42 protein-coding genes, 1 tRNA gene, 1 rRNA gene and 1 pseudogene are annotated in these 45325 nt (G+C 39.1%); 33 read left to right on the top strand and 12 right to left on the bottom strand.

Annotated features, from left to right (window positions below):
* Positions 1-329 precede the first annotated feature (329 nt).
* The 6 genes from BUA11_RS09135 to BUA11_RS09110 are packed head-to-tail and all read left to right on the top strand — an operon-like array spanning position 330 to position 4210.
* The gene (locus BUA11_RS09135; RefSeq protein ID WP_072760783.1) at positions 330-665 is read left to right on the top strand and encodes an STAS domain-containing protein; all 336 of its coding nucleotides are present in this window, start codon (positions 330-332) and stop codon (positions 663-665) included.
* 32 nt (positions 666-697) lie between these two features.
* Positions 698-1135, top strand: a complete 438-nt coding sequence (gene rpiB / locus BUA11_RS09130; RefSeq protein WP_072760781.1) for a ribose 5-phosphate isomerase B — start codon at positions 698-700, stop codon at positions 1133-1135.
* On the top strand, positions 1136-2107 hold the full coding sequence (locus BUA11_RS09125; protein WP_072760779.1) for a histone deacetylase family protein: 972 nt from the start codon (positions 1136-1138) through the stop codon (positions 2105-2107).
* 22 nt (positions 2108-2129) lie between these two features.
* On the top strand, positions 2130-2573 hold the full coding sequence (locus BUA11_RS09120) for a GatB/YqeY domain-containing protein (RefSeq protein WP_072760777.1): 444 nt from the start codon (positions 2130-2132) through the stop codon (positions 2571-2573).
* A complete protein-coding gene (locus BUA11_RS09115) occupies positions 2573-3550 on the top strand; it encodes an elongator complex protein 3 (protein ID WP_072760800.1) in 978 nt (325 codons plus the stop codon). Before BUA11_RS09120 ends, BUA11_RS09115 begins: the two co-directional genes overlap by 1 nt.
* A gap of 9 nt (positions 3551-3559) precedes the next feature.
* Positions 3560-4210 carry a hypothetical protein gene (locus BUA11_RS09110; protein WP_072760775.1) on the top strand — a complete coding sequence of 217 codons (651 nt, stop codon included), beginning with the start codon at positions 3560-3562 and terminating at the stop codon, positions 4208-4210.
* A 28-nt stretch (positions 4211-4238) separates the two neighbouring features.
* On the opposite strand, the gene BUA11_RS09105 is transcribed toward BUA11_RS09110, so the two are convergent.
* Positions 4239-4326: transfer RNA gene (locus BUA11_RS09105), tRNA-Ser, on the bottom strand.
* A 74-nt stretch (positions 4327-4400) separates the two neighbouring features.
* On the opposite strand from BUA11_RS09105, the gene BUA11_RS09100 reads away from it, so the two are divergent.
* The 3 genes from BUA11_RS09100 to BUA11_RS09090 are packed head-to-tail and all read left to right on the top strand — an operon-like array spanning position 4401 to position 6585.
* Positions 4401-5099: a response regulator transcription factor gene (locus BUA11_RS09100; protein ID WP_084634432.1), complete on the top strand. Its 699-nt coding sequence runs from the start codon at positions 4401-4403 to the stop codon at positions 5097-5099.
* Positions 5074-6294: a HAMP domain-containing sensor histidine kinase gene (locus BUA11_RS09095; protein WP_245789675.1), complete on the top strand. Its 1221-nt coding sequence runs from the start codon at positions 5074-5076 to the stop codon at positions 6292-6294. The genes BUA11_RS09100 and BUA11_RS09095 overlap by 26 nt, the downstream gene beginning before the upstream one ends.
* A 48-nt stretch (positions 6295-6342) precedes the next feature.
* The gene (locus tag BUA11_RS09090) at positions 6343-6585 is read left to right on the top strand and encodes a hypothetical protein (protein WP_072760771.1); all 243 of its coding nucleotides are present in this window, start codon (positions 6343-6345) and stop codon (positions 6583-6585) included.
* Positions 6586-6661: 76 nt separating this feature from the next.
* Here BUA11_RS09090 and BUA11_RS09085 read toward each other — a convergent pair whose 3' ends face one another.
* Positions 6662-8005: a cyclic 2,3-diphosphoglycerate synthase gene (locus tag BUA11_RS09085; RefSeq protein ID WP_072760769.1), complete on the bottom strand. Its 1344-nt coding sequence runs from the start codon at positions 8003-8005 to the stop codon at positions 6662-6664.
* A 297-nt stretch (positions 8006-8302) separates the two neighbouring features.
* Here BUA11_RS09085 and BUA11_RS09080 point away from each other — a divergent pair, with 297 nt between their 5' ends.
* The 9 genes from BUA11_RS09080 (at position 8303) to BUA11_RS09040 (ending at position 19838) form a co-directional block, all read left to right on the top strand.
* On the top strand, positions 8303-9490 hold the full coding sequence (locus tag BUA11_RS09080; protein ID WP_072760767.1) for a sugar ABC transporter substrate-binding protein: 1188 nt from the start codon (positions 8303-8305) through the stop codon (positions 9488-9490).
* A gap of 140 nt (positions 9491-9630) precedes the next feature.
* The gene (locus BUA11_RS09075) at positions 9631-11337 is read left to right on the top strand and encodes an ABC transporter permease subunit (RefSeq protein ID WP_072760759.1); all 1707 of its coding nucleotides are present in this window, start codon (positions 9631-9633) and stop codon (positions 11335-11337) included.
* Positions 11337-13748, top strand: a complete 2412-nt coding sequence (locus BUA11_RS09070; RefSeq protein WP_072760756.1) for a sugar ABC transporter permease — start codon at positions 11337-11339, stop codon at positions 13746-13748. The genes BUA11_RS09075 and BUA11_RS09070 overlap by 1 nt, the downstream gene beginning before the upstream one ends.
* 143 nt (positions 13749-13891) lie before the next feature.
* Complete coding sequence (locus tag BUA11_RS09065; RefSeq protein ID WP_245789673.1) at positions 13892-14923, top strand: alkaline phosphatase family protein; 1032 nt, start codon at positions 13892-13894, stop codon at positions 14921-14923.
* Positions 14924-14967: 44 nt separating this feature from the next.
* Positions 14968-16371 (top strand): glutamate--tRNA ligase, encoded by a 1404-nt coding sequence (gene gltX, locus BUA11_RS09060; protein WP_072760752.1) that lies wholly within the window; start codon positions 14968-14970, stop codon positions 16369-16371.
* A gap of 27 nt (positions 16372-16398) precedes the next feature.
* Positions 16399-17535: an alanyl-tRNA editing protein gene (locus tag BUA11_RS09055; RefSeq protein WP_072760739.1), complete on the top strand. Its 1137-nt coding sequence runs from the start codon at positions 16399-16401 to the stop codon at positions 17533-17535.
* A gap of 40 nt (positions 17536-17575) precedes the next feature.
* Complete coding sequence (locus BUA11_RS09050) at positions 17576-18823, top strand: hypothetical protein (RefSeq protein ID WP_072760737.1); 1248 nt, start codon at positions 17576-17578, stop codon at positions 18821-18823.
* Between the two features lie 72 nt (positions 18824-18895).
* Positions 18896-19426, top strand: coding sequence for a hypothetical protein (locus BUA11_RS09045; RefSeq protein WP_143145320.1), 531 nt, complete (start codon positions 18896-18898; stop codon positions 19424-19426).
* 16 nt (positions 19427-19442) lie between these two features.
* The gene (locus BUA11_RS09040) at positions 19443-19838 is read left to right on the top strand and encodes a succinate dehydrogenase/fumarate reductase transmembrane subunit (protein ID WP_072760733.1); all 396 of its coding nucleotides are present in this window, start codon (positions 19443-19445) and stop codon (positions 19836-19838) included.
* A 49-nt stretch (positions 19839-19887) separates the two neighbouring features.
* Here BUA11_RS09040 and BUA11_RS09035 read toward each other — a convergent pair whose 3' ends face one another.
* A complete protein-coding gene (locus tag BUA11_RS09035; protein WP_072760731.1) occupies positions 19888-22242 on the bottom strand; it encodes a homocysteine S-methyltransferase family protein in 2355 nt (784 codons plus the stop codon).
* Between the two features lie 168 nt (positions 22243-22410).
* Here BUA11_RS09035 and BUA11_RS09030 point away from each other — a divergent pair, with 168 nt between their 5' ends.
* A complete protein-coding gene (locus BUA11_RS09030; RefSeq protein WP_072760730.1) occupies positions 22411-22722 on the top strand; it encodes an ArsR/SmtB family transcription factor in 312 nt (103 codons plus the stop codon).
* A 13-nt stretch (positions 22723-22735) separates the two neighbouring features.
* Entirely contained in the window at positions 22736-23707 is a 972-nt protein-coding gene (locus BUA11_RS09025; protein ID WP_218587320.1) for a cation diffusion facilitator family transporter, read from the top strand.
* 8 nt (positions 23708-23715) lie between these two features.
* On the opposite strand, the gene BUA11_RS09020 is transcribed toward BUA11_RS09025, so the two are convergent.
* Positions 23716-24276, bottom strand: a complete 561-nt coding sequence (locus BUA11_RS09020; RefSeq protein WP_245789671.1) for a methionine synthase — start codon at positions 24274-24276, stop codon at positions 23716-23718.
* A 76-nt stretch (positions 24277-24352) separates the two neighbouring features.
* Between BUA11_RS09020 and BUA11_RS09015 the strand changes: the two genes are divergently transcribed.
* The 4 genes and pseudogenes from BUA11_RS09015 to BUA11_RS08995 all read left to right on the top strand — a co-directional run bounded on the left by BUA11_RS09015 (position 24353) and on the right by BUA11_RS08995 (position 28387).
* On the top strand, positions 24353-24811 hold the full coding sequence (locus BUA11_RS09015; RefSeq protein ID WP_072760716.1) for a YkgJ family cysteine cluster protein: 459 nt from the start codon (positions 24353-24355) through the stop codon (positions 24809-24811).
* A gap of 139 nt (positions 24812-24950) precedes the next feature.
* Positions 24951-25182 (top strand): annotated as a pseudogene (locus tag BUA11_RS10245) (transposase).
* The gene (gene tnpB, locus BUA11_RS09000; RefSeq protein WP_218587319.1) at positions 25124-26341 is read left to right on the top strand and encodes an IS200/IS605 family element RNA-guided endonuclease TnpB; all 1218 of its coding nucleotides are present in this window, start codon (positions 25124-25126) and stop codon (positions 26339-26341) included. Before BUA11_RS10245 ends, tnpB begins: the two are co-directional and overlap by 59 nt.
* Positions 26342-26563: 222 nt before the next feature.
* Entirely contained in the window at positions 26564-28387 is a 1824-nt protein-coding gene (locus BUA11_RS08995) for a hypothetical protein (protein WP_072760715.1), read from the top strand.
* Positions 28388-28464: 77 nt separating this feature from the next.
* On the opposite strand, the gene BUA11_RS08990 is transcribed toward BUA11_RS08995, so the two are convergent.
* From BUA11_RS08990 to BUA11_RS08980, 3 genes are read right to left on the bottom strand one after another with little or no spacing between them, the layout of a single operon-like run.
* A complete protein-coding gene (locus BUA11_RS08990) occupies positions 28465-30213 on the bottom strand; it encodes an NAD+ synthase (protein ID WP_072760714.1) in 1749 nt (582 codons plus the stop codon).
* Positions 30206-32284: an efflux RND transporter permease subunit gene (locus tag BUA11_RS08985; RefSeq protein WP_245789669.1), complete on the bottom strand. Its 2079-nt coding sequence runs from the start codon at positions 32282-32284 to the stop codon at positions 30206-30208. Before BUA11_RS08985 ends, BUA11_RS08990 begins: the two co-directional genes overlap by 8 nt.
* 30 nt (positions 32285-32314) lie before the next feature.
* Complete coding sequence (locus BUA11_RS08980; protein ID WP_072760713.1) at positions 32315-33040, bottom strand: SDR family oxidoreductase; 726 nt, start codon at positions 33038-33040, stop codon at positions 32315-32317.
* 95 nt (positions 33041-33135) lie between these two features.
* Between BUA11_RS08980 and BUA11_RS08975 the strand changes: the two genes are divergently transcribed.
* A complete protein-coding gene (locus BUA11_RS08975; protein ID WP_245789667.1) occupies positions 33136-33735 on the top strand; it encodes a YbhB/YbcL family Raf kinase inhibitor-like protein in 600 nt (199 codons plus the stop codon).
* Positions 33736-33737: 2 nt separating this feature from the next.
* Here BUA11_RS08975 and BUA11_RS08970 read toward each other — a convergent pair whose 3' ends face one another.
* A complete protein-coding gene (locus BUA11_RS08970; protein ID WP_072760712.1) occupies positions 33738-34136 on the bottom strand; it encodes a hypothetical protein in 399 nt (132 codons plus the stop codon).
* Between the two features lie 170 nt (positions 34137-34306).
* On the opposite strand from BUA11_RS08970, the gene thiI reads away from it, so the two are divergent.
* The 7 genes from thiI to BUA11_RS08935 all read left to right on the top strand — a co-directional run bounded on the left by thiI (position 34307) and on the right by BUA11_RS08935 (position 41100).
* Entirely contained in the window at positions 34307-35479 is a 1173-nt protein-coding gene (gene thiI, locus BUA11_RS08965; protein WP_072760711.1) for a tRNA uracil 4-sulfurtransferase ThiI, read from the top strand.
* An 11-nt stretch (positions 35480-35490) separates the two neighbouring features.
* Positions 35491-35823, top strand: a complete 333-nt coding sequence (locus BUA11_RS08960; RefSeq protein WP_072760710.1) for a ferritin family protein — start codon at positions 35491-35493, stop codon at positions 35821-35823.
* A gap of 95 nt (positions 35824-35918) precedes the next feature.
* Positions 35919-36854 (top strand): class II fructose-1,6-bisphosphate aldolase, encoded by a 936-nt coding sequence (fba, locus tag BUA11_RS08955; RefSeq protein ID WP_072760709.1) that lies wholly within the window; start codon positions 35919-35921, stop codon positions 36852-36854.
* Positions 36855-36913: 59 nt separating this feature from the next.
* Complete coding sequence (ackA, locus tag BUA11_RS08950; protein WP_072760707.1) at positions 36914-38134, top strand: acetate kinase; 1221 nt, start codon at positions 36914-36916, stop codon at positions 38132-38134.
* A gap of 97 nt (positions 38135-38231) precedes the next feature.
* A complete protein-coding gene (locus BUA11_RS08945) occupies positions 38232-38948 on the top strand; it encodes a FliH/SctL family protein (RefSeq protein WP_072760705.1) in 717 nt (238 codons plus the stop codon).
* Between the two features lie 78 nt (positions 38949-39026).
* Entirely contained in the window at positions 39027-40322 is a 1296-nt protein-coding gene (fliI, locus tag BUA11_RS08940; RefSeq protein ID WP_084634433.1) for a flagellar protein export ATPase FliI, read from the top strand.
* Positions 40323-40344: 22 nt separating this feature from the next.
* A complete protein-coding gene (locus tag BUA11_RS08935; protein WP_245789665.1) occupies positions 40345-41100 on the top strand; it encodes an SIR2 family NAD-dependent protein deacylase in 756 nt (251 codons plus the stop codon).
* Here BUA11_RS08935 and BUA11_RS08930 read toward each other — a convergent pair.
* The 4 genes from BUA11_RS08930 to BUA11_RS08915 form a co-directional block, all read right to left on the bottom strand.
* Positions 41097-41957 carry a bifunctional methionine sulfoxide reductase B/A protein gene (locus BUA11_RS08930; protein WP_072760700.1) on the bottom strand — a complete coding sequence of 287 codons (861 nt, stop codon included), beginning with the start codon at positions 41955-41957 and terminating at the stop codon, positions 41097-41099. The genes BUA11_RS08935 and BUA11_RS08930 overlap by 4 nt on opposite strands.
* A 98-nt stretch (positions 41958-42055) precedes the next feature.
* The gene (phrB, locus tag BUA11_RS08925) at positions 42056-43360 is read right to left on the bottom strand and encodes a deoxyribodipyrimidine photo-lyase (RefSeq protein ID WP_218587318.1); all 1305 of its coding nucleotides are present in this window, start codon (positions 43358-43360) and stop codon (positions 42056-42058) included.
* Entirely contained in the window at positions 43338-43745 is a 408-nt protein-coding gene (locus BUA11_RS08920; protein WP_245789663.1) for a GIY-YIG nuclease family protein, read from the bottom strand. Before BUA11_RS08920 ends, phrB begins: the two co-directional genes overlap by 23 nt.
* 30 nt (positions 43746-43775) lie before the next feature.
* Positions 43776-44450: a DUF429 domain-containing protein gene (locus tag BUA11_RS08915; protein WP_072760696.1), complete on the bottom strand. Its 675-nt coding sequence runs from the start codon at positions 44448-44450 to the stop codon at positions 43776-43778.
* 423 nt (positions 44451-44873) lie between these two features.
* Here BUA11_RS08915 and BUA11_RS08910 point away from each other — a divergent pair.
* A 16S ribosomal RNA gene (locus BUA11_RS08910) occupies positions 44874-45325 on the top strand; the annotation flags it as partial.

The raw sequence follows: 45325 nt of genomic DNA, 5'->3' as shown, positions 1-45325 counted from the left end.
CTTGAGGAGAGTTCTCAACAGTCCCACTACCGATGAAATCAGAAAAGAAAGAAAGATAGTTCTTTGAGACATCAATAGCTAAAATAGCCAAAGGAATCACCTCCGGATTGAGTACAGCCTTACAACCTCGCGGTACATAAGAAAACGAGGCAAAACATTTTCCGGCAAGTAAAAAGCTGTACTCTAGTTAGGCAATCTTATTTAAGAGAACAAAGTCTCAAGGAGGGGCAACCTGAAACTATTTTACCAGAGGTGTTAAAAAATATGCATTCAATTTTCAAAGACCAATTTTAATTTTTACCGAACTTATTATACGAGGAGGGGATCATATGTACACTTTTACAGAGCAGTTCGGTGTTGCGGTAGTGGCACTCGACGGAGAAATTAATATGCAAAATGCCATGTCACTTAGAAATTGGGTTGTGGACAATCTCATAAAAAAAGGAAAATCTAAAATCGTTTTTGACTTTGCAAAGGTGAATTCAGTAGACAGTTTTGGATTGGGAACATTCGTGAGCTTACACAAAAGTGCTCTTTCAGCAAATGGTGTAATAGCTTTTGCAGGTCCAAATGAAAATGTTAAGAAGCTGCTTGCAATGACGGCGCTTGATAAAGTTATAAGGTCGTATCCTTCAGTGATGGAAGCCGTAAATGCGATAAAGTAATTCTATAATTCTAAATGATGGGTGTGATCGATATGAAAATAGCCATTGGCAGTGACCATGCAGCCTTTGAATTAAAAGAAAGGATTGTTGAACATTTGAAGAAGAGTGAGGTCGAAGTCATCGATTGCGGTACTTATTCAATTGAAAGCGTCGATTATCCCGACTACGCCAAAAAGGTTGCGGAAAAGGTCGTAAAGAAAGAGTGCGATTATGGAATATTGCTGTGCGGAACAGGAATAGGAATGTCAATAGCAGCGAATAAAGTAAAGGGAATAAGAGCGGCTTTGTGTCTTTTCCCTGATATGGCGACATATGCCAGAAGACACAACAACGCTAATATATTAGTTTTGCCTGGCAGACTTATGGGTATTGAACTGGCAAAATGGACAGTTGATGCGTTTCTTGCTGCCGAATTTGAAGGTGGAAGGCACGAAAGAAGAGTTAAGAAAATTGAGGAGCTTGAGGAATAAATGTCGTGTGAATTCGTTTTCTTTTCAGATTTGAACGTTGATTTTGTACCAAGGAAAGAAATCGACAATGGAAAATTCGTAAGAAATCCAGAAAAACCCGAGAGACTTACTGGGGTGTTAGGTTATTTAAATAAGAAATTTCAATCAGGAAGCGTCGTTGAATTCTCTGAAGAATGGATTCTCAAAGTGCATACTGAAAAATATTTTAAGTACATTGTCAAAAAATCTCAGGAAGTATCTGGTGAATATATTCCAGAAGTCTTTTTTGTCGATTTAATTTTTGATACTGGAACTCCTATAAACAATCTTACTTATATTGCAGCTAAACGGGCAGTGGACGTTGCATTGTCTGCTGCAGAGTGTTCTTTCACAAGTGGAAAAGTAACATATGCATTAACTCGGCCACCCGGGCATCATGCGATGCGTAGTTTCGGTGGTGGTTATTGTTATTTCAACAATGTTGCAATCGCTGCGAAATTTTTTGAAGAAAAGGGTATGAAGGTTGCAATCTTAGATGTTGACTTCCACCACGGTAACGGCACGCAAGACATCTTTTATGCTGATCCAAATGTGCTCTATGTCTCTTTGCATGGTGATCCAAAAGAATTCTATCCATGGTACAGTGGTTTTGAAGACGAGATAGGTGAGGGAAAAGGCAGAGGGAAGAATATAAATATACCACTTCCAAGGGGAACTGATGGAAGGATTTATTTTGAGGCACTAAGAAAGGCACTGGAGAAGATTCAAGAATTTAGCCCCGATGTGTTTTTGCTTTCTCTCGGAACCGATACGCATGTTAAAGATCCAGTAGGTAAGTTTTCTTTAAAATCTGAAGATTACAAGATAGCAGGCAGACTGATTGCTGATGCCACATCAAAGGTAAAGTACAAAGTCTTAGTACATGAAGGTGGTTATAATCATTATTCAAATCTCTCTGCAGTAAAGAATTTTCTTGAGGGATTCCTAAGCTAATATTATGCAAGGAGGAGTATAAATGAGCCTTAAGGAAAAGATTTTGAGCGATATGAAAGAAGCTATGAAGAATAAAGATGACCTCAGACTAAGAGTTCTTAGAGCAATTAAGACGGCTATTGGATATTTCGAAGTCGAGGGTGAAAAAAGAGAGGCAACCGATGAGGACATACAAAAGCTGATACTGAAAGAAATTAAGAAGAGACAAGAATCGATAGAAGCTTACAGGAATGCTGGAAGGGAAGACCTTGCAAAGGCAGAAGAAGAAGAGCTTAAGATACTGGAAGAATACGCTCCAAAGATGCTGTCAAAAGATGAGATTGCCGCAATTGTGTCCGCTGTAATTAAGGAACTTAACGCTACGCAGAAAGATTTTGGAAAAGTTATGAAAGAAGTTATGGCACGAGTCAAAGGTTCGGCCGATGGTAAGTTAGTCAATGAAGTGGTGAAGGAACTATTGAGTTGATGAATCGAGTGAAAATTGCGAATAAACTGAAAATATATCCAATATTTCTTCCAAACTTAGGGTGCAAGACTCGGTGTGTTTATTGCAATCAGTCGATAATGACTGGTGAAAATGTTCCTAAATTTTATGTTTTGGAACAGCTTCTTAAAGACAAAAATGATATCGACGAAATAGCATTCTATGGTGGCACTTTTACAGGGCTTCCAAAAGATGTTATGAAAAGATTGTTATCAATAAGGCCTGATATTCCAAAAAGAATATCTACAAGGCCTGATAGTATAGATGAAGAAATCTTGGAAATATTGAAATCAGGCAATGTTAAAACAATAGAACTCGGTGTAGAGAGCTTAGACGATGATGTGTTAAAACATTCTAAGAGAAACTATACTAAGGAAGACGTTCTAAAGTCAATTAGACTCGTTCAAAATCATTTTGAAGTTGTAGCCCACTTGATGATAGGGCTTCCGTATGACACAAGTGAAAAGGATTTACGCACTGTCAGTAAGCTTTTAAATGAAGGAGTTAAGCTTTTCAGGATACATCCGACTATTGTTTTCAAAGACACGGAACTGGAGCAACTTTACAATAATGGTGAATATGAACCTTTGACTCTTGAAGATGCTGTTACTATTATTTCGGAAATGACAATGTTTGTAGAGAGTTTCGGAGGGGTTGTAACTCGTTTAGGATACTATGTACCTGATTCACAAAAGCAGTTCATCGTCGCGGGACCATATCATCCTTCTTTCGGTGACCTTGTTAGAAGTTCTATAATAAGGATGCTGGTAGAAAGGTACGACATACACCAAATTCAGTACAACAGACGATATAAGTCTTGGATTTCAGCCTATGGGAATTCCAATATAGAACTCGACCGGAGAGAAATCGAAGCAGATGATATTCTGCTCGACAGCATTCCTTACAAGGTGTTTATACGCAGATTTGTTGATGAATTCACGCTACAGAAAATTTCATGAGGTGGTATGATGCAGGAATTAATATTTTGGTTGATATTTGGAGTAGTAGCTACAACACTGCTTTTTACACAAGTTCTGGTTACAATTCCGAAGGAACCTGTTGCTTTACCATCCGTACAGGAGGTTATTCCGGACGTTGGAAAAAGTGATCCTTCTGTTTCTTTGGTGTACGAAAATAATGTTTTAACCAATAGACTCAATGACTGGGTCAAGGACAAGAAAAGCAAAGTAATATACGGACTTGGTCAGGCGTCAGGCCCAAATTTTAACGAGCGAACCGTAAAAGAGTCTGCTCTCCAAACGGCATATCAGAAAGTTATAGAATCAATCGATGAATTGCAGAAGGAAATTCTTCAAAAAATCGTTTCTCAAAATCCTGCGAAAAAAGAATTTTACGCAGAAAATTTGAAACTGGTTTTTGATAAGCTCTATCAGCACATAACGAGTGACGAATCTTTGGCACCAGTTTTCAAGATATGGACAAAATCAAGCGGAGAGGTTATTACATACTACTATATTGTGATACTCGACGATGAGTACTCTTTGAGCATAATGAAGGTTTTCGCCTATGATTTTTTTGAAATGTTGAAAAATGATGGAATTGACTTTGACATGCTTTGGAGGAATGAATTCTATCAGTCGGTAAAAACAAGCAAGTAATCGAAAGATTTCAATATAAAATAAAAATTGGCGGAGGCGGTGGGACTCGAACCCACAAGGACCGCGAGGTCCACCGATTTTCGAGACCGGCTCCTTAGCCATTCGGACACGCCTCCGACCTTTAAGCTCTGCTCAAATAGTATATCATAAGCTGAAGATTTTTCAATATGCAAAAGAGGTGAATTCATCAGTGAGTTCTACAAGTAATATACCGAAAATTATGATAGTAGAAGACGATAGAAAGCTTAGAAGGCTGATCGAATTGGAGTTACAGCATGCTGGATATAGTGTCGTTACCTACGAGAGTGGTATCGATGCAATTGAAAACTTTGGGAGCGAGAAACCTGATTTGGTTATATTGGATATAATGCTTCCGGATACTGATGGATACGAAGTTGCAAAAGAAATCAGAAAGTTGAGCCCTGATGTTCTCATTTTGATGCTTACAGCTTTGGGAATGAAAAAAGACAAACTAACAGGCTTTGAATCAGGAGCTGATGATTACCTTACAAAGCCATTTGATAACGAGGAATTATTGGCACGGATAAGAGCGCTATTGAGGAGAAAACACATATCGATATCAACACCGATACGATTAGGGAATTTGGAAGTATATGAAGATAAGCATGTTGTTTTATTCAATGGAAGGGAAGTTGACTTGAGCAAAACTGAATTTGAACTCTTGTTATACCTTTTAAAGAATCACAGCCGTGCAGTCAGTAAAGAAGAAATTTTAGACGCAGTCTGGGGAATTGATTACTACGGTTCTGACAACACAGTCGAAGTTTATATTAATTATTTACGAAAAAAGCTATCTCCAGACATAATAAAGACAGTAAGAGGTATAGGATACAAGTTAGTTGGTGAGAAACTTGAAACTGACCACTAAGATATCTTTCTTCACAACTCTCGCTTCTGTTTTAGTTGTATCTATAGCACTTCTGCTTATTTACAGATATTTTTACGTCCTCGCTGTTCGAAGTGTTACTTCAGACTTCATCAATCCTCAGAGGTTTGTCACAGTTGTAGATACACCGGTTGGAAAGCAATATTTCGTTCTAAGATGGGATGTTTATGTTGCGGATTTGTCTACCGGTGAAGTTATCAATGACCCGTATGGTATAGGTTTGAAAGATGTAAACGGATTTCAAAAGATTGGGGATAAACACTACTACTTTGTGAAACTTGATGATATTATTTTGGGAAAAGATGTTACACCTGCGATGCGGTTTTTGGAGAACATAAGGAAGATTTTCATGTTCACCATAGTATTGATCGCTGGAGGTATCTTCTTATCTACCTATGTACTAACGAAGGAAAGTGTAAAGGAAATAAAAGCATTCGTCTCAGAAATTGAACTTCTTGGTAGGTCAGATGTCTCATATCGGGTAAAGATTAAACCTAAGAGCTTGGAAGTTGAAGAATTAGTGTCGAAGTTCAATGATTTGATGGAAAGAATTGAACGTTCTTACAAGGCACAGGAATCTTTCGTGTCTGCGGTCTCCCACGAGCTTAGAACGCCTATTGCGACTCTTCTCGGTTATGTAAACATGCTTAAGAGGTGGGGAGCGAAAAATGAAGAGATACTTACAGAATCTGTTCAGGCGATAGAAGAAAGCGCAAAAGAAATTAAAAATATCATAGAGAATATGCTGTTAATAGCAAGGGTGGAAACTCTTACGGAAGAGAAGATTAACATTCGTGACTTCATATCAGAAATTGTACAACACAAGTTTAAAGACAGAGAAGTTATCGTTGAAGGGGAAGGAACTATTGAAACGAACAAAGAAGGACTCGGTATAATATTGACTATCCTTGTTGACAACGCATTTACCCACGGTGCTCCACCTGTTATAGTAAGCATAGATAACGGCAAGATAGACGTCATAAACCATGGACCAAAGATATCAGATGAAGTTCGGGACAAAATATTTGAGAGATTCTATAAAGGTGAAAACTCTTCTGGAACAGGGTTGGGCTTGTACATAGCAAGCGAAATAGCTAAGAAACTTGGATTACAGATAAAGCTGTATAGTTCTGATGAACGTACAGTGTTTTCAATTCTTAAGATTAAGAATGGGTGATATTAATTCTATCAAATTTTGGTCGATAACAAATATGAGGTGATATTTATGCAAGTTAACGGTCTTGGATCCGGTTATACAGGTATCAGTATGTTTCCTATTCAACGAAGTGTTCCAGTACATTCTGGAACATCTGGAGTCTCTGATGTTCAAACACAAGTAAATCAAGCAAAAGAACTTATGCTGAAAACACTGGAATTTGCATTTTACAAACAGCAAGATATGAATCTCAAGCTTGTTAGGATCGCAGGTCAGCTTTATCAAGGACAGAACATCGATACAAGTGTTTGAATTTGCAACTACACTTTACAAAAAATAAGAAAAGGCGAGTGGTTATTTTCCACTCGCCTTTTTTCTACTGCACTTATTATTTAAGTAACCCTTTTTGTTTGAGAAAATCTGTAAGTATTTCTTCCAATGTTGGTTCGCCGATTTCTTGCAATTCATACCTAACTCTTACTGCAGGTTTATTTATGTGCATAACTCTTCTGAGGTCGATTGGAGTACCAATGATAACTACGTCAGCATCTGACTTGTTTATTGTTTCTTCTAATTCTTTAATTTGTTTTTCACCATAACCCATTGCTGGGAGTATAACGTCAAGGTGGTTGTATTTTTTGTATGTTTCAACTATTGAGCCAACAGCAAATGGTCTTGGGTCAATAATTTCCTTTGCTCCAAATCTTTTTGCTGCAACGTAACCTGCTCCATATCTCATTTCGCCATGTGTTAGGGTTGGTCCATCTTCAACAACGAGAACCTTCTTGCCTCTGATCAGTGATGGATCATCAACGAAAATTGGAGAAGCTGCATCTACTACTATTGCATTTGGGTTCCACTTTGCGATATTTCTTCTCACTGTCTCGATATCTTCCCTATTTGCTGTCTCTTCTTTATTGATTACTATGACATCTGCCATGAGTAAGTTTGCCATGCCTGGATAGTATGTCACTTCATGGCCTGGTCTGTGTGGGTCAACAACGACTATCTGAAGGTCAGACTTGTAGAATGGAAAGTCGTTATTTCCACCGTCCCAGAGAATTACATCTGGGTTTTCTGCTTCTGCACTTCTCAATATTGCCTCGTAATCAACACCTGCGTAGATAACGCTCTTTCTGTCGATATGTGGCTCGTATTCTTCTCTCTCTTCAATTGTGCAGTTGTGTTTATCAAGGTCTGAATAATCTGCGAATCTTTGAACTTTCTGTGCAACAAGGTCGCCGTATGGCATCGGGTGTCTTATGGAAATAACCTTCATGCCCTTGCTTCTGAGTATGTCAAGAACTCTTCTTGTTGTCTGACTCTTTCCACAACCTGTTCTGATTGCACACACCGATACAACAGGTTTTGTTGATTCAACAGTTGTTGCTTTTGGACCCATCAATTTGAAATCCGCACCTGTAGCAAGAGCTATAGCAGCTCTTTCCATAACATATTGGTGCGGTAAATCACTGTAAGCAAGGATTACTTCGTCAACATCATATTTTTTGACTAACTCGGGTAAGTTTGCCTCATCTTCAATAGGAATTCCGTTTGGATAAAGTGGTCCAGCAAGCTCGGCGGGATATACTCTACCTGCTATATCAGGAATTTGAGTTGCTGTAAATGCTACAACTTCGTAATCGGGGTTGTTTCTGAAGAATGTGTTGAAGTTGTGGAAATCTCTTCCTGCGGCACCTAAGATGATAACTCTTCTCCTTCTTTTTTCCATCACTTTCACCTCCAACTTTATATACCATGATTTTCGAATGAATGCAGACTAATTATACATTGTAAAGGGTGTAATTTCAATAACAGCAAAGAATGAATTTCAGAAAAAATAATTTAAGTATATTATTATGCTCTTGTATGCTCGCGTATGCAAAAGTATGTTCTCTAATGTATTCAAAGGTTTTGTAAGTCTTTTCACAGATTCTTGGAAACTATTCCAAAATGTTGTTTACTTTCTTACTTGTTGTAGTATAATACTAATGGTTTCCACATTATCTTAGAAGGGGAGGTAGAGTGTATGAGAAAAGTTCTTACGGTAGTTTTAGCAGTATTGTTTGTCTTCTTGGCTTTTGCTCAAGCCAAAAAGATTACTATATGGACATCTGAGGCACAAGTTCCTATTCTTAAGAAACTTGCGGATCAGTACAAAGCAAAGTATGGTGTACAGGTTGATGTCGTTCAGGTAAATTTTGGTGACATCAAGTCGAAATTCTTAACAGCAGCACCAGCAGGAGAAGGTCCAGATATCATCGTTGGAGCACACGACTGGGTTGGAGAACTTGTTGTCAACGGTTTACTCGAACCAATAAACCTTCCAGAAAAAGACAAGTACTTCCCAGCACCACTCCAAGGTTTCACCTACAATGGAAAACTCTACGGTGTTCCATATGCATTTGACGGTCCTGCACTAATGTACAACAAAGATTACGTTCAGAACCCACCAAAAACATTCGATGAGCTCATAACACTTGCAAAGAAGATTGAAAAGGACTTTGGCGGAGAAGTTAGAGGTTTGATTTACGATTACAAAAACTTCTACTTCAGCTCATTTGCATTCTTTGGTATGGGCGGTTATGTATTCGGAACGGACAAATCAGGAAAGGTTAACGTAAAAGACGTTGGACTTGCAAACGCAGGTGCAATTGAAGGTCTTAAACTCATAAAGAAACTTGTTGATGAAAAGATACTCACATCAGGTGACAACTACAATACAATGGACGGTCTCTTCAAAGATGGTCTTGCAGCAATGATAATCAATGGTCCATGGGCAGTTCCAGGCTACAAACAAGCGGGTATCAACTTTGACGTTGCACCAATTCCAACACTCCCTGGCGGAAAGAATCCAAAGCCATTCTTCGGTGCACAAGGTTTCATGGTTAACGCAAAGAGCAAGAATAAACTCTTCGCACTTGACTTCTTAACAAAATTCATCGCAACAAAAGACATAATGTTCCAAATTTGGCAAGCTGACCCAAGATGTCCATCAAGAAGCGATGTTAACGAACTTGTTATGTCAAGAGATCCACTTACAAAGAAATTCGCAGACTTCCTTGGAAAGTACGGACTTCCAATGCCAAATGTTCCAGAGATGGCAGCAGTTTGGGGAGCAATGGGAGACGCACTCGCAAAGACGCTTGACCAAGGAGTACCAGCAGAAAAAGCACTTGCAGACGCAGTTGCACAGATTAAAGCACAGATTAAATAATTCTTGAAATACAGATAGGGGCACGGGGGTATGCCCCCGTGCTTTTTCTTAATGTCTATATCAAAACCTAATCTGCAACATTCTTTCAAAGTCAAACGTACCAAATGAATGTTCAAAAATACAGTCGGGGAGGAATACCCATGAGATTCTTGAAAGTGCTTGGCTGGATCTTTTTGGTGTTTTTCACAGTATTTGGAGTTCTTGGAGGGATTTTCCTTTTTGGCAGAGGCTTTTATGAGCTATCTGTAACTTTGTTTGTGCTTATATTTTTGATTGACTTTTTCATAATTAACAGGAACGCTTATCCGTACAGATACATGATACCCGCTCTTGTTCTTTTGTTTATACTTGTGCTTTATCCGATAGCTTTTACGATCAGAACAGCTTTCACGAACTATGGAACTGGTCACATAATGACAAGACAGGAAGTCGTTGAGAGATTGTTGGTTGATCCAATTTACACGTACATTGTGGAAGAAAGCACACCACTCAATTACAGTGTTTACGTAAAGTTTGACGGCACTCAACCAACATCCGATTTTGTAGTGGTTGTTTCTTCGGCAACGGAAACTTACATTGCGAAAGATTACAACGTCTTGAAAAGCGAAGCTGGTCAGTTAATCTTAGCTGAGGCGCAGTTTCTCAAAATTAACGAAAGTGGAGTTCAGACAGAACTTCAAAATGGAAGAATTGAATTAATAAAAGACTCGGGGAATATATATAAGTACTTCTACAGTCCAGACGATACTTCTACACAAATTAACGAAGATTACTTTAAGTATTCTATTCTCTTCCCAACTATGAGTAAAATAGAGTTTGTCGATAAATCGTCAGAAAGATATGCTGTGAGACAGAACGAAGAAGGAAAATTGTATATGTATAAGATTAGGCACATGTACAAACTTGGTCTCGCAGAAACTATAGAGAAAGGAAAGAGCATAGTTAAGACAGTATTGATTAATACGATTACTAACAGGCCGTTAATCGAAGAGAATGGTACTATTTACGATATAAATGAAAAAGGCGAAAAAGTAGCAGTTGGTGGCTACATCTCTGGTTATGGACTGAAGAATTTCACAAGAATTTTCACAGATCCGACTGTTTCAGGTCCTTTTGCAAAGATATTTGTTTGGAACTTCACCTGGGCAGCTCTCAGCGTTCTCTTCACTTTTGTAATTGGTCTGATACTTGCTCTTGTTCTTAATAATCCGAACTTAAGAGGTAGGGCGATTTACAGGTCATTGCTGATAATTCCTTGGGCTATTCCTGCATTCATTTCAGTTCTTGTTTGGAAGAATGGGTTTTTCAATGAGACATATGGTATTCTCAACAAGTTTGTCGTGACGCAGCTTTTTGGTGCGGAACCGATTAAGTGGTTTAATGATCCATTCTGGGCAAAGGTTGCTGTTCTTACCGTCAATACTTGGCTCGGATTTCCATACATGATGGTTGTTTCACTCGGTGCGCTTCAGAGCATACCGGAAGACTATTACGAAGCAGCTGCTATCGATGGTGCTAACAAATGGCAGAGATTTTGGAAGATAACATTCCCACTTCTTATGACAACAATAGCACCGCTTTTGGTTGGAAGCTTCGCGTTTAACTTCAACAATTTTGTTAATATCTACCTCTTAACTGGTGGTGGACCAGCGATGCCAAATACAACCACACCAGCTGGTTCAACTGATATTCTTATATCCTACACTTACAAGCTCGCTTTTGAAGGTGGACGAGGTCAGGATTTCGGATTTGCATCGGCAATTTCAATTATCATATTCCTTATAGTTGGAACTCTCAGCTTCATCAACTTCCGTTTGTCCGGCTCCTTTGAGGAGGTGAATAGATAATGGTTCGAAAAGAGAGAAAAATTCTAACACATATAATTCTCATAATCATTTCAGTAGCTGTTCTATTTCCAATAGTATGGGTTGTTTCTACCTCGCTTAGAAGGGATAACGCGGCATTTTCGACGAAGCTCTTCAGTAGTAGAATGACCCTTCAAAATTATATCGACCTTCTTGCACCAGAAAAGAATGGACCAAGGCTCGTATCCGATATGGATGCACTTATACTAATGGCTCCACCACACGATAAAATAACTATAGAAAAAGCAACCCAATATTTCAAAGAGGATGTCCAAAGGTTCAAAAAGTATATACAAGAAACTGAAAATTTGAAGTCTCAGATAGACACGGCAATATCGAATCTAAGGGAATACTTCGAGAAAAATTCTGATGCTTTAATAAAAGGTTATGTGAGTGACATTGATAAGATAGTTGGTGAGCTAAAGTTTGAAAAGCCGACGAAGTATTTACAAGTTGCCGCATATGAGCTTTATAACAGCGGAGAGGATTTGAGTGCACTTGTTGATATCGACCCTTACCAAGGACAAAAGGAATGGGAACTCCTTATTGGCAATAAGAAATCCGAATTGGAAGAGATAGATTCGCAAATCAGCAGCGTTAAGATGACTTTGCAACCCTTAGAAAAATCCTATGCACAGTATCAGGGTGTATTCTTAGCCTCCGTTCGAACAATACGTTCTTATCTTATTCCGCAGCTTTCGGAATATACTCTTGTCTTGAAATCTGCTTCAGAACTGCTCGAAGCTGCAAAAAACTCAAGTGTCTATGCGGAAATGATTCCGGACGAAACAGCTATTATGGAAAGATTCACCAACACCCTGAGTAAAATTAAAGACATACAGTTGAACATCCAAAAGTTCACAGACTTGAACGATATAGATCAAGCATTGACAGAATTTCAAAAATATTATGATTTAGTACTAAATAACTGGTCTGCCGCAGTTGATAAAGACAAGGCACCATACGCTGACTTTTTGAATACGCTTGATACATTCACTGTAAGGGTGTCAAGTACGGTAAATGAGGCGGTCTCAATGCTCAGTAAGCTTAACAATTATACAAGTAAGATGTTAGCGCTCCAGAGTCAGATAGAGAAGTACAAAGCTATGCAAAATAAACTCGAAAAAAGGAAAGAAGAGATAAATACAGAGATAGAAAAGGCTTATGAACTTATACACGATGCACTGCTTTACCTAAAAGCGCAGCTTGCCATTGTTCAGTTGAACGAAGTTAAGTCAAGAGTCTCAAACATGAGGTTACCTGCACAGCTCCAGATGCTGAACTTGCAATCAAAAAGAATATTTGGCATAGTCAGTGATGTTGCAAGTCTGATTAGGGATGAGAAAAAGCAAAAAACACTAAGGAGCATAGCAAATAAACTTGACTGGCCCGGAACCGCTAAAGATATGTTCACAAACTATGACTTGTTCGTTCAAAATTATGGACCTTTCATAAGTGACTTGAAGTTATACCTGTCTGACATAGAAATCCAAGGTCCAAGATTTATGCCCGTTTCAAAAACTGGCGTAAAAGTCAGACCAATGTCAATGGAAAGGCTTACTGACACTGTGCTCTCTGTTTACAGAAACAATGTTGTGCCAAATATGAACGTTATGTCAAGGAAGTCTTCCGAACTCTCCGATAAATTGAATTTAAAGGATATAACTGCTTATTCTAAAAAGATTGATGGTGCTTCATTCAGAATAGACCAGATATGGCAAAGGAAACCTGACCATTACATGATGAGATGGATACTGAACAGTGTTATCGTTTCGCTCTCAGTTTCATTAATAATTACAGCTGTAACAGCACTAGCCGCATATCCGTTCAGTAGAATGAGGTTCAAAGGAAGAAAGTATGGTATAATGGGATTGTTACTGATTCAAATGTTCCCGGCAATAATGTACATGATAGCTATCTACACGTTCTTGGCATTTGCTGGAAAGTACATACCTGGATTTGGCTTAAGCAAGCTCTCGGGTCTTATATTTGCGTATCTCGGTGGTATAGCCTATAATATGTACCTTATCAAAGGATACTACGACACGATTCCAGATTCTCTTGAAGAAGCCGCACTTATAGATGGCGCAACAAGATGGCAGACATTCGTAAAGATAGTTCTTCCACTCGCTTCACCAATACTTGCTGTTATAGTAATACTAACTTTCATGGGGACATTCAATGAATTCGTTCTTGCAAGGATAATTCTCCAAGACGTTCAACAGTACACTTATGCTATCGGTCTTTACACATTCTCGACAGGACCATTTGAAACACAATGGGGACTTTTCACTGCAGCAGCGATGATAGGTATGATACCAATGGTTATACTCTTCTTACTGATGCAAAAGTACATCGTTGGAGGCCTTGTGAAAGGAGCAGTAAAAGGTTAATGTTAAATGAGCACGAGCTTTATTTGCCTGATTACCAAAAATCTATTGTAAATCTTCTCTCACGATTTCTTAAACATTTTGGATGTCATTCAAATCACCCAGAATTTCCCCTCGAAGGTTCCTTCGAGGGGTTTTTCAATGGAGTGAATAAGATAGTTATATTTCTTGTTGATGGAATGGGATACAACAAATTTATCCAAGTGAACGAAAAACTTGGGTTTGAAAGTATATTGAAGGTATCGAGCGTTTTTCCTTCTACAACAGCTGCGGCTGTTACAAGTTGGTTTACAGGGAAGACCCCAAAAGAACACGGATTGTTAGGATATATTCTTTACCTAAGAGAAATCGGCGGACTTGCAAACATGATAGAGTTTACTTATCCTGGAATTGAAGGAAATATATTCTCGAGTATTCTGAAAAAAAGACTCCATCGAATAGATAACATATTTGACCAGTTAAAGGAAAAGGGATTGTACGGCGGAGTTATAACACACGCGTCGATTGCCAATTCTGGATTATCTTACCTAATACACAAGAACGGACATATAATGGGTTATTACTACATGGGCGACTTGTTAGCAACACTTAGAAAGAAACTTTTAGAAGACTGGAGCGGAATTCTCTACGTTTACTGGGGACACTTGGACGGATTGGGGCACAAAAAAGGACCAGATAGCGATGCATACGATATGGAAATGACAAGGATACTTATGGAATTGAAAAGATTTACCTCTGAAAGTCTGCCACACGACTCGCTCTTTGTAATCACTTCTGATCACGGAATGATTCAAATTCCAAATTCGAGCAACAACTTCTTGAAACCTACGGATTCATTTAATAGACTTTTATCTTCTCCACCCGGTGGAGAGATGAGGATGATGTATTTCTACCTTTTGAAGCGTAGTGCCTACGATGCGTTAAGGTTATACTTTGACGAGAATTATCCAAATTCAGCAATTTTCTTGTCTAATAAAGAAGCGCTCGAGATGGAACTCTTTGGTCCTGGAAGAACACACCCGGAGTTGTACAACAGAATAGGTGATGCTATAATGATTGCAACAAAGAATAATGCCTTCACATATATGTACAGCGGAGGCGAGGAAAGGCTCGCAGGAATGCACGGTGGGCTCACTGAAGAAGAATTGTATGTTCCTGCGGTGTTTTTGAGACGATGAATTAAAAGTATAAAATAAACTTAGAAGCGGGAGGAAAAGGTGAGATGACAGAAAAAATTAATGTAGCTAACGAACGACAAGTAAGAGTACGATTTGCACCAAGCCCAACCGGATACTTACATGTGGGCGGTGCTCGAACAGCCTTATTTAACTGGCTTTTCGCACGTAAGAATAACGGGAAGTTTATACTTAGGATAGAAGATACTGACACAGAAAGGTCCACGAGAGAATCCGAACGTATGATAATGAACGATATGAAATGGCTTGGATTGAATTGGGACGAAGGTCCTGATATTGGTGGAGAGTATGGTCCTTACAGGCAAAGTGAGAGGCTCGAACTGTATAGAAAATATGCCTACCAGCTCGTTGAGGTGGGGCATGCGTATTTTGCTGTTTACGACAAAGACGACCCAAAGAAACTACTGTATAAAACAGAAAAGCAGCCAGAAACCGATAATCCGTATACAATAGTCTTCAAAGTACCAGAAAACAGAACTCTTTCTTTTGACGATATGCTTAAGGGTACGATTGAATTTTCAACAGAGCACATGGAAGACTTCATTATCGTTAAGTCAAACGGCTATCCTGTCTACAACTACGCTGTTGTGATCGATGACTATCTCATGGGCATCACACATGTATTGCGTGGTGAAGACCATATATCGAATACGCCAAAACAACTACTTATATATGAAGCTTTGGGTTGGACTCCACCGAGGTTCATGCATATTCCGCTGATACTCGGTGCTGATAAAACACCACTAAGTAAAAGACACGGAGCAACAGCTGTAGAGCATTTTAGAAGAGAAGGATACCTTCCGAAAGCGTTAGTTAACTACTTGGCAATTCTTGGTTGGAGCGTCGACGAGGAAATTTTTGATTATACAAAGAAAATTGAATCTTTTTCACCAGATCAGATATCGAATAAGAACGTAGTTTTTGATTATCAAAAACTCGAATGGGTAAATGGAAAGCATATGAGGTTGTTATCTAACGATGAGCTCTATGCATATTTTGAAGAATGGGAAAAGTTTACTGGAATTAAAAGTGATGTTCCAAGGGAAGTGATTAACATATGCCGCGAGAAAGTAAATACTTTAAAGCAATTATACGAATTTGTCCTCCCGTTTGTGGATGATAAATATGAATACTCATCGGACTATATTGAGAAATTTGTCAAAAAGCCGGAAGCCAGATCTATATTAAGCTTAGCTATTGAAAAATTCGAAGCACTCGAAAATTACACTATTGAAAACGTTGAAAAGACCTTGAGAGTTATTGCAGAAGAATTAAGTCTTGGTACAAACAAAGTATTCCAGACTATTCGTGGTGCTCTTTTAGGAAAGCTTGTAACACCTGGTTTATTTGAAAGCATAGTGGTTTTGGGAAAGGAAGAGACGTTAAAGAGATTGGGCAAAACTGTGGATTTCATAAATAAATTAGAATAATACTCTCGGCATTATGGGGTGATTGAGTTGCTCATACACAAGAGGTATTTTGAGAGCACGGTAGAAATTACAAGAATCGAGGAAAAAGACGGAAAGTTTTATGCATATGCGAATGCATCACCGTTTTATCCAGACGGTAAGGGTGGCCAGCTCGGTGACAGGGGGAAGATTGCAGGAGTAGATGTTTTTCATGTTTTTGAAAAAGATAACGAAATTGTCCATCAGATTGCTGGCACTATCACACCAGGTATCCATGAAGTCATTGTCGATCAAAAGCGACGTAAAGATATCGCCCAGCAACATACCGGACAGCATATTCTCTCAGCTGCGTTCTTAGAGGTTGCGGATATAGAAACCGTCAGTTTCCACATGGGCGAGGAGTATTCAACTATAGATCTCGACGTTCCATTTTTGGAAAGCGAAGTCATCTCAGAGGCAGAAGAGCTCGCCAATAGAGTTACACAATCTTGTTATACAATAGAAGAGATAATAACGGACATTGAGGGGTCTAAGAATTACAACCTGAGAAAACCCTTAAGCGATAAAGTTACCGGAGAAGTTAGGCTTATAAAAATAGACAACTTCGACGTTTCTGCGTGTGGTGGATTTCATCTTAACAATACTGGCGAGGTAGGTTTGATAAAAGTAATAGATGCTGAGAAAGTCAAGGGTAATCTCACAAGGATCTACGCAGTCGCTGGGAAGAGGGCGTTGAAATACTTTCAAAAATACAATTCCGTCTTAAAAAAACTTTCCAAAATGCTCACATCTTCAGTGGGCGAATTGGAACTGCGTGTGGAAAAGCTTTTGAACCAGAGCAGAGACCAAGCTTTACTACTTTCTAAGATTTCGCAGGAATACGCAACTGTTTTGAGTCAGAATTTGTCAAATAAAGGTCTGGTATACTTAGAAGGATACACAGAAGTTGGGAATTTCTTAGCTAAAATTGGAAATTTCGAAGACAGCATTTTAGTATTTTACGATAACAGCAAATACATAATTGCTTCTAAAAAATACGATGTAAGAAATTTTGTATCAAAGTTAATAGAGAAATTTGGTGGAAAAGGTGGTGGAAAGAGCGAATTTGCTAACTACCAACCTACCAAAAAGTTAAAATTTGAAGAACTTGAAGAAGTATATCATGAGGTGTACAATAGAGATTGAACCTATATTATGTTAAAAAATTCCAGGAGGTGCAACAACTATGAGCTTGAGAAAACTATTGAGCTTTTTATTACTAACCATACTGCTGTTAACAGTGAGTTTTGCCGATGCGCTGAAATTCTTGCCAAAGGATTATTCCATGCTTGTTTATGTCCCGGATCTTCCAAAAGCGTACGATGCCTTCAAAGCGCTTCCGATAGGTCAGACTTTATTGGCTGATACGGGAATTGGTCTTGAATCTCTCGTCTTAGGTGTTCTCGAACAACAATTGTTATCTATGAAGTACACACTGAGCGACTTCGACCTATTCACGAAAGAAATGCTTGTTACTACAGATAAAGAAGGAAATATAACTGTCGTACTTGGACCTGTGAAAAACACAACAAAAGTCAGAAAAGTCCTTGAAAGCTTCTTAGAACAAGAGACTCTCAAGAAAGTAAAATTTGTAGAAAACTACTTCGTGTATTCAGACGTGCAAGTTGGCGGAGGGAAAGTACCAGCAAATCTATCGAGCACGTTGAAGGGAAATCTCGGTGTTACGTACACGAATATTGTAGATAAAGATATATCGTTTGAAGGATACGGATACATCCGCGTGGAGAACAACGCACTTGTGCTTTATCAGAAAATAGATGCAAAGACACAGGCTGCAAAGAATGCACTTAAAACTTTGCAAAACACAAAACCAGTCGATGTGCTCGGAGATAAGAACGTTGGAGGGGATTTGCTCATATTCGTTAACAGGCAGATACCTGAGGCTTTGAAAAAGAGCACTTTAGATGCATTGTTATCCGTTGCAAATATAACAAACGTGAGTATAAGTGGTGTGATGTACGCATCGGCAGATATAGGTTCAGCTGTGAGTAGTTTGCTTAGTGCAGATTCACAGAGTCAAACGTCTAATCAGAGTAATCAAAATAACCAAAATGTTTCCGTTTCATCCTACTCGGTTGTTTTTGGAAGTGGATTCAAAATGCCAGAAGAAGTCAAGAAGTATGTTACGATAGGTTCTGAAAAATATGGTGTTCTCACTACAGAAAATGGTATGGAGAGTTATTTACTTATAAAGAATGACAGAATGATTACGTACACGGTCGCACCGAACAAATACAAACCCGGAGATAAGACGTTTTTTACAGCAAACTATGATCCAAAGTATTTTATGGGTGTTTTCATAAACTTTGAACCGCTTATAAACACGATGCTTGGAAAGAAAATTAAATCTTCCGCGACATTCGTTGCATATGTTGAGGGTGATTCTATCATTCAAAAAGGAACGGTGAAATGATTGTCTGAAAAAGGGGCAAGTAAGCAGAAGAATGCATTAAGTGGCTGTTTTAGCTTTGTGTTTTTTGCATTCATGATTTTAATATTTCTTTCAATCTTTGGTTCAGTTTTTGAGAACTACTATTTCTTTATGTTTGTTCAGAAAGTATTGCCATTCATTTTCATAATCATTCCTACTTTAGTGTTCGTAATTTTTGCTTATGCAATACTGTCTACTATCGTCAAGATTTTCAAAGGCGGGAAAAAGCCAACGAGAGAAAGAAGCACGGACATTAAGGATTTAATTAACAAGGAAAGAAAAACAGAATCGGATTTTGAAGAAACTTCAGAAGACTATACAAGAGAAAAGACGCTTGAGTATAAAAGAAGTTTCTCTGAAACAGGTTTGTCTTCTTCCTCTGAAAAAGACATGGGTGTTGCAGAGGCATTCAGACTTTTAGGTCTTAAATCGAATGTACCGTATACTAAAGTAAGCGAAAAGTACTATGAACTTGTTAAGAAATTCAACAGAGCCAAGATGTCTGAGGAGATGCGACAGAAAGTTCTAGACGAGCTTGCAAAAGCTTATGAGATTTTGACAGAATACTATTCTAAGAATGCTTGATAAAGAAGGTGGTTCTGTGGAATATGAGTTCTATTTCACGTTTCCGATGCCACCAATAAGCATCTTGTTTATCATTTTAAGGATATTTGCTATCTTCCTAACTGTCTACACGTTATTTATCTTAGTAAGATTTTTGATTTCACCAGAATCAGGTACTGATGTTGGAAGAAGGAACGAATTTGATAAAAAACAGTATAGAAATCTTAGAGCAGAAGCAGATGAAAAACTTCTGAAGGCTTTTAAAACTTTTAATGCAACACCCAACGACTCATATTCAGATATTTCTGTTAGGTATTACTACTTAAGAAGGATGCTGTCTTTATCTTCACTTCCTTTGGAGGTAAAGGAAGCTAAATTAAAAGAAATAGATGAACTTTTTGAGGTTATAACTGACTATTACACGAAAAGATGAACGAAAATACAAAAGGGGACGGAAGTCCCCTTCATTGTTTTTTACAATTTCAATTCTCAAGACTTAACAATTTCTTGCATAATCTAACAGCTTCTTGTGCATCTTTTGCATAATACGAGCCGAATTTCCTTGCAAGTTCTTCGTTCATAGATGCTCCACCAGAAATAACGGGTACATGAATATTGTTTTCTCTGAGAGCTGTGACGACATTTCCGACTTGCACCACGGTTGTTGTCATCATTGCAGACAGCCCTATAATATCCGGTTTTATTTCAAAGAACTTCTTTACAATCTCGCCAGCTGGTACGTCTTTTCCGATATCTATAACTTCGAAACCAGCACTTTCAAGTACTGTTGCGACAATTTTCTTACCAATGTCATGTATATCTCCTTCAACGGTAGCGAGCATGACCTTTCCGAGCTTTACAGAATCTTTTTCCTTTATCATTGAAAGCAGTTTATTAAATATCGGTTTAACAGTCTCAGCTGCAAGGATAAGATGCGGGAGGTATATCTTATTAGCTGAATACAGATTTCCTATCTCCTCCATGGCTTTTGTCAAGACACTTTGAGCTATTTCAATAGGCGTTAGTGTGTCCAAGAAGGAAAAAACATTCCTTTCTGCATTCGCTGAGTCTGCTTTTAAGATATATGTTACAAGTTCATTCTCTGAAGATCCAACTGCCGTATCCGTCAATTCCTTCTTAAGGATCTTTTTCATACCGGACAAAATATTCATCGTTGTCTGTTCCGCGGTGTTCAATATAGCGGCTGAAAGGCCAAAATACATTGCCAAGCTTAAGAATGATGCATTTAGGCTCTCTCTGTTCGGCATTCCAAAACTGAAATTCGACAAACCTATACTCGTCTTTATCCCATCATTGACAAGCATCTTTATGGTGTCTAAAGTTACTTGGTAGTCTTGGTTAGCACCTATAGGCAAAACTAAAGGATCCACGTATACACGAGAGCGCGATATACCGTTTTCTTCTAAGTATTCTACTGCTTGTTTAGCAATTTCATACCTTTCTTTCGCACTCTTTGGTATTTCCTTTCCCATTGCCAGAACAATCAACACGCCGCCATAACGTTTCATCAATCGTATCTTCTCGTCTAAGTCTTCTTTTAACGCCTTAGAAGAGTTTATGAGCGGTCTTCCTACGTATTCAAAGAGAGCAGTCTCAAGGAAGTTGTTGAATTGTATATCGAGTGACAAAGGAAGACTCACTATTTTATCGAGTTCCAGTATAATCTTTCTGAAATGTTCATCGGTAAGTACACTCTCAAGTCCAAGGTTAACGTCCAAGACTTGCGCGCCTTCTGCTTCTTGATCTTTAGCTTGTTTTTTAACGTTCTCAAAATTGAATTCTTTTATTTGAGCGTGCAGTTTCTTCTTTGCTGATGCGTTTATGCGTTCTCCGATAACCAGAAACGGTTCGAGATTTACCATGTAAGTTCTGTTGCTCACGACGTTAAGTTCCTCAATTTTTCTTCTTTTAGGAGTCCTTACTCCAATGTGATGTGTCATGTACATGATATGCTCTGGAGCGGTACCACAACATCCACCAACAATGTTTGCTCCAAGTTCTACGTAATCTTCTATGTAAATTGTGAATTCCTCCGGGGTTGTCTTGTAAGTAAGCTTTCCATCTGGTCCAAGTATTGGTTTACCGGCGTTTGGTTCTACAAATATGGGTTTAGTTGAGAACTGAGACAATTTTTTCACAAGTGGAAGCATCTTGTCCGGTGTAAGTGTACAATTAATGCCTACCGCATCTACGTCTAAGTCGTTGAATAACGATATGTAAACTTCCAGACTCGTACCTGTTACAGTGACTCCGTTTTCTTCAAAAGTCATACTTACAAGAATCGGTATATCGGATGAAACATCTCTTGCGGCTAAATAAGCAAGTTTCGCTTCTTTTAAATCGCTCATTGTTTCGATTATTATTCCGTCAACACCTGCTCTGACTAAGAGTTCAACTTGTTCCTTTAAAATATCGTAAACATACTTAGAATCGAGTTCTCCTATCGGTTGCAACAACTCGCCCAGCGAGGAAATGTCACCTAACACATAAACCTGTTTCTTAGAAACGCTTGCAGACTTCTTGGCTATTTTCACAGCGTTTTCGTTTATTGCTTGGAAATAATCTTCATATCCGAGCTTCTTTAATTTATGACGATTGCCGCTGAACGTGTTCGTTAATAGAAAGTCAACACCGGCTCTCACGTACTCAGTTTGGAGTTCTTCAACAACGTCAGGGGATTTTATGTTCAAAATCTCTATCGGATCCCTTCCCTTTATATGCCCCCTCTTAAAAAATTCCGTACCGTACGCACCGTCTAAGAAAAGGACCTGCTGAGATAATATTTCCGCAAATTTCTTTCGTGTTAACCTCTCCAATACTTGCACCCCCAATTCTTCCGATTTCTGTACTTTTTGATAATTATATCACATTTTTCAGATTCATAAAGAAACTAACTCATCTCTTTGACTTGACAAATGTTGAATTTTGATGCATACTATATATGAACATATGTTCATATGTTCTCGAGAACAGGAGGGATTTAGTTGTTGGGACTATTAAAGAACGAAGAATTATTGAGACATGTTGCCGAGTTTTTTAATGTTCTTTCTGATGAGACAAGGCTTAAGATAATTAACTCACTTATGGACGACGAGAAGACAGTTTCTGAAATAGTACTAACTGTTGGAATTAGCCAGTCGGCTGTGTCCCATCAATTGCGTTTACTTCGACAATTTGGGATTGTGAAGTACAGAAAAGTTGGAAAGTACGTATACTATTCCATAGATGATGAGCATGTTGAAAAGGTCATCAATCAAGCATTTGAACATATCGAACATAAGAATGCAAAAGAGTGAGGAGTGAATGTCTGTGAGTGAGAAAAAAGCTGATAGAACAGATGCTGTAAATCATGTCCATAGTCATGACCATATCCATTCACACCATGACCATGGAGATGGTGTCTCAAACCTGAGTCCGACACAATTTACTTTTGTTGTCCTTCTAAACCTTGGAATAACGCTCGCGGAGATAATCGGAGGTTTAATTGCTGGAAGTTTAGCACTCGTATCGGATGCGATGCACAATTTGAGTGATTCTCTGTCATTGGTAATATCGTACTTTGCCTTTAAATTATCAGGGAAAAGTGCAAATACGAGAAAGACATTTGGTTATAAGAGGGCAAACATAGTTGCAGCGCTGTTTAACGCATCGACTCTCTTGATAATAGGTGTATTGTTAATACGGGAAGCTATCGAACGTTTTGTAAATCCAGTAGAAATAAATTCCGAGATTGTCTTAGTTGTTGGAACGATAGGTTTGATTGCTAATTTACTCAGCATGGTCATACTAAGAAGATGGTCAAAAAGTAGTCTTAACATAAGGTCAGCGTATTTGCACATGTTAACTGACGCTCTTTCTTCGGTAGCAGTCCTTATAGGTGCGGTGATGATATGGATTTTCGATTTGAAATTTATAGACCCTATCTTAACGATAGGGATTTCGCTATACCTTCTTAAAGAAAGTTTTGAAATTCTAAGAGAATCAGTTTCAATCCTGATGCAAAGTGCTCCGAGCGAAATTGAAGTAGAAAGAGTTGTGAGAAAACTTAATGAGATAGAGAATATAAAAGACATCCACCACGTACATATCTGGAGGCTCGATGAAAAGAGCATCTTCTTTGAGGGGCATGTGAATTTGACAGAAGATATCACGGTTAGCAAATCTATGGAGATTTATGAAAAGATAAAGCACGAACTCGATGAAGAATTTGGAATAACGCATGTTACAATTCAGTTCGAATATAACGGCTGCTCTGCTTCTGGTGTAATAGACTGCAAATGAACTTTTTTTCATTCTATGATAGCCGCAATGCACGTTGTGGTCTTTCTCGGAATCATCAATCCAGAGTCCAATACTCTAATTTTGTCTTCGATACCGAGTAATTTGACGTAATCTTTATTCACAGTTAAATCCAAATCGCCATATCCAGGAGAAAAGCGCATTGTTAGTTCAGCTTTGTGCTCTTTTTTAAAGAACTTTTCAAAATTGTCATTGAGCGATTCAAGTGCTTCAGAACCCCATGAATCTAAAAGTGTTGCTTGTAGTGTTGAAATCTTTGACAAATTCTCAATTTCTTCATCTACTTCTCTTCCGAGTGTTGAAACAAAAATGAGAAAGATTTTGTAGGCGTGGTACTTAGAAGGTATCATGTCTGATCTTAGAGAGCTTTTATCATAAATGTTCCAATAAACGACTGGTTTGGCAATTTGTAGTCCTTTGAGGTAGATACTATTTGCCACTTCCATAAGTTTTTCATCATTAAGAACTTTTGAGTACACAGCTCCTGTGCGGGCAAGGTAGATTTTTTTCGGTGGCATGTAGTGTACTTTCTCCGGGATGAATATTTTCAAACTTTTTCCTCCTTTCGAGCACTCTTTTGAAATTATTTTACCATAATTAAAAACAATTCTGTGAGGAGTGTGGGCTATGAATTCAAACATTAAACCAATTGGTGTAGAGAACTTGGCAATTTGTAAAAGTTGTGGTGGGAAGTGTTGTAAGACTTACCCTGGTCCAGCAACGCCGGAGGATTTCGGTGCACCAGATATTGAAAAATTGCGAACGAACCTTATCGAAGCTTTATCGACAGGAATGTGGACTATCGATTGGATCAACCAAGACGAGGGGTTGTACTTTGTTCGCCCAGCAGTGAAAGGATTTGAAGGAAGCGTTTTTGATCATAATTATCTTGGGGAATGTACGTTTTTAACCCCGCACGGATGTGAGCTCGAGTTTGAGAAAAGACCAGAAAGCTGTAGAATGTTGGTACCAAAAGTGGACGAGAGGTGTGATCCACAAGGATACACGAGGCAAACTGTGGCAAGAAGGTGGAAGGAGTATTACGACATCTTAATGGATGCGGCAATAGAAGTTGAAGAGAATTAACACTCTCGTGTCTTTAGGCAGGAGTAAGAGATAATATCATTATATTTGTTATACCTTTGAGCACAGAATAGATGAAGACTTGATTTTGCTATTGTATAATATGTGTAGAATCATAACACACCTTAGATGGGCAAACAAAATGCCTATAATTGGTCACAAAAGAGGGTACGTATATTCCCTTCAATATCATATAGTGTGGTGCGTAAAGTACATACACAGAATTCTTCAAGGTGAAATAGAAACAGACCTAAAAAATATTACAGGAAATTGCAAAAGAACAGGGAAACCCGTCATATTTTGTTGCTACGGTGAGTGAAAATACTGAAGAGCAAATCAAGAAATACATCAATTCTCAAAAGGAGCAAGTTTAGTATTATAGTCACCTATCGATACAGGCTCTATCCAAATGAAAAACAAAAAACACTGTTAGCCAAGACATTTGGTTGTGTAAGATTTGTTTGGAATTACTTCCTTGCTTGGAGAGAGCAAAGATACAAAGAAGAAAAGCTTTCGACCACTGAACCTGAGTGTCGAAAGCATTTGAACAGTGTTTTAAAAGAGCAATATCCATGGCTTAGGGAAGTAGATAAGTTTGCTCTCGAAAATGCTTTGATAAATCTTGACAATGCTTACAAAATATTTTTCAAAAAACAAGCAAGATGTCCAAAATTCAAGACAAAGAAATCACATCGGTTTTCGTATACGACGAACTCTACGAATAACAATATACAAGTCGATTTTGGTGAGATAATAATAAATCCAGACAAAAGCCGTTGCTGGGGGAAGATAAAGCTTCCGAAACTCGGTTGGGTAAAAGCACGAATCCATAGAACTTTCGATGGCAGAATCAAAAGTGCAACCGTAACACTAACCCCAAGCGGGAGGTACTATGTATCAATTACAGTAGAACAAGAGAAAGTGTACAATCGTAGAATTAGTGAAACGCCACAAAATTTCGCAATAGCTTTAGACTTAGGAGTTAAAGATCTCTATGTAGACAGTCAAGGAAAGCATATTGAGAATCCAAAGATTCTTGCAAGATATGAAAAGAGAATAAAGAAGTTACAAAGAGAGCTTGCAAGGAAGGTGAAAGGAAGCAAGAACTTTGAGAAGATAAGAATAAAGCTTGCAAGAATGCATGAAAGAGTAACAAATATCAGGAAGGACTTTCTGGAAAAGTTATCTTCGCAGGTAGTTAGCGAAAACCAAGCAATTATCTGCGAAGATTTGAGAGTTAAGAATCTTGTACGGAATAGTCATCTAACAAAGAGTATTCATGATGTATCATGGTCAAAGTTTGTAGAGATGGTAAGAAACAAAGCAGAACGGTATGGACGAGTATTCTTGCAGGTATCACCAAGTTTTCCGTCATCACAGATTTGCAGCAAGTGTGGACACAAGAATGAGGGAGTAAAAGAACTAAGTGTAAGGACATGGAAATGTCCAAAGTGTGGAATGGAACATGATAGGGATGAAAACGCAGCGAAGAATATATTAAGACAAGGGCTGTTGCAACTCGGGATAACGTGATAACCGAATCTTTGGTAGGGCTGGGACGACCCGAGGACGAAAGTCCATGCCTGTGGAGGCTGGGCCTCTACTGTCAAGTAACACTGCAGCAAGTCCGGTCGATGAAGCAGGAAGCCTGTGACTTTAGTAATGGGTAGTTCACAATATGATATAATTATTTTACACGGATGTTAAGGCGGTTTTTTCTTTTCTTCCTTGGGTTGGAGAAGGGAGGTATGCTGTATGTTTAACATTTCCAAAGTGAATGTAGCACTACTTGCGGTCTTATTCCTGATATCAGTCTCAGTTTATGGCATTACACTGAATGTACCAGGAAACAGCGACTACGTGATGTATTTTAATTTCGAACAGTTGATTACAGATGAAGTTGAAGGAGAATTTATAGACATAGTAAAGATATTCGACGAGCTGGGAATTCCTAAAATCCTAGGGATTTATGGAAAAAACTCTCTGGGTGGACCTGGTCAGTTATTTAAGTTGGCGCTACTCTTAGAAGAAGATTTTGAAAATTTTGAAGACGGTTTTCTTGATATTTTGAGCGGTTTACCATTAGGTTTGGTGTTGCCTGGCGAAATTGGTGATAAAACACTCATCTCTATTTTGTCGCTACTTTCAAATGCACGTTTATCTATAACACAGTTTGTGAAAAACACGCTTTACGAAGTGCCCGTTGGGACTTTTGGTAAGTTGTACGTTATTCGCTCAAATACAAACATATACGTTTGCTTCAACAACTATATTGCACAGTCAACAAAGGCAATGCTTGATGCTAAAGTTCATATTTATTCCGTATCCACAAAAGATGATTACGTGTTCTACTATAAAGCTTTGAAATTTTCACCTGTTGGAGATCTCCTGTACCAATTTATAGATTTTTACGGTACGCCGAGTTCAGAGGAGGCTTTTCTTAGGAAGAGCGGAGATGAATATCATTTTGAACTATCAGTAAGCAAATCCTATGTAGAGTACGAACGAAAGTTGGCACTTTCAAGAATAGGAGCGTTAAAAGGGCACTATTTTGTTAAAGACTCACCTTACACATTTGGTTTTCGTCTCGATGTGCTGGAAAATGTTAAACAAATACTGATGTTTGGTCTTTTGGAGGAGATTGCGGGTGATGAGGAGCGGTTTGTAAAGGCACTCGAAGGTTTTTTGGATTCCGTTGAGTCAGTTTTTGGCTCAATTTCGGAAGAAGGATTCTTATTTTCCGTAAAATATATTCCCGAGTATGAGAAAGACATTAGGCTTATACTTGAACTTCTCAAAAGAAATGGTTTGAGTTATAAACTTCTTCAGGATAAGAAGATCGCACTGTTATCGTCACAGGAACTGGATAATAGTACGGAGCTCGGTGTTTTTACAAATGACTCACACTTGTATTTCAGGGTGAATGTTCAAGTTGATGAATTAGGCAGTTATCTGGAATTTACAATTACCACGCTTCAGAACGGAAACACATTAGTATCGTGTGATTTCACTAATCCGATGCTCCTTTTAGAATACTTAATGGAGAAAGCTGAAGAGTCGTATGAAGAAGAATACGAGTATTATGACTACGAGGAAGATTGGGAAGAATATGAAGAGGAATATGACGAATATTATGAAGAAGAGTACGATGAATTCGAGGAAGAATATGAAGAAGAGTGGGAAGACTATTCCGAAGAATATGAGGAAGAATACTATGAAGAAACAACAGAGGAAGTAGAATGGGGAGAGTATAGTGATGTTGAATATGAGATAGCAGACGAGCTTGATAAAATTTCATACGCGGTCTTTGACTTTTTGGGCTACGAGGGTATTCAGGAGGTTGACTTGGACACGCTCTACGAATATGGATATATTGACTACATTCCCGAAAATGTGGAAATGAAAACGCTTATCTTTGACGAAGGGTATGTCTTCACAATCATTTTATACACATTCTCAGATGTGGACGCATATCCAGAGAACGTTCAGTCCATATTATCTGATAAAGGTTGGACATCAGATGTTTGGAATAACAAACTCAGTCTAATTCTCGTATATTATCCAAACGTAGCACAATAGCACATGATTCTCTTATTTGCTCTGTATAAATATTATCTATATCTATAAACGCAAAGAGGGGCTAACCCCCCTCTTTGCTATTTTCTCCATTCCTTGTAGCCATTTGTAATCGGCAATCTTCTGTCTTTTCCAAATGCTCTGTGTGTGATCTTCGGACCAGGTGGTGTTTGCCTTCTTTTGTATTCGTTGACATTAACCATCCAGGCAACGTTTCTCACAGTAGATTCATCGAAACCCTTTTCCACGATTTCCTCGATACTGTAATCTTCCTCCACGTACAGCTTTAATATTTCATCAAGTATTTCGTAAGGTGGCAATTTATCTTGGTCTGTTTGATTCTCCCTTAGCTCTGCGCTCGGTGGTTTTATAAATACCCTTCTTGGAATTATCTCTTTCGCAGCTTTTTGATTGACGTACTCTGAGAGCTTGTAGACAAGTGTTTTGTAGACGTCCTTTATGACAGCATAACCACCGGCTGTGTCACCGTACAGTGTTGAGTATCCTGTGCTGCTTTCACTCTTGTTTCCTGTTGTTAATACAATCCATCCAAACTTGTTTGAAAGTGCCATGAGTATAATGCCACGAAGTCTTGCTTGTAAATTCTCCTCAGTTGTGTCGAATGGGAGATCGCCGAAAACGGGCTTGAGAATGTTCAAATATGCATTATATGGTTCCAATATCGGAATTGTCAGGAATTGTATTCCGAGGTTCTCGGCGAGTAACTTGGCATCTTCTTTGCTATGCTCTGATGAAAATGGACCAGGCATAGAGACACCTATCACATTTTCTGCACCTAACGCATCAACAGCTATACAGGCAACGAGTGAACTGTCTATACCACCGCTGAGTCCTATTACAGCCTTTTTCATTCCATTCTTTCTTAAATAGTCTCTCGTAGCGATTACAAGTGCGTTGTACACCTCTTCAACTTCGTCAAGTACAGGCTCAATCCGGTTTTCATTTTTCGGTTTTTGGTTATTCCATTCAAAAGACAATTCAACTATGTCGATAGATTCAAGATTTTCCTTTGTGATGAGAAGTTTATCTTGTCTTCTTCTTGGGTCTTTGAGTCGTAGTTTGTCTATGTTATCTATCTCTACATCGACCAATAGGAGGTCCTCTTCAAATTGTTTTCCTCTGGCTAAGACTGTGCCTTTTTCATTGACAACCAGACTTGCTCCGTCAAAGATAAGCTCATCTTGACCTCCAACAAGATTCACATACACAACGACGGCTATATTGTCATTTGCTCTAACAGAGAGCATATCCTCTCTCCAGCGAAGTTTGTTCATGTGGTAAGGTGAAGCTGAGAGGTTAAGCAGTATATGGGCATCGCCGTACAGAGCTTCTGCCCTTGCAGGACCACCCGGATACCATATGTCTTCACATATTGTTATTCCAACCCTTACGTCCCCCATCTTTATTACTAAAGCCTTGTTTCCTTTTTGGAAGTACCTCATCTCATCAAAGACACCGTAGTTTGGGAGATAGTTTTTGTGATATTTTGCAATTAGCTTTCCATCATTTAACACACCTGCAGCGTTATAAATGTCTCCGTCTTTATCGACAAATCCAACAACAGCTACCAAAGACTTTGGCACGAAAGTTGCAATTTCCTTGAGTGCTTTTTCGTTATCTTCAATAAAATGCGTTTTAAACAACAGGTCTTCAGGTGGATAACCTGTGATAGCGAGTTCTGGAAACACCACGATATCGGCTCCAAGTTTATTCGCTTCCACGATAGAGTCTATAATCTTCTTCTTGTTTCCTTCGATATCTCCCACCGTAGAATTGATTTGCGCTAACGCAAGTCTGACCTTATTCATCCTCCATTCCTCCTATACGTTTCAATTTCCTAACTTTCTGAAATGATAACATGAATGGCAAAACAGTTAAGGTAAGTAATGCGGCGGTGAATATTCCAAGCGATACAAGTATAGAGATTCTTTTGAAGAGAGCCAGTTCACCACCAATTAGAAGCGTTAGAAAACCAAATATTATACCCAGTGCGTTTCCAACAATTGCTGGTCCGACGTTCTTAATCGATGTGAATACATTACCAGTTTTGTTGTAATCATGACCAAGATGGATCGAATAGTCAATAGCAAGACCTATGATAATGCTTGACGTAATAGCGGTCGATATCTCAAGCTTCATTCCAAATACCGACATGTAGAAAAAGTTCAAAATCGTAGCAAATAGTACAGGAGAAATCAGTTTTACGCTCTCTGCAATATCTCTAAAGACGATTATTAACATGACGAATACAAGGATTAATGCCGCCACTATGCTTTGTATCTGACTCGACAGTATGCTGTCGTTTATCGCCTTCATTATGTAGGGTGTACCGGAGATATAGTATTTGTATTTAAAATCCGTCATTATCTGATTTATAATCTCAGTTACTTTGTTAATATTCTCAGCACCTGATGGTGTTAGATTTATTGAGAGCCTTATCGTTCTTCCGTCCGCAATATACCTTCTCAAGACCGGTTGGGTTCTCGAAGCGAGGATTAGAGCAGTCGTGCTAACGCTTCTTGGAAAATCTACACTCGCCACTTCTGGATATTTAGACAACTCTTTGATGATTGAATCTATATTCCTATCGTCGAATGGCAAAAATACACCAAATTCTTTTTCTAATACCATATAAATAGATTCTTTCATTCCAAACTTCTCTTCAAGGACGTTATAACCCTTGCGTATATCTGAGCTTTCAGAAAAATAGTCCATTGTGTTGAATCCAACTTTAAGTCGTGGTAGATAATATACGGACAACACTGTGAAGAAAGCGAGTACTACTAAAATTCCAATAGCAACTTTGTTGCCAAAATAACGTATGCCAAAGGATTTTGGTACGCGTATTGTTTTTCTCTTTGCTCTTCCAAGCAGCTCGTGACCGATGGTTATTGTTAGTAAAAAGTCGAGTAATAACCCGATAGAAACTAACAATCCGAACTCTTTGAACGCTGGTATCTTTACAAACAAGAAAGACATGAATCCAATTGCTGTTGTTAACATTGAGAAAAATATTGGTATACTTATGTGTTTTCTCACATCTTCCGTCCTAAATATAGCGTTATAGTAATGTAGTGGATAAGCTGAGCCGATTATGATTAGAAAAGATGCCGTCATTGAAGTTAAAATATTTAGAACTCCTCCAAAGTAAAAATAAAGTGCATATGTATATATTGAAGACAAAACTGGTATGAAAAGAGAAACCCAAGCTGCTCTCAGAGATTGAGTTTGATAAAAGAACAATGAAAGTATAACTAAGAACATCACTACTGGGTAGAAAAACATCGATCTTTTAAGTTCGTCGAAAAGCTTATTGTTCACAGAGGCTTCTGAGAGAACTATGATAGGTTCTCCCTTTAACGAGTTCGTCAATCTCCTAACAACAGGTTCAACTTGCTTAGAGACTGATAAGACAACTAAGAACATTGCGTAACGTCCATCTTCTGAAACAAAATTCTTCAGTTCCTTAGGGAGTTCTTTCAAATTTATCGCATCATTTTCAAAGTACGCCTCTGCCCCTGGGTAGTTCAGTATTGAAATCACCAATCTAACATCTTTCAATTTTTCCAGTTTTTCTTGAAATTCCTTTATGCGTTTTAATGCACCGGGCTGGTTTAATGAAACTTCTGAATGATAAATGATTGAAACATTTGCACTGTCTCCGAATTTAAGAGCCATTCTTACCATATTTTGAACGGCGGGATCATCAATTTCTTCTATCGGTCTTCCTGGTTTGTATCCGGGTAAGAACGTTTCTATTCTTGTCTCTATTTTTGCGTTGTTTAAGATTATAAGTACAGACAGTATGAGCAAGAGCGAACCTATGATAGTAAATTTGTACCTGTATATGATATCGAAGAATCGTCGAATTATATCCAAAATGATCCTCCTTTCTAAGATTTTAGTAGTTTAAATGTATATCATTTTCTTAGTCATTCCACCATCGACAATAAAATATTGACCAGTGATGAAACCACTCTTGCTTTCATCTACCAGGAAATTGACAAGTTGAACCACATCTTCTATGTTCCCTGCACGGCCCGTCAAATGCTGCTTGTGATCAGCTTCAGAAACAGTTTCACTCTCATGAAGTATCCATCCAGGGCATATCGCATTTACCCGTATGTTAGGACCTAACGAATTTGCCAGTGCATGGGTAAGTCCTAATATGCCTGCTTTAGATGCGCTGTAAGCTTCGTTTCCCGGTTCAGACATCAAAGCACGTGTAGATGAAATGTTCACAATTGCACCTGTTCTTGCGGTTTCCAAAATCAGTGGAACACCAAAACGTGCCATTAAGAAGTATCCGGTGAGGTTTATATCTATCACGCGTTTCCACTCTGTGACTGTAAGGTCTAAAAAATTCTTAAACCCTCCTATTGCAGCGTTGTTAATTATCGCATCTAACCTGCCGAACCTCTCCTTGACGTGCAGATAAAAATCACTAACGGAATACTCATCTGAAACGTCTCCGTAGAATTTTAGAAGATTTTTGTCTTCATCGAGTTCATCAAGTGCTTTTTTGTCAAAATCGATAATACCAACCAACCAGCCGTTTCTTAGGAAATGCAAAGCTATTCCCTTTCCTATGTTCTTGGCACCACCGCTGACAACTATGACCTTTCCATTTTCCATCTTTATCACCTCTTTTCCGAGGTTATATTGCTCACTTAAAAAATTATACCACCAATGTTGATAGGTGGTATAATTTAAAATAGGGGTGATTACCGATGGTTACGTCAAGAAACCATAGGTTTGTTTCTATTTCTCTGTTGATAATAGCCATTGTTTTGATTGTTATCATGACTGTAAGATTCATGGAGAAGGGAACGGTAAGAACAAACGCAAAAGAGGAGGTGGGTTCAATGACAGTCTCTTCGGTTTTTAAAAACGGCGAGTTTATTCCGAAAGAATACACTTGTGAGGGGGCTGACTTAAATCCTGAACTCTTGATACAGAATATTCCCGAAGGAGCAAAGACTTTAGCAATCATATGCGATGATCCAGACGCACCGATCGGCACATTTGTTCACTGGGTTTTGTGGAATTTACCCGTAACATCGAGTACAGTTACCGTTCCAAAAGGTTTGCAGAAAATTGAGAACCTTTCAGATGGAACTAAACAAGGCTACAACGATTTTGGAAAGTTGGGATATAACGGACCGTGCCCACCAAAAGGGCATGGTGTTCATCATTATCACTTCAAAGTTTATGCTATTGATTCTTTACTGGAACTCAAAGGCAGAGTTACGAAAAAGGAACTTGAAAAGGCATTAAGTGGGAAAATTGTTGCTCAGGGGGAAATTGTTGGGTTGTACGAGAGAAAATAGTTTTAGAATTTCCAATAAATGCCACCGAAACCTCCGTTCTTAAATAGGTTTATTCTGAGTCTTAGCTGATTAATTTCCAACGTACCACCAATACTGGGCTGAAACTCTAATTTTAGCAGCTCACTTTCTGAATTGTTGAAAGTAACATTTAAATTTCCGATATTCAGTTTCAACCTAAAAGGTCCTGATTCAAGAAATTGATATCCTCCGTACAGACGAAAACCAAGAAAGAATTCTGAGAAATCATCCGGTGGCGGTATAAGCCTTACCATACCTTCAATAAGTAGTGAAAAATCTCCTATCTGAGATTCAAAACCAACTACTCCAAGAATAACCATAACAACCACTGGAACTAAAAGTAGTCCGACAATAACTACGAGAAGCTCTGTACCAACATACATAAAATCGCCTCCCGCATTAGAGAAGTGTCCATATATTTAGACTTAAGAAAAGTATGACCAGTTCATCTGCAGCAGAAAGTTTCATAGTTCTATATTCTTGGCACACGTGATATAATAACTTGGAACTGAAAGAAGGTCGTCTAAAAGAGGAAGAATATGGAGGGACGCTTGTGGAAAATGTTTTCGTGATTAGGTACTCTGAGATAGGCTTAAAAGGGCAGAACAGGGGTTGGTTCGAGAAAAAGTTGATAGACAATATATTGAAGATAGTTAGACCTGCTGCAGTTAACAAAAGGTACGGAAGAATTATCGTAAGGATTGGAAGAAACGACCCGGAGGTTATAACCCAAAGGTTGAAAAACGTATTTGGAATCCAGAATTACTCACTGGGTTATGCGGTATCGCACGACTTGGAAGAACTGAGAGAAGTTGTTATAAAGGTTGCGAAGGTTTTTGTTGAACAAGGGCTCAAAACGTTTAAGATAAACGCACAGAGAGGGTATAAGGAATTTCCTATGACAAGTCTTGAGATAAATAGAGAATTCGGTGCTTACGTTCTTGAGAGTTTTCCAAATCTAAAAGTGGACGTACACAATCCTGATTTTGAAATTGGAATAGATGTTAGAGAAAAGGAGATTTTTGTCTTTTCCGGTAAAATACCATCGTCTGGAGGATTACCAGTAGGAGTGTCAGGCAGAGCTCTTTTGTTGCTCAGTGGTGGTATAGATAGCCCAGTTGCAGGTTGGTATGCAATGAGACGTGGTTTGGAACTTCAAACACTCACATTCCTTAGCCCACCTATGACAACTGAAAAATCCGTAGAGAAGATACTGAGCCTTGGACGTGAACTAAGCAAGTACCTTCCAAACGGGTTGAGGATGTGGATTGTTCCGCTCACAGATATTCAAATGTACATAAAAGAGAATGCACCTGACGAATATTCTCTTATCCTCCAAAGAAGATCAATGATGAGAATAGCAAGTATGATAGCAAGAAGGAGTAAAGCGAAAGCAATTGTCACAGGCGAAAATCTTGGACAAGTCGCAAGTCAGACACTTACAAATATGGCTGCAATAGAAGATGCAAGCTCATTGTTGGTTTTGCGACCACTTATTGGTTTTGATAAAGTTGAAACAACAAAGAAGGCAAAGGAGATAGGTACGTTTGATATATCCATACAGCCGTATATAGACAGCTGCGTTGCGTTTGCACCAAAAAGACCAGCGACGAAGTCTGACATAAACGAGATAAGAAAGATAGAATCCCAGTTGGAGAAGCTATCAGACTTAGAGCATGAAGCTTTTAAGAAGAGGGAGAGCTATCGAGTAACCTGCACTGAATAGGGGGTGTCAGTATGCCGGAATTTTCACATGCATTCAGTGGATTGAAGAACAAAGAGAAATTAACACACGAAGAGCTTATCAGAGCCATTAGATTTATGATTGCAGCTGAATATGAAGCAATTCAGCTCTATATGCAGCTTGCGGAATCAACTGATAACGAGCTTGCTAAAGAAGTCCTCATTGATATAGCCAACGAAGAGCGAGTCCACGCGGGTGAATTTTTGAGACTTTTGATGGAACTCGATCCTAAGGAGTTTGAGCTTTACAAGCAAGGATACGAAGAAGTTGAAGAAGAAATACAAAAAATTAATAAAAAGAAGTCAAGACAGAAGAGAAAGGGGTAAATGCCCCTTTCTCTTATTGTTATTTTCCTTAATCAAGAATTGTGATATAATTAATTTTGCAAGCACACAACTAAACAGTGAAAGGAGTGGAACATATGTATGTTAACACGAAAGACATTTTGGAAAAGGCAAGCAAGGAATACTACGCAGTGCCAGCATTCAACATCAACAACATGGAATTTTTCCATGCAATTCTTGACGGAGCATTAGAAAAGAGAGCGCCTTTAATCATTGAAACAAGCGAAGGTGCGATAAAGTATGCAGGAAACGGTGACATACTTAAGGGTGCAAGATATTTTGTCGAATTAGTAAGGTTATTCGCTGATAGCGTCGATATACCGATTGCCCTTCACCTTGACCATGGTAAGCACTTTGAGTATATAATAGCAGCGATAAAGGCAGGTTATTCCTCCGTTATGATCGATGCCTCCGAAGAACCTTTTGAAGAGAACATGAAGAAGACAAAAGAAATCGTGAAGATAGCGCATGCAGCAGGTGTCTCTGTTGAGGCGGAACTTGGTCAGCTTGCAGGTGTTGAGGACAATGTTTCTGCAGAAGAATCTGTTCTTGTTGATCCACAGCAAGCGAAAATATTTGTTGAGGAAACAGGAGTAGACTTTCTTGCGCCAGCTATCGGGACAAGCCATGGTGCGTTCAAGTTCAAGGGAGATGCAAAACTCGATTTCGAAAGGTTAAAGACTGTTAAGGAACTAACAAAAAGGCCGCTCGTATTGCATGGTGCATCAAGCGTTTTGCCGGAATATGTGAAGTTGGCAGAAGAATACGGTGCGGATTTGGGCGGTGCAAAAGGTGTTCCTGAGGAAGAATTGAAAAAGTGCGTTGAACTCGGTATAAACAAAGTTAACACAGACACAGATTTGAGAATTGCATTTATAGCAGGCCTTAGGAAATACCTTAAAGAGAATCCAAAAGAATTTGACCCGAGACATTACCTCGGAGCTGGAAAGAAACTTGTCAAAGAGGTTGTTATGAACAGACTCGAGTTCCTTGGAGCCGCTGGAAAGGCTTGATTCAGCAGGTATAAGCCGCATAGTAGGCAATTCTTACGACATTAAGAGGAGGGGTATCAGTGCGAGTACTCGTAGTGAACTGCGGTAGCTCATCTATTAAGTACCAGTTCCTTGATATGGAAACAGAGCAAGTGCTTTGTAAAGGGCTTGCGGAAAGAATAGGAATACCAGGAAGTAGAATAGTACACAAGAAAGATGATCAAAAAACAGTTGTGGAAAAACCCATGAAAGACCATGAAGATGCACTGAAATACGTTCTGGAATTGGTTGTAGACGAAAAGGTCGGCGGTGTTAAGGATCTTTCGGAAATCGATGCCGTTGGTCACAGGGTGGTACACGGTGGCGAGAAATTTTCCGGTTCTGTTCTAATAGACGACGAAGTTATGAGAGCTCTCGAGGAGTATTCCTACCTTGCACCACTTCACAACCCACCAAACATAATGGGTATAAAAGCGATGATGAAGTTGTTGCCAGGCGTTCCAAACGTTGCAGTGTTTGACACAGCTTTCCATTCAAAAATGCCAGCAAAAGCATACCTTTACGCAATACCTTATGAATACTACAAGAAATACAAGATAAGAAGATATGGCTTCCACGGAACGAGCCACAGGTACGTTTCAAAGAGGACAGCAGAAATACTTGGGCTCGATTATCACAAATCAAAGATAATCACAGTTCACCTTGGAAATGGTGCTTCCGTAGCTGCAGTACTAAACGGTCACAGTATAGATACATCGATGGGGTTCACCCCTCTTGAAGGACTTGTCATGGGTACAAGGTCTGGAGATATCGATCCATCAATCGTGACCTTCTTAATGGAAAAAGAGGGACTCACAGCAGAAGAGGTTTACACAATACTCAACAAAAAGAGTGGTGTACTTGGGCTAACAGATGGTTTCAGTTCAGACATGAGGGATATAGAAGACAAGGCACTCGAAGGAGACCCAGTTTGCAGACTCGCTCTTGATATTTACGAATACAGAATTGCAAAGTACATCGGTGCATACATCGCAGCAATGAACGGTGTTGACGCAATAGCATTTACAGCAGGCGTTGGAGAAAATTCCCCGATTACCAGAAAAGAAATATGTGAAAACTACCTAAGTTTCCTTGGAATAAAAATAGACGACGAAAAGAACAACATAAAGGGTGAGGAAAGGATAATAACAACCCCGGATTCAAAAGTTAAGGTACTCCTTGTACCAACCAACGAAGAACTGATGATAGCAAGGGATACAAAAGAGATAATTGAAAAAGGATTAAAACAGCTTGAATATTGATATCTGCTTATAAAATGTTGTATAATAGAATTGGCAAATTGATGTTTTGTATGTTGGGCACCATGTGCCCAACATTCTTTTAGAAGGAGTGATACTATTGATAATAAAGAAACGTTATGTTTATCTGGATTCCCCTTTGAGGATGGAAGAGAAAAGAAAACTTGAAGCTGATAAGAACAAAGATATTCTTCAAGAACAAAAGAAATCGCTTTCAGAGGAAGAAATCGTCCAAATGGTTGCGAATGCAAATAGAGAAGCAGAAAAGATTGTTGAAGAGGCTCAGCAACAAGCACAATCAATAATCTTGCAGGCTCAGGAGGAGTATAACAGGATAGTTGAGGAGGCTAATCAAAGATCTAAGGAACTAATAGAGCAATTAGAGAAGCAAAAAGAAATTGAAATAGAGAATTTAAGGAAACAGATAGTGAGAATTGTCGATACCTTTGAAAAAAGTCTTTCAGATGCATTTGCCCAATACTGTGAGAAGTTAACCGCGATAAGTTCTGTGTTGGTTGAAAAGTTCTTGGAGAAACAGGTAGATCCCGAAGTTACAAAGCGGAAACTCGAAAAGGTATTGGCTCACCTTGCAGGTTCTACAAAGGTGAAAATTCATATAAACCCAGCTGATGCTAAATTGTTAGATGATGAAACTTTGAACTTTATTAAAGAAAAAGGATACGAAGTTGTCTTGAACGAAAATGTCGAGTACGGAATTATTGCAGAGACAGACCTTGGAACCATAGACGCAACTCTTAAATTCCAGTTTGCTTTGCTCGATGAGATATTCGAAGAGATTTTCAACATAAATGGCTAGAGTCTTTCGTAAGACTTTTAATCTCGATGGGAGTTGTTCAGAATGGGGAACATTGAAAAGTGTAACTTTCCCAAAGTGATGGAGATATTTTTAGAAAAAGTTAATAACATAAATCCTTACGAATACATTGGGGAAGTCCAGAAGATAATAGGTCTGACCATAGAGTCAAAGGGACCGGATGCTGCTTATGGCGAGCTGTGCAAAATAATCGTTGGAAATAAAAAGGCTTTGGCTGAAGTTGTTGGTTTCAAAGAGGATCTCACCGTTTTAATGCCACTTGAGGATATCACCGGGTTGAAAAAGGGTTGCGAGGTAATTAAAACTAACAAATCAGTTAGTGTACCAGTCGGTGAAGATCTGAGGGGCAGGGTGGTAGATGCACTCGGAAGACCGATAGATGGGAAAAGCTTGTTTTTGAGAGAATACAGACCAATTATAAGCGAAGCCCCTAACCCGTTGGTGCGTAAGAGAATACTTGAACCATTACCGGTTGGTGTAAGAGCTATCGATGGGTTTATAACTCTCGGTAAAGGTCAGAGAATAGGTATATTTGCCGGTAGTGGAGTTGGAAAAAGTACTCTACTCGGTATGATTGCAAGAAATACAGCAGCTGACATAAACGTAATTGCCCTCATAGGTGAGCGTGGTAGAGAAGTTAGAGAATTCATAGAAAAGGACCTCGGCGAAGAAGGTTTGAAGAGATCAATCGTTATCGTTTCTACATCTGACCAACCGGCACTGCTTAGAATAAAAGCACTTCTTACGGCAACAACTGTTGCTGAGTATTTTAGGGATAACGGCTATGCTGTTATGCTAATGGTTGATTCGTTAACACGCTGGGCGATGGCTCAAAGGGAAGTTGGACTTGCTATTGGTGAGCCTCCTACAACGAGAGGCTACCCACCAAGCGTTTTCGCACAATTACCTAAGATTCTTGAAAGGGCGGGAAACTCTGACAAAGGTAGTATAACGGGCATATATACCGTTCTTGTAGAAGCGGACGATTTTAACGAACCAATTTCAGATACTGTGCGTGGTATCGTTGATGGGCACATAATACTTTCAAGAAGGTTAGCTGAATCAAATCATTACCCAGCAGTTGATGTCTTGATGAGTATAAGTAGGTTGATGGTGGACGTAACTAAACCTGAGCACATTCAGGCTGCAAGGTTGATAAGAGACATCATGGCAACATATAACGATGCAAAGGATTTGATCGACGTTGGCGCATACAAGAAGGGAACAAATCCAAAGATTGATAAATCTATAGAGCTTATAGATGAAATAAACAAATTTCTTAGGCAAGGTATTAAGGAAAGAATGAGTTTTACAGATACTGTAGAGTATCTGCTTTCAATAGCACGAAAAGTTTAGAAAAGAAACAGGTGGCTACATGATGGAAGAAAAACTCATAAATCACATTGTCGAGCTGATTAATAAGTCGTCAAATATCGTTGTTTTGACAGGGGCAGGCGTCAGCGTCCCAAGTGGGGTTCCTGATTTTCGAAGCCCCAATGGTTTGTATACCAAATACGGTCAGGACATATTTGATATAGATGAATTCAACAGGAATCCTGATAGGTTTTATGCATTTGCCAGGGAAGGTTTGCTTAGTATGTTGGAAGTTAAACCAAACTTGATGCACCTGCTGTTAGCAGAGCTCGAAAAGTTAGGTAAATTAAAAGGTGTCATAACTCAGAATATTGATGGTCTGCACACGAAGGCTGGAAACAGAAACGTCGCTGAAATTCATGGGAGTGTCAGAATTTGGAATTGTCTCAGGTGCAGTAGAAGGTATGAAATTCTGGACTTTGCTCAAAGAGAGTTTTTGCTATCGAACAATTTTAGGTGTTCTTGTGGTGGTTTAACAAAACCAGACATAGTATTCTTTGGCGAGATGCTTCCTCTTAATGAGTTCACTAAAGCGCAAAATTGGGCAATCAAGAGTGATGTCTTTTTAGCCATAGGAACATCACTCGTTGTGTATCCCGCAGCTCAATTGCCATTGTACGCACTCAGGAATGGAGCAAAGCTGGTAATAATAACAAAAGGCGATACTCCGCTCGACAGGTATGCTTATTTGAAATTCGACGTTGACCTCATAGAATTTGCCGAGAACTTATCTCAAAAACTAAACTTATACCTTTCTTAGAACACATTCCTTCTGTAATGACAATAAGGCGCTTTCCCCGTTTTCTCATAGTAATCCTGATGATAATCTTCCGCAAGCCAAAAGGTTGAGGCTTTTTTTAATTTCGTTGTCACGCGATATCTTTTCCTCAGCTCTTCTATAATCTTCTCCGAAATGGATTTTTGCCTATCATTTGTGTAGAATATGACACTCCTGTACTGTTCTCCGATATCAGGTCCTTGACCGTTTTCCTGAGTGAAATCATGAATTTCGAAAAAGTATCTTACGAGCTCTTCTTCGGATATCTTTGAAGGATTGAATATAACCTCGACTGTTTCGTAGTGCCCAGTAACACCTGTGCAAACCATCTCGTATGTGGGATTTGGACGATGTCCTCCCATGTACCCAACACGTGTATCAACTACTCCTTCAAGTTGTTTGAAAAGATGTTCGACACCCCAGAAACAACCACCAGCAAAGAACATCCTATCTATCGGTGGCTTTTGACCTTCCGGAATGAACTTCAACGAGACGGAATTAACACAGTGCCTCACGTTCTTCAATGTGAATCCTTCATTTAGAAAAACATGGCCTAAATGAGCCCCGCAATATGCACAGACTATTTCAGTGCGTCTACCATCCCTGTCAGGTTGCCTGAAAACAGCACCAGGGATTTCGTCATCAAATGCTGGCCATCCACATCCTGAATGAAATTTGTCAGATGAATTGTAAAGAGGTATCCCACAGTTCTTACAAACGTAGATACCTTTTTCGAAATGGTTTTCATATTCACCAGTAAAAGGTGGTTCGGTACCTTTCTGAAACAGTACAAAACGTTCAAACTCGCTCAAATTATGATTCTCAATGCGTTTTTTCATAAACTCACCTGCTCTTATACAATGTATAATTTTTTACTCATTATACCACCTTTCTATATATTTTTCAACATCGAATTTTCTTTTACATCCTTCAAAACTCATATATTGAACCATTCCGAAGATTGTTCTTTCTTTCCAAGGTCTATGTGCACGCCACCGATTGCCCAAGCTATACCGGCGTATCCGTTAGGGTCTCTGCCATCAAGTTCGTACTTATCGTTTAGGTAAATTGCGTATTTCAAAGCTTCGGCAGGAGTGGTTGTCCACTCCAAAATTTTCTTTGCCCAATACATGCGCATATAACCGTGCATGTACCCTGTCTTTAAAAGCTGCAACTGCGCAGCGTTCCACAGCGAATCGTGGGTTTCCGCGTTTTCGAGATCTTCCAGGGTATAAACATACTCTCTTTTATCCTGCACATGCTTTTCCAAAGACTTTCTTGCCCAATCTGGAAATCCCTCGAGCGAATCGTAATTTTCGTTGTAAAGGCAAAAATTATCTGCAAGTTCACGCCTGACTATAAGTTCTTCCAAAAATGCTTCTGCAGATTCAGGGTATTTCTCCTTAAGTTTAATGACTTCAAGAGCAACACGCTGAGGAGAAATCTGCCCAAAATGTAGATAGGGAGATAAATTCGAAGTGCCATCTACTGTCGGATCGTTTTTTAAATTGGCATAAAATTTTAGTCTTTCCTTTATAAACTCATTCATTATTTCAAAACCCATCTGAGCACCAGGAAGAGGTTTCTCAAGAGGTTTGATGGTCTTATCTACATTCAGTAATTCGATTGTTTTTTCTACATTTAGCATGTCAAAATCTACGACTGAGAGATTTGAATAAGGCATTTTCTGAGGTTTTGGAAATTCACGGAGAAAATTAGACAGTACTTTTTGAATCTTAGGTCTTAATGTGTAAGCACCATATTCTTGCTTTTGTGATATCCAAAACGCAGGTGTGATATTGTGAGCGTCAACTTCGTATACCGTGGCATCAATAGATTCTATTATTTTCTTTTTCCATTCTTTTACCGTCCTCAACGGATTGAAATCAGTTACAAAAAAGGATGGCTTTAACGATTCTAAGAAGGTCAGCAAACTTTCGGTCGCAGCTCCAAATGTGAAAACTAATGGAATATTGTACTCAAGTAGCCTATCTTGCGTTTCTTTTAATCCCTTAAGCATGAAGTCATACTGTCTTATTGTTGCGTTAAGAAACGACGAAACGATATTAAAGCAAACAATCAGCGGAACATCGTTTTCAATTGCAATTCTTTGTGCGAACAATAAAGCCCAGTTATCTTCAAATCTTTGATCTCTTTGCATCCAGTATATAACAGGTCTTTTCTTTACAGTATTTGCCTCTTTAAGTTTTCTAAATCTTTCACTGTGGATCTCTATGGGCACTATTTTTCACTCCTTTCGCCATGATTGGCAAGAAATCAACAGGCTCGAAGAAATCTTCTATATCATCTACCAAGAATAAGTTAGTGTCTACATCCAGATCAGAAGCACCAAAACCAGGGATTGGCTCAAATCTTTTTGAAAGCATCTTGGAAATCGTTTCTTCTATTCTGTTTTCAGATGGAAACATAACAGCGCAGATTACCTCTCCGAACTCTGTTAGGTAGTCTATATGCCAGTGCTTTCTCTTGTTCTTTCTCAGATGTCTCAGTATTCGTTTTTCGATATTGTTCATGGCTGAGCCAACATAAGCATATAAACCTGGCATTAGATCCCAACAGTTCTTTGAAATCTTCAATTCTGTTTGCGTCTTGATTTTGATTAGCAAAATATAAGCCCCTTTGATATTATCACCACCTCAGGACTTAGGACATGGAACTAACAACAGCCCTTCTGAAGTACTTCCGAAGACCAGAGTCTCTTCTATCGTTGGCAGAAAGACGGTGTATGCACATATAACAGCATCGAGAAAATCTTCATATTCCTTTAGCTGTTGAAATTGCAACTCGGGTAATTCGACATATTTTAGAATAATTCTTTTAAGTATGTCTAATTTCTTTTCCCTCTCACTCTTTGACCCTCTCTTGTAACTGAATAACTTCCCAAAGAACTTGGCAGCGATCGTTGCATGCGGATATATTTCGAATACGTTATAGTTTTCGAAGGAAAACTCGTGCTTCTTCAGCCTATTGTATAGGCTTGTAGGAAAAAATGAATTCCATCTGCTTACGTTCACAGGATATAAAGGTACTCGAAGCTTGTATTTCTGCAAGAATTCGAGCTCATTTTGCCTGTGACCAGAAGTATTCTTAACAATCAACGGAGCATCTATTCCTAATACTGAATTACGATACCTCAACACAAAGTCCAAGATTTCGCTTTCATTTGATGTATATATATAATCTATAAGACCACACTTATCACATTCTTTCAGTTGCACAAGTACAACAACAGCACTCTTGTTCTTTCCAGTCCACGAAGGGTCAATTCCCATATAATATTCTGGCACGTTGAGGTACTTAAAAATGTACATTATCTGTCACACCTCCATACATCAATTTTAGCATATTTTCGAGTGTCACAAACGCCTGAGAGATAGGCATGCTGTGGTTGTTTGTAACAGAAAGTGGTAAGGAGTCGTTACGGAATGAGGCTTTACAGTTAACAAAAGATGGTGTAGAATGAATCTCGCCGTCTGACAGAAGGCGGAAGGAAAGAAGCGAGAAAGAAGAAAGACAAAAAAGACAGTTGACAAAACAAAGAGGATATGGTAAATTAAGAAACGCTTGAGGAAAGCAAGCGGAAGAAAGTACGGGTCTTGACAAAATTGAAGGACTATGGTAAATTAACAAAGCGCCGAGCGACGACACGAAGAAGGTAAGGGAAAGCCCGGTCATTGAAATACGAATAGCAGCCACCGAAAAAAGATAAGCTTGGGTTGAACCTGACAAGGGTTAGCTTGGAGGGTTTGATCCTGGCTCAGGGTGAACGCTGGCGGCGTGCCTAACACATGCAAGTCGAGCGGTGCGGCTGGAAGCTTTGGCGGAAGGCTGCATAGCGGCGGACGGGTGCGTAACACGTAGGAACGTGCCCCCTGGAGGCGGATAGCCGTGGGAAACTGCGGGTAAACCGCCGTAGACTCGGGAGAGTAAAGGCCGAAAGGTGCCAGGGGAGCGGCCTGCGGCCCATCAGGTAGTTGGTAGGGTAACGGCCTACCAAGCCGACGACGGGTAGCCGGTCTGAGAGGATGGCCGGCCACAAGGGCACTGAGACACGGGCCCTACTCCTACGGGAGGCAGCAGTGGGGGATTTTGGACAATGGGCGAAAGCCTGATCCAGCGACGCCGCGTGGAGGACGAAGCCCTTCGGGGTGTAAACTCCTTTTCTCAGGGAAAAAAGCTGATGGTA

This window comes from Fervidobacterium gondwanense DSM 13020 (assembly GCF_900143265.1).
Taxonomy (GTDB): domain Bacteria; phylum Thermotogota; class Thermotogae; order Thermotogales; family Fervidobacteriaceae; genus Fervidobacterium; species Fervidobacterium gondwanense.
Note: the sequence above shows the minus strand (reverse complement) of the source record. Positions and strands in the feature narration are given on the sequence as shown.

Coding starts and splice junctions, on each gene's coding strand:
- rpiB (WP_072760781.1), top strand. CDS start 698: ATGAAAATAGCCATTGGCAGTGACCATGCAGCCTTTGAATTAAAAGAA.
- BUA11_RS09015 (WP_072760716.1), top strand. CDS start 24,353: ATGAATTCAAACATTAAACCAATTGGTGTAGAGAACTTGGCAATTTGT.
- BUA11_RS09050 (WP_072760737.1), top strand. CDS start 17,576: ATGAGCTTGAGAAAACTATTGAGCTTTTTATTACTAACCATACTGCTG.
- gltX (WP_072760752.1), top strand. CDS start 14,968: ATGACAGAAAAAATTAATGTAGCTAACGAACGACAAGTAAGAGTACGA.
- BUA11_RS09045 (WP_143145320.1), top strand. CDS start 18,896: ATGATTTTAATATTTCTTTCAATCTTTGGTTCAGTTTTTGAGAACTAC.
- BUA11_RS08970 (WP_072760712.1), bottom strand. CDS start 34,136: ATGTATGTTGGTACAGAGCTTCTCGTAGTTATTGTCGGACTACTTTTA.
- BUA11_RS08975 (WP_245789667.1), top strand. CDS start 33,136: ATGGTTACGTCAAGAAACCATAGGTTTGTTTCTATTTCTCTGTTGATA.
- BUA11_RS08935 (WP_245789665.1), top strand. CDS start 40,345: ATGGAAGAAAAACTCATAAATCACATTGTCGAGCTGATTAATAAGTCG.
- BUA11_RS08930 (WP_072760700.1), bottom strand. CDS start 41,957: ATGAAAAAACGCATTGAGAATCATAATTTGAGCGAGTTTGAACGTTTT.
- BUA11_RS09070 (WP_072760756.1), top strand. CDS start 11,337: ATGGTTCGAAAAGAGAGAAAAATTCTAACACATATAATTCTCATAATC.
- BUA11_RS09110 (WP_072760775.1), top strand. CDS start 3,560: ATGCAGGAATTAATATTTTGGTTGATATTTGGAGTAGTAGCTACAACA.
- BUA11_RS09090 (WP_072760771.1), top strand. CDS start 6,343: ATGCAAGTTAACGGTCTTGGATCCGGTTATACAGGTATCAGTATGTTT.
- BUA11_RS08980 (WP_072760713.1), bottom strand. CDS start 33,040: ATGGAAAATGGAAAGGTCATAGTTGTCAGCGGTGGTGCCAAGAACATA.
- BUA11_RS09085 (WP_072760769.1), bottom strand. CDS start 8,005: ATGGAAAAAAGAAGGAGAAGAGTTATCATCTTAGGTGCCGCAGGAAGA.
- BUA11_RS08990 (WP_072760714.1), bottom strand. CDS start 30,213: ATGAATAAGGTCAGACTTGCGTTAGCGCAAATCAATTCTACGGTGGGA.
- fba (WP_072760709.1), top strand. CDS start 35,919: ATGTATGTTAACACGAAAGACATTTTGGAAAAGGCAAGCAAGGAATAC.
- BUA11_RS08960 (WP_072760710.1), top strand. CDS start 35,491: ATGCCGGAATTTTCACATGCATTCAGTGGATTGAAGAACAAAGAGAAA.
- fliI (WP_084634433.1), top strand. CDS start 39,027: ATGGAGATATTTTTAGAAAAAGTTAATAACATAAATCCTTACGAATAC.
- BUA11_RS08995 (WP_072760715.1), top strand. CDS start 26,564: ATGTTTAACATTTCCAAAGTGAATGTAGCACTACTTGCGGTCTTATTC.
- BUA11_RS09115 (WP_072760800.1), top strand. CDS start 2,573: ATGAATCGAGTGAAAATTGCGAATAAACTGAAAATATATCCAATATTT.
- BUA11_RS09135 (WP_072760783.1), top strand. CDS start 330: ATGTACACTTTTACAGAGCAGTTCGGTGTTGCGGTAGTGGCACTCGAC.
- BUA11_RS09120 (WP_072760777.1), top strand. CDS start 2,130: ATGAGCCTTAAGGAAAAGATTTTGAGCGATATGAAAGAAGCTATGAAG.
- BUA11_RS09080 (WP_072760767.1), top strand. CDS start 8,303: ATGAGAAAAGTTCTTACGGTAGTTTTAGCAGTATTGTTTGTCTTCTTG.
- BUA11_RS09125 (WP_072760779.1), top strand. CDS start 1,136: ATGTCGTGTGAATTCGTTTTCTTTTCAGATTTGAACGTTGATTTTGTA.
- BUA11_RS09075 (WP_072760759.1), top strand. CDS start 9,631: ATGAGATTCTTGAAAGTGCTTGGCTGGATCTTTTTGGTGTTTTTCACA.
- BUA11_RS08915 (WP_072760696.1), bottom strand. CDS start 44,450: ATGTACATTTTTAAGTACCTCAACGTGCCAGAATATTATATGGGAATT.